Source organism: Vibrio sp. SCSIO 43140, assembly GCF_023716585.1.
Lineage (GTDB): Bacteria > Pseudomonadota > Gammaproteobacteria > Enterobacterales > Vibrionaceae > Vibrio > Vibrio maritimus_B.
The window spans coordinates 749,728-807,398 of sequence record NZ_CP071851.1 but is presented as its reverse complement, the minus strand read 5'-3'; the positions used below and the strand labels follow the sequence as shown (position 1 = coordinate 807,398).

Sequence of the window (57,671 nt, the reverse complement as noted above, 5' to 3'; positions counted from 1 at the left end):
CCACGCCACCATGCAGTCTATTATTCAGAGAAAAACCACAATACACCGCTATACGACTACTGTATTAAAGCAATAAGAAGTGCTATTGAAAGCAAGCAGATCGCAGGCGCGAATGAGTAGGTAATGCAGTAGTTTTTACTGCTTACCCTACCCTTGGTTTGGATTATCTTACAGGCAATTCAAATCAAACTAGGACGACGTTATGTTCTTCAATCGTTACTTCAAACCATTCATGGTGATTGCTGGTTTAGTTACCATGTACGCCGCCATTTATGCAATCAACCCAGAAAGCGCTCTACGTGAAATGAATGGCTTATCCTATGATTCGCAGTATGTTTTTCTGTTCAGACACTGGGGTATCATGGTTGGTCTTATGGGTTTTTTCATCACTGCTAGTCCATTTATACCACAATGGCGAGAATCCATTGTCTTGTATTCTTTTCTAGAGAAATTGTTTATGGTCTATCTCTTTACCTCAAACTTTTTCAATCCAGAAACGGCTTATCTAAACGCCAAGTTTATCCCTTTTGCGATTACCGATATTACCATCTGTGCTTATACCATTGGCTACTGGTTGGAAAACCACAAGCTGCAAAAAGCAAGTACTCAAACTGCTTAATTCATCGCTACTTCCCGATACTCCACGAGTGCCCAGTTCTTTGCAGAACTGGGCACTATTTTATCTAGACATATCGCACCCAATATAATCTCAAGCAGTATTTTCACTGTATGACAAATCATATGCATAACTTATTCTGTTATTAGTTTTCAATAGTATGAATAGGTGGCGTTATGGGTAAAAATATTCTCGTTTTTGGTGCTTCATCTGGCATTGGTTACGACCTAGCTTTGTCGTTAATTACAGCAGGTCATAACGTTTATTGTGGTGCTAGACGGCTAGAAAAGTTACAGCACCTGCAAGCATTAGGTGCAAAAGTATTCAAAGTCGATGTGCGCGATAAAAAGAGCATCGAGAACATGGTCGATAGCATGATTGAGCATCACGGATCTATTGATATTGTTTACTCTAATGCTGGCTACCCTATTGCGGGGCCAGTGGAGGTAGAAAGCATTGAAAATGCGCAGTCACAACTCGACACCAATCTATTAGGCCCAGCAAGAATAGCCAAAGCCGTACTCCCATACATGCGAAAACAGCGAAAAGGACGGATCGTGTTTACGACTTCCATAGCGGCACGCACAGCTTCAAGTATGAATGGTTGGTATACAGCGAGTAAACACGCTTTAAACGGCATGGCGAAGACCTTAGCTCAAGAGGTAGAGGAATTTAATATAAAAATAGTTTTGGTTGAGCCAGGTTGTGTCCAAACCGAGCTACCTGACATACAGCTTAATGATATGCTGAGCAAAGCAGACGTTATTGAAGACTACCGAGTTCCAGTAGAAAAAGCGCATCGTTTCCTTAAAAAAGCCTATGACAACGGTTCGAACACAGATTCTACCGTCAAAGCTTTGTTGAGCGCGGGTTTTAGAGAAAAACCAAAGCTTATATATCAAAGTACTGTTGATGCTAAATTCATGGCATGGAGCCAAAAAATCAAAGGAGAAAGCTCATTTGGCCGATTTGTATCGTTTGTGATCCGCAAAGTTGCTTAGATTGCACTAAACGCGAACACAATATAAATATTGATTGCAATATCTTAAGTAGCACCAATAAATAGTGCTACTTAAATGTATCTAAACATTCAATACATAACCTTCGTTATGTATCGTCAAGATCACATCTTGCCCCATTAGCCCCCTTATTTCTGAAATAGCCACGACAACTGATGACAGCTTCACATTTTTTCCTTGCCAACCAATGTCCGCAAGTTCAGCTTTTGATATAACGTCATTTGGGTTGTCGTAAAGATAATGTAAAATATCTCGGTAGTTTCTTGGTAAACATCCGAGAATGCGCCGAGTTTCTTCGCAACGTATGATCTTTGAGGCAGAGTCAATAACCTTTCCATCTAGGATGAATCTGTAATTACTATTCATTTATGTTCCTTTTATTTGATATATTAGCAATCACGAATAAGGCGTTTATGTTCCCTTGGTAACAAATGGTAAACCTCTCTGAGTAAGCAGTAATTTTACTGCATCTTTCTGGTGCAAGTATTGAGTATGGTTACTCTGCAAAATTGTGATTAAGATACTAGAGGAGCAGTGATGACCGACGTTCTGACTTTAAACATAAAAGACATTGACTGGCCTTGTGATTTAAGTGATTCAGTCAAATGGTCGTTGGTAAGGATTGCTAGATATCAGTATGGCTCGCGAGGCTACCCAGCACAAGACCAGTACGCTCATGATCGTGGGGTGTTTTATATTCTCAAAGGTTGTACTGCGAGCTGCTTTTACATTACAGAACCAGAGAGAACGATTGGAGGTATCTTTGGTAAAGGTGACTGGCTTGGTGTAAACACAATCAATGAAAACATTCAGATCATCGCAACCTTTGAAGAAATTGAATCGACAGAAATCATACACTTTCCAGAAAGTCGTTTACTTGCTCTCGCAAAGACAGAACCGGAAGTATACAAATGGCTATTTTACAGCGGAAAGCGTGCTCATATCATTTGGTTACAGGCATTTCTTTCGTTCGCGCATAGTAACCTGCTACAACTTTGTTATATTCTATTGGATATTCACAACAAGAGAGAAAACAAATCGAACTGCGAGATACATATAACTCAGCAAAAGTTAAGTGCTGTTGTCGGTTGTACACGTTCAAAGCTAAACGGACTGCTAAAGAAGTTGGAACAAAGAGGGCTTGTGAAACTATCTCGAAATAGAATTCTAATTACTAATATCGAAGGGATAGAGAAACAAATTAGCACTATGAATCTAATGGTGCAAGATCCTAGAAGAGTCACGAAAGTTGATAGCTAACTATGTCGTTTTCCTGATAATGCTTATACCCATTTCGACCTTGCTCTTTGACCTGATAAAGCGAGCGATCAGCTTTTCGTAAAGTATGACTAAACGTATCAATCGATAGCTCTGATGTTGCAGCACCAATACTCAATTTTATAGGAACCGATTGAATGCGGAGAACATTATTGGCAGACTGCTGTATACGTTTCATCAGTTTTACGACTTCAACCTGAGAGGTGTTTGGGCAAGCTATAACAAACTCGTCCCCCCCCCATCGCGACAAATAATCTGAGGCTCTGATTTGGCTCTGTAAATGTTTAGTCACGGCAACCAGAGCTTCATCACCTAATTGATGACCATAAGTATCATTAAAATGTTTAAAATTATCGATATCTATAATCAGTATAGACGTGTCTGACTGACTAGCTCTTCCCTTGTCAATCTCTGATTGTGCAATGCGTTCGATAGCGAGTTTGTTGAAAGAACGGGTGTGGGGATCTTTACTAAGTAGATACTCCTGCTTCTCGAGTGTCAATAGGATACCTTTTGCAATCAAGAAGATACCAATTAGAACAAGCATATCGTCAAATATAAATTCAACGACTTGTTCTTGATTTAGCCACAATTGAAGTTCTGTTACCTCCTCAAGGCACTCGTAAAGTTTATGAACAATCAGCAGTAAAAAGCCACAACGAACGGTTAAAGAGAACGATAGATATCCTGATAGATAAACTATGGTAAACAGCAATTGAATTATATATTCAAACACGTAACTGTAGACATCTTGAATCGTAAAGAAAACAAACACAAAAGCGGTTGCAATACAAATACTGCAAGCAAATAATCTATCCATAGTAAAGCAACATCAACATTATAATATAAGTCTATTAATAATTATTCTTAGTCAAACAGTGAGTAACATAGGTGATTGAAATGACTATGACTAGCAATTAGTTCATTCTGACTATGACACCCGGTTTTGTAGAGAAGTGATTTAATTTGACAGCGTACGGTTTCTTTGGATACCTGACGATAAACAGCAATCTCATTGCTGGTATAACCTTTTAGCATCAGGTTAAGAACATCTTGCTCCGCTTTAGTTAACTTGAATTCATAAGCTTCTTGATTGAAATTCTGAAAGTTTGCCAATGAAAAAAGTAACCTTTGGTGAGCAAGCCAAGAAATCACCCACTTCTCAACAATATATGAAAATCTTCTTAATGAAAACAATGACTCTTCGTCTAATGCCTCTAAGCTTTGAATATATAAGACGACTTGACTTCCACAATCTAGTCTCATTTTTTCAATATACAGATATGGATTAGTATACTTGATGACAAGTTCATCACTACAGAAGTAGCTGACCCACATTTCTTTGTTGACAATGCAAGCGACTTTTTGGCTCCTTGGTTCCCCGACTTCAGCAGAGTAACTCTCAAGTATTTGGATGGTCTTTTCTCTAGATGTAGACTTTAGTCTCTCTCTCAAATCGTTGACTTCTAAGTAATAAGGTAACTTGTTTGGCATCACTACAGAAACGGCAATATGTTCTACACCAAGTAAAAGAAGAGTCTGCTTAATGTGTTCACGATAAGAAAAATTGATGTTATCTGATACCTCAAATTCGATAGTGCGTTTGCTTTTCATCTTCAATACTCTGTCTACTACTTATTGACAAAAGTTACACTAAACAATCTTCTCTTCAGGAACATTTATATTATTTTTATATTTAGTTTATATATTGACAACTCTGAATATTTCATTATTTTCAGAGTGTTATATTACATACAATACTCAATAAAAATTCTTTTCCAAGGGCTTTGAGGTTATAGGATCACCACTTGCTATCACTATTTTCGAATTTATTTTGAAAAATAGTGTTCGAAACCAAGAAATCGGACAGGTTGAAATATACTTATAACTTAAGTGCGTTTATACCCCCTAAACTAACATCAAAGTAAAGCCGAACTGGTAAGTACTATGGTCGAGATTCAAAGAACCCTCAGGTAGCGTAGCGGACTATTCATCACAGCACGCCAAAATAAAAGCATGATTTATAAATATAAATCACGCCATTTAAATTTAACTCATTTATATATAGTTTGTTAAAGCCAATCATTTAAACATACTATTAAAAAATTTAAAATCCACATCACACTTCGTAATCACGGAAAGGATTAAACACCCACTTGGGTGATGACGAAATTTAAATCTCTTTGTTATACATAACATAAAAAGTCACTAAAACAATCAAAGTCGCGTTGCTTACAAACTAATATCAGCAACTCGACAACTCTAGAGAATTATGTCTATGAAAGATTTGTGAACAATAATATGAAGGAGTCACATTATGAGTTCAAACGGAAGTCAAGCTAAAGAAAAATTACGGCATATTACAATGCTATCGTCCTATATTCTAGTTGTAAGCGGTTTTTGTCTAGCGAAAGAACCTACTCCAAACCTTTATTTAGACGTTCCTGCTCCTATTCTATCTCAATGGAATATGGATAACGTGTTAACCGTTGACGATACCGTTGATGGTTTTAGCGGTGCCACAGCGAAGAGTTACATTTACAGGTCAAAGGCTGATGCAGATCTTGCAACTATTGAAGGTAGTTCATGGGATGACAATAGCGTTGCTTATGTAACGTGGGAGCTCGACAACGGTACAGGTCGAGCGCCAGGTATCCAAGTACTAAACGACAACCTTGATTACAAATTCCACAACTGCATCATGGCTTCAGGTGAAATAGAACTCCCCTCCTTTCCCGATGCTGCGGTGCCAAAAGCCTGCAACGACCCTCAAGGCAGTTCCAAACGATATTTTTTACAGCTTACTGAGACCGATACTCCTATTGATTTGTCTTTTGACTTAGATGTTAAAAGTATTCGCTACAAAGGGTTAATTGATGAGAATGATGATACAGAAGAAAATGGGAGTTCGGGGGAGAGTTCCAAAGAGAAAGATAATACTATTCAGATATATAGAGAGAAATATGGGGTCGGACGAATTTATCGCGTTATTCAAAAGATTCGCAACGATACTGACAAACGAGTAGTCAGTTATAAATTTGAGCTAGGAACTGGCATTGGAGATGACTTCCAACCTCTCAACTTCGAAGAACATGGAGTTGGTTTTGAAATGCGTGAGCTTGTACCTCGCGAGTTCTTCGATGGGCGAACAGGCGCCGCTCCAGACGTTGAAGTCTGGAAAACCGAACGTTTCGCGACATTTGCACCAAAAATGTTCGATAGTGGTGAAAGAGTTCGCTTTTCACCAGGTTTTTTGGACCATCAAGCAGCTGGTTTTATGTCTCCTTACTACGAACTCGACACCAACTGGAAGACTCAGTTCATCAATAGTGGCTTATGGGTCGAAGATGATATCGTGGGTTCATTGACAAAAAACTTCTTTGATATCGGCGCTACTCATAACGTTGACTTTCCCGGCAATATGCTTGGCTACATGCTGCCCAACAACCAAGTACCTACTGTCATTGCATACTACCTTACGAACGACGTTCATGCAGAGTCTTATGGTGTATTGGCAATTTGGGACGGTGAAAACTGGCGTTCTGGTCGAGCGGGATTAGATGGAGACCCTGAAACTACAGAGGATAACTTCGCACCAATACCACTTGAGCAATTACAAGCGTGGGCAGAAAAACCCCTTGGGCTTACTTTTCATGAAGATGACTCCGAACAGTTAATTCGCTATGCAGCAATCCCAAGCGATGACCTTGCTGGTATAAATACAGATATTTTCATCCACATTAGTGAGAAACTGCTTAACGAGGCCAATGAACCGATTTTTGACTCATTAACACTTCGTATCACAGCTCGCTCTATCGAGGATATACTACCTGGTATTAGGGGCAGCGAAGATCCATTGTGGCCTCCGTATGACGAATGCAAAGAAAACCAATCAGAGGATGGTACATACGCTAACTCATATTGCGCACCTGAATTAGCCACTTATAAAGTTCCCGACGACGTGCTTGAAGCATTTGAAGATTACGCCACCACAGATGAGAAAACCTCAGTAAGAATCGATGTGCTAAGTAATGACTTGTTTAATGGAACATCCATTTTGGAAACAGCTTTCACACTTGAGATCGCAGAAGAGCCGGCCAACGGCACACTAATACTCAATGAAGACAGTACCTTTAACTACACTCCAGCTTGGTACTTCAAAGGGTATGACGTGTTCAAATATCAAATCACGACTACAGGGAATGATGAATACCTATCTGTAGTTGCGAACGTTAAAGTACTTGTCAACCCTGAACTCGTATTGGGCTCGCCAGTTATCCTAAGTGACAACGTTATGATGGTCCAAAGTTCTTCGACCATTATCGATGTGCTTGATAACGACATGTATGACGAGGGGAAAAAACAAGTTATGAGTATTAAGATCCACAACCAACCGAAAAATGGTGAGGTATCTATCAATGAAGAGTTACAGATCGTTTATATACCGAATCCCTATTTTGTTGGCATAGAACAGTTCACCTATTCTGTGAGTGAAGATGATGTTGAGTCGAATACTGCGGTCGTTACAGTACGAGTAGATGAGCCCATAGTGGATGACTTTGTGGAAGAAGATATCTATGAATCAGGTGGCGGCTGCACTATTGGTCACCCTGATACACCTATTGACACAACTCTTCTGTTGATTACGCTAGCCGCTTTGATAAGACTACAATTGAGAAACCGTAAAACGCTAAACTAATATTTGATTGCAACCAACAAGAGCCTATTGGCTCTTGTTGGTTTCTGAGACAAGTGCATGATTAGGTATTTTCTTGAAACTGGTAAAAAGAACGCTCTCACTTAACGAATTAAGACAAGACAAACTGATAATCAAAACTGTTGTGCTGAGCAGCGGTCTTGGCCTTATGTTCTGGTTGTGCTTGCCACTTCACCTAGTTCCAAAATGGGATATCACTTTACTTGCCTCAATCAACTTACTTATCTTTTTCCCTGTCATTGAAGAAGTTTTGTTTAGAGGTATTATCCAGGAGTCACTGCTAACAATAGAAGTAATGAAAAAAAACAGGTATGAAGTTAGCTTGGCGAACATTGTCACGTCATGTATCTTTACCGGTCTACATATCCTGAATCAAGCTGTGATACTTGCCATATTAATCCTTCTACCTTCACTGGTATTGGGCATCTTCAAGGAACGTTACAGCTCACTATTCATACCAATAATGTTCCACATTTTATTCAATACTACTTTTTTGCTATCATTGAGCATAAGGAATTACTACTAAAAAGCAGACTCAAGTGAGTCTGCCTCTCATATTACCGCGTAAATTATTAGCGTTTTAGTATGTTATTCACCTTTTCTTGATCTATGACTTGCGCTTGATATGCACCCTTGCCTATCTGGTTTTCTATATTTTTTACAAAAGCTCGCAAGTGCCGTTCTGAGCCAGAAATTAAGTGTTCATAAAGCGCATTTAGAACACGATTATTTGAGTATAAAGAGCCACAATCATAAGCGGAGTCGGCCGAGTCGAATCGCTTGATAATAACTTCAGGACAATGTCTAATATCGTTCATGTCCATTTCTTCTATATAAGCTCCGACATATAATGCGTCCAACTCACTCGCTTCACCCTTGTTAGTCAAGTAATGATACTTTTCTGTAAAGTAGTCCCCAAACTCTTCGCTTGAAAACACCCCCACATTATCGTTGACGACAGGGTCCTCAATGCCAAATCGCTGTAACGCGTCACAAACCGCACAAGTATGTTGAGTCTCCGAGACTGATATTTTTCCGAACACTTTAGTGCTTGGGTACGCCATACTTAGTTTTATATAAACATCTCGTGCTAGTTTTTCCTCTTCGCGCATAAAGATCAAATGAAGTTTTTCATTCTCTTCGATAGAACCTATATCTGAGCGCTGTGACGAAATTTTCATCTTTCTAACGCCATCTCCATTTTCACCATAAGCGGTATGTAAAACTAACGTAAGACCGACAGCAAGTGATAAAGCAAGTTTTGATACATTCATAATATATGCCACTCAAAAATTAAGAATACCAAATTAATTATAAATTAATACTTATACCGAAACTTATTTGTGATCACATTATCTAAACAACATTATATACTAAGTTGGCATAATAATAATATTATAATGTACATTTAATATATTACCCACCTGGGTGATATATTAACGGCCAACGATTTTCTTGTTCTATAACTGATATGACAGTCTATATTTTCTACAAGATATTGAGAACAGGAGTACCAAACACATTTCCATGTGTGTTCTGACTAACAAAAAAAGAGAGAAGAAAAGACAAAAAAATGCCTCTTCCTAGCACTATCGTAAACTTTCAAAAGTCTACAGCATGAAGAGGCAATATCATTTTATGGTTGTTTCAACACTCGTTAAAAGTATCTACGCTTTACTCTTTACCAAACACGTTGTTTTCTTGCTCTTGTACACGGATGAACGTAGTACGCTTAGTAAGCTCTTTAAGCTTAGCTGCACCTACGTAAGTACAAGTAGAGCGAACGCCACCAAGAATGTCTTGGATAGTGTTGTTTACGTCACTACGGTATGGAAGAAGAACGGTTTTACCTTCTGCTGCGCGGTAGTTTGCAACACCGCCAGAGTGCTTATCCATTGCAGACTGAGAAGACATGCCGTAGAACTTCATGAATTTCTCGCCATCTTTCTCAATAACTTCACCACCAGACTGTTCGTGACCTGCTAGCATACCGCCAAGCATTACGAAGTCTGCGCCGCCACCGAATGCTTTAGCTACGTCACCAGCACATGCACAGCCACCGTCACCGATGATCATGCCGCCAAGGCCGTGTGCTGCGTCAGCACATTCAATGATTGCAGAGAGCTGAGGGTAACCAACACCTGTTTTAACACGTGTAGTACAAACAGAACCTGGGCCGATACCTACTTTAACGATGTCAGCACCCGCTAGGATTAGCTCTTCACACATGTCGCCAGTTACAACGTTACCTGCAGAGATAGTCTTGTTAGGGAACTCAGCACGTACTTTTTGTACGTACTCAACTAGGTGCTCTGAGTAGCCGTTCGCGATGTCGATACAGATGAACTCTAGGTCTTCGCTAAGCGCTAGGATCTCTTTCGTTTTCTCGAAATCACGCTCAGACGTACCTGTTGATACGAATACTTTATTTAGCGTCTCTTTTGATGCGCCTTTTACGAACTCTGCCCACTGCTCCACAGTGTAGTGTTTGTGCATAGCTGTCATTACGCCGTGCTGCGCAAGAGCCGTTGCCATTTCAAAACTACCCACTGAATCCATATTTGCAGCGATAACTGGTGTACCAGACCATTGACGACCACTGTGCTTGAATGTAAAATCGCGCGTTAAATTTACTTGAGAACGACTTTTTAGTGTTGAACGCTTAGGGCGAAACAGTACATCTTTAAAGCCTAACTTAAGTTCTTGTTCGATACGCATTGTAAAAATTCCTCGATTTATTAGTACATGTTCCAGTGGGCATATGTCTAAACATGATGCGTTGGCTTACCGTTGGCAGACGGTTTACCTTTCTTCGGACACAAAAAAACCGGAGCGTTGGCAGACGCTCCGGTTTTCAGCATTATAGGTCGCGAAAACTTTCTCGCAAGACTGATATTTCAATTTTTTTTGTGATACCATTCCGAAAAGCTACAAATTCGCCTCCAGCAAACTTCCAAAATTCTCTTACATTTCGAATATATACACTTACATTTCAACAACTTAAATAAAAACCCACTAACTACTCGCAACGAAAACATGCCTAAGCAAACGTTTTTCTCCTGTTGATTTTGTCACCAAACGCATCAAATTGCGGCTTTTTGACCTAAAATTTGCGGTCAATTAGCGAGCATATCATCAAGAAAAAGCAAACTTTTTTAATCCATACTGCACATTTCTTACGTTTAAAGGCCGTTGGTACAACGTCGAATCTCATCAAGCAAGTCAGAAGCCATTAACCCTGCCTTTCCGTATCGAGTCACATTTTTATCAGCAGCAAGGCTATGAACTAATGTACCAATTACAGCAGCCTGGAACATTGGATAGCCCTGAGCGAGTATGGAGGCAATTACACCCGCCAGAACATCTCCCATACCACCCGTAGCCATGCCTTCATTGCCTGCATGGCAAACAACTACGGTCTTTCCATCACTAATTAAAGTCCCTGCACCTTTTAGTACAACCACACCGCCATACTGTGCTTGAAGCCGTTTAATCGCATTGAAACGGTCAGCTTCGATGTCAGTTGTCGCACAATTTAAAAGGCGCGCAGCCTCTCCGGGATGAGGGGTAAGTACGTAGTTTGAGTATGCTTCCGCTTTTTCTGTAGCAGCTAACCAATAAAGTCCATCAGCATCAATAACCAATGGCTTCCCATGTAAGCGAGCTTGATTGAATACATGGGAGAACACGTTTTTGCCCCACTCATCTCGACCTAAACCAGGACCAATACATAGAGCCTTGCTCCACGCGGTGCGTCGTTCTAGTTCCTGCGAATCCGCCTCGCTGACCATAGCCTCTGGTAGCAATGAACGTATTGAATGCAAACTTTCAGCCTGGCATAAGGTTGCAACTAATCCTGCTCCTGCACGAAGCGCCGAGCATGAAGCAAGATACGCCGCGCCGCCCATGCCATTGTTACCACCGACCACCAAAACGCTTCCTTGAGTCCCTTTGTGAGCATCTCGCGGCCTTTTCTTTATAAGGTCTAGCCATGAATGATTGGTGAGTAAAGCACTCGGTGCATTCTGCTGTGCGAAAATAGAATCAACCCCAAGACCGGCGAAGTACAACTGACCTGTATACTCTCGAGCTCTTGCCGTCACTAGCCCTTGTTTTGTTCCAATGAACGTAACGGTTGCGTCAGCGAGCACGGCATTACCCGCTATAGAACCCGTGTCGGTATTCAATCCAGATGGGGCATCGACAGCAATCACAGAGGCTTTAGATTGGTTGATACGGTCAATAACATGCGAGTAAAAATCGCGGACATCACCACTAATACCCGTGCCCAGCAAAGCGTCCACAATGACATCCGTATTTTCTGGGACGACATTCTTAGGTGATGAAATCGAGCCACCCGCAGCTAAAAAATCATCGCGCGCCCTCGCCGCATCTCCAACAAGTGCGTTTGAAGACCCTAGCTGCCAAAGTTCGACGTCAATGTTGTGCTCTAAGGCGAGCTTACCAACCACATAGCCATCACCACCGTTGTTACCCTTACCACAGCAGACCAAGATACGAGATACATTCTCAAATTGACTTATAAGACATTCAAATACCGATTGCCCAGCGCGTAACATCAAAGTGTACATATCGATATCACAAGCCTTAGCTGCAGCCCTTTCACCTTCTCTGACTTGAAGAGAGGTATAGAGCGCTTCAGGAAGTGTGGTGAAGTGATGATAGGTATTCATAGCGCATTCCGTTGTTGTCGTCACCAATGACTAGTTGGTATTAGCATAACAAACGCACTACGCTACGAATGTGAGAAGAATAGACGAATCAGAAAAGCGTTGGCTTACAAAGTATATTGCGGCCACAAAACGTGCAGAGCAAACCTAAGTACAACTGCGAAAATAACAAAGGCAACGCCAAGACGATAACGCTTGTACTCGCCTACGTTCATTGGTACTCGCTTGTAGAACATGGTCACAACGCCCTTCCAGTCATGACTGCGGCGTCCATATTGCACAATACCCGTGAGTATAAAGAGAACGCCGACTACCAATAGTGCCTTCTCAGTCCAAAATAACCCTAGTTCCATCATACAGGTACTCGCTCCTTAAATCAGTACCTGTTCAGTGTAAGACGTAAAGACTAAAAATTCTCTTGGACTATGGTCTAATGACATCGACGTCATTAGATCTTCTGCTATAGTTTTCCATTCATCAATTTCTGACGCCAAATGAGATTGCTGCTTGGTATTAATACTGTTAACTGCAAGCGCAATGTACTTAGCAGCCAACGCGCGATTGTGCGCGATCTTAGCGGCAAGCTCTGGAGTGTAATAGCTTTCTGAATCATTCAAAAAGCGCTGGAACTCAGGCTGGTAATAGGCAAGGTCTCCACGGCGGTTTAGAAGCTGACGCATGTAGTAATTCATCTGCTTACGGTGTTCCTGCCAGTCAAATACCGTGACTTTCATACTGCTTGCCCACTCTTTAGCTAACAGCTTTTGCGTATCATTGACAGAGCCGAACCAACGCTCGAAGTTTTCCTCTATGCGCTCGTGATAAATCTCCCGAACCTCATCGTCATTCATACCTTCATATTTCTTTACGAAGTCTCGATTTTTTTCTTCAAAGTTCTCAATGAGTTCTTTTACTTGCTCATCACTCATTTGCTGAGTCAAAGCGTACAAGTCAGGAGTGATCTGCTCTACCAGGCGCTTGGTGTGTGTTTTGACCTCATCCATTTGTGCTAGCACATAGTCGCTATCTACTTGCTTAGGGTCTTTATTACTAATAGCATCGAGCTGTTTGACGTACTGTGGTAGCTCATTTTCTTTATGCCATTGCCCAAGCACAAGAATCCGTTCACTAAGAATGTCCTCCTGACCATCGTTGAGCGTGACATAGTCGTCAATATATTCCACCAACAACCAATCTAGGTTGCTATAGAGAAACTTAGTCGTACAACCCGTAATGACAAACAGCAAGCCAACCGCCCATAGCCTTGATTTCTTGAACACTTTGCTCTCCATTTCAATTCTTAAAACCCGACAAATGCTTATACGCCTTCTACAACAAGATTAGATTGAAAATGCAAAAAGCGCCCATCAAAGGGCGCTTATAGTGCTTTATTTTCGAGCTAAGGGTTCTGAGAGGATTATGAGCGGAAAGCCATTGCTCCCTTACCCACACCTTCATAAGCGACAACCTGCAATGACTGCTCAACGGGCATGGAAGCCTTCACTTCATCGGCTATAAAGTTTGCAAGTAACTCAACGGTCGTATCTGTATCAAGAATCTCAGTCTCATGCTTTGAAATCGCGAGCTCAAATTCCCCTTGCGGCGCCTGATAACGGAAACCAAAGTGGGTTGAGTCATCGATTCCTTTCGCTTGTTCGCTAAGACTTAATGTAGAAATATCGACTTGGTCTTCTTTAGACCCTAAATAAATGTCTTGCCAACGCTTTGCGAACGCTGACTCTTTTTCTTCATCTCGCTGACCATCCACGATAAGCTCTATCGGTGAACGGTGTCCATGAGCGATGCGTTGGCAGTTACCATCGTGTTTTTTCAAGCCGTGAGTGTAGTGATAAAACGCGCCATTAATGTTTTCATGGCGAAGCGTAATTTCAAGACCTTCAACGTTTTCCGGCAAATTACCGTTTAGGACCTGGTAGATGTATTGCGTTACCGCCTCAATGGTGATTTCATCGGAATCGATCAAACAAAACGCTTCATCGGGACTGTGTAGATGAATACTCTTCTCACTGCGCATGAAATCGAGTGTCGAATAACCAGCTTTAGTGGCAGCGTGGTGCACGGCACTGCTTTTCATTGGTACCAGTAGGCGGTGATCGACATACTCATCGATAAGACGTTTGATCTGTTTCTTAACTTTGCCAAAGTCTAGCACCATGCTCATCTCGTTGAGCTCACCGGACAAAATGACGTCCACGATCCAACTTTCTCCCACCATGCCTCGTGTTTCGCAAAGGTAAGAAGAGTCGATAACGGTAAGATCTCTGACAAATAGATTCAAACTGGGTTCCTTATTGATAGTAGTTGTCATTACGCTCGGACTGCGCATTATACCTATGTCACAAAAAGAAGCATGCTATGCGTAAAGAAAATTTCTGATTTTTAATATCTTGAGACACATCAAGTCTAGTCTATGAGCGTTTATTGGTCTCGAAACGAACAAAAGCTCCCTATGGGAGCTTTTGACTCTTCAGTTTATCACTTTAAATCTGTGGTCTTGCTGTCTCATTAGTCGACGGTGGCAAATGAGGCAATGTGATTACAGGCTGCTCTCCGGTAAGAGAATGAAGAAACGCGGTGATTTTCTTCGCCTCTTGTTTTGTTACTGGAATGCCCAGTTGGATATCCGCCATCACCTCTACCGCTTCTTGTAGATCCCACACAGAACCATCATGGAAGTACGGATAGGTGAGTTCGATATTACGCAGCGTCGGCACCTTGAACACATACTTGTCAAAGTCATTACCTGTTATAGCGGCTCTACCAATATCTGTATTGTCGGTTTCAAAAGCCTTTACCAAACCCATCTTCTGATACATCTGCCCACCAGCCAATGGACCACTGTGACAAGAGGTACAGCCCTTCTGCTTGAAGAGCGCGTAGCCTTCTACTTGTTCTGCGCTAAGTGCACTGTCGTCACCCCTAAGCCATTGGTCGAAAGCAGAATTGGGAGTACGAAGTGTTCTTTCAAACGTTGCAATAGCATCGGTGACTTCGGTAATAGTAAAGTCTTCTTTTCCATATGCTTCTTTAAACCATTCTCGATATTGCGGAATAGATTTTAAAGTACCAATAGCTAAGTCATGAGAAAAAGCCATTTCAATTGGGTTTTCAATTGGTCCGGCTGCTTGTTCTTGCAAGTCTTTTGCGCGTCCATTCCAAAACTGTACAAAATTCAAATCGGAATTAAGTACCGTTGGGGAGTTAATTCCACCTACTGCCCATTTATGGCCAATTGAGCTAGGTAAATTATCCACCCCACCCTTCGCCACATTGTGACATGAATTACATGAAATAGTATTTGAAGCCGAAAGCCGAGGTTCAAACCATAGCGTCTTACCGAGCTCAACCTTTGCGCTATCTAATCCTGTAGCAGGCTCGATAACTTTGATAGGCTCACTGCTTTCGCGAGAAGCGTAGGCACTGCAAGACACAACCACCATCATTGATATAATAATATTTTTGTTCATGCTACTTCCTTTTGTGTATTCAACAACAATTTGGCATGCAAGATTTAATAAAATTTTATAGTTATATTGACGCCGAATTTAATATTCGACTTAATCCATCCATTTGGTTTGGAAATAATAATTAACAGAACATCACAAATATAATGCAAAAACTCGATTGGATTTATAGAAAAAAGGAATGTTAAAACCTATTCAAGCCTGTAGCCCTTGAATATATAATGACTACGTCGTTAGTAATGATTTTGTTAGTACAATTCATTCACACATTCTTTACGCATTCGATTGATTCAAATCAATTTGTTAGGCATTAGCGTACGGCACTTCGCAGTATAACCAAACTCAGCTCTTTCTTGTCAATTAACACTGTAAATGCCCAGTTTTACGAGGTTTCAAGCTCCCACCTATCAACAAAATGGTCATCCGTTATTCCTCTGGTAATAATTGATATTCCAAAAGGTTTTTTACGTTGGATTACCATAGTGGCAAACCAATTGGAGTCGTGATTATGAAAAAAACTGTCTACGCCGTTGCACTTACCTGCCTCACCTCATTCTCTAGTTTTGCGAATGTGATTGTCGATATGGAAGGTGTTGACGAGAAAGACTACGTCTATGACTTACACAAATGTGAAGAGATGGCCGGTCAAGTGCAGAAGCAACAAGCTTCCGGTGGTGCGATCAGTGGTGCAGCCAAAGGCGCAGCGCTTGGCTCAGCTGGGGTGGCTATTGCTGGCGGTTCAGGTACTGAGGGTGCGAAGAAAGGCGCAGCTGTGGGTCTTGCAGCAGGCGTTCTCGGTCGCGGGCGTGCCAACAGAGATAACGCAGAACAATATAAGCAAGACCAGCAAAGTGTTGTCAAAAACTGCATGACCAATCGTGGATATGTCGTATTAAACTAACTCGTTCGAGTAAAGTTACATTTCTATTCTATACAAGGCATTGAGATACCCTGAATCTTCATATACGTTTATAGTAATTTCATTCACTTAATGGATATCGACGTATATGAACGATCTCAATGCCCTTCGCGTATTTCTCACTTTAATGGAGACTGGCTCTACCTCTAAAGCCGGTGTCGCTTTGGGTAGATCGCAGTCGTATATCTCCAAAGTGCTTGCCCAGCTGCGCGAAGAGCTCGATGATCCTTTGTTCGTAAGAGATGCAAGCGGACTCACTCCAACAAGTTATGCGATTGGACTGGAGCCAAAGCTAAAGCATGCTATCAGCCAAATTACAGACGCTCTTAAGCCCGATACATTCGCCCCTAGCGCTGTCGATAAAGTAACAATACATTTAATCGAGCCTTACTTAATTTCATGTGGCAAAGAGATAATCCAAACCATACGTCGGCACACAAACGCGCCTATAGAATTAAGAAAATGGAGTAAGGTGTCCGAGTCATTGCTTCTCACCGAGCAAATTGACATTGGTGTTCATGCGCTGACAGACAGGCCGCAATCCATTTATCAGAAATACGTGCATACCGGCACCGGTGAACTGTATGGCAACAAGCAAGGCGAGTTTGTAAAGTACTTAGTCGATGACTTAAACGAAAATCTCAACTTATACAAACTCCTCCAAAGCGACGCAGAAGCTACCCTCTTTGTCGATAACCATGCCTTGATGACGCAGTTACTCGATGACTGCTACACACTCCGCTACCAAATGTCTGAAGATCCGGAAAGTGCACCTGTACAACTAGACTTAGCAATACTAGCCAAAGCAACTCGCAAGAATGAACACAAGATCCAGTGGCTAATATCAATAATCGATCCAATTCTAAAGCGATATAGGCCACTTTCCTACGAACGACTATCAGCAATTTCTGACAACTAACCAGCTACAAAACGTTCGTCAACCACCAAAAAAGCTGCAAAGTATATGAAACTTATTTGTTTATTTTTGAAAATGGCGAAAAGCTAACCTATTTTTATCATTGATGTATCGAATCGCATCGTTAACGATAAAAAGGACGTCATTATGAGAAAAACAGTGGTAGCAGCATCAATAATAGGTGCCATGACGGCAGCAGTACCCGTCTTGGCCGATGAAGGTTTCTACTTGGGTGGTCGTTTAGGGGGTTCGCAGCTCTCCGACGCCTGTAACATTTCTGGCGCAGAATGTACTGATAGTGGCTTCAGTGCAGGTTTCTTCGCTGGTTATGATTGGAATGATTATATCGCGTTAGAATTCGCTTACGATTGGCTAGGTAGCTATAAAACATCGTTTATCGAAGGTAGCACTGGTTATCGCCAAGACGCGAACATGAGCGCATTAACGCTCGCTCCTAAATTTGCTTATCCGTTTACTGAGGACTGGTCTGTATTTGGTAAGATTGGTGCGGCATACACTACTTATGGCGATCGTAACGCTACTGCTCTAATGGGGGGCGTTGGTGTTGAATACGATTTTGCAACGGCATGGTCCGGTCGTCTTGAATACCAACGTATCAACGATGTTAAAGACGATTGGTTTAATACTGACGTTGATACATTCTGGCTGGGTGTATCTTACTCATTTGGTAATGCAGCTGCAGCTGCTGCCGCGGCGACCGCTGCTGCAGTAACTCAAGCACCGGCTGAAGAGCCACCAGTAGTAGAAGCTGTGGTTATGACCAAAACATTTGAGCAAGTGTCTGGTCAAGAGACCTTCGCATTTAATAGCACAGAGCTAGACGAAGAGAAGAAAGCTGATTTTGATCCTCTCATCGCACTAATGAAAGAGCATCCAGAAGCGACAGTGACTATTGTCGGTTACACAGATTCATCTGGTCCTGAAGAAGTAAACCAACGTATTTCTGAAGAGCGTGCCGAATCTATTGCGTCTTACTTAGAGGCTCAAGGTATTGATCGCTCAAGAATGTCAGTAAGTGGTATGGGCGAAGCCAACCCAGTTGCAGACAACGCTACATCTGAAGGCCGAGCTCAAAACCGTCGTGTAGAAATCACGGTACCGGAGTTTGAGTACACAGTTGAAGAGATGATGGAAAAAACTCAGTAATCTCCAGTAATCATCTAAAAGCGGGTCCGATTGGACCCGCTTTTTTATTTGAATAAACTAGGCTTTGAGCGCCTGTTCTAGGTCAGCCAAAATATCATCAATATGTTCAATCCCGACAGACAGTCGGATCATTTCAGGTCTCACACCGGCTTCTAGCTGTTCGCTTTCACTCATCTGACGGTGAGTTGTCGATGCTGGGTGGCAAGCCAGTGATTTGGCATCCCCAATGTTTACCAAGCGTTTGAATATCTGCAGCGCGTCGTAGAACCTGACACCCGCTTCGTATCCATCTTTAAGACCAAAAGAGAGAATTGCAGAAGGCTTACCCTTCATATACTTACCTGCTAGCTCATAGTACTTAGAGCTTTCGAGTCCAGCGTAAGACACCCAGCTTACCTTCTCATGATTTTGCAAGAACTCAGCAACTTTAATGGCGTTCTCAGTATGGCGCTCCATTCGCAGTGACAGGGTTTCTAAGCCTTGTAACAACATGAAAGAGTTCATTGGTGATAGCGCAGAGCCTGTGTTGCGCAGTGGCACGGTTCGAGCACGACCAATAAACGCTGCAGGACCAAATGCTTCGGTGTAGACAACACCGTGATAAGAAGGCTCTGGCTGGTTAAAGACTGGGAAACGATCTTTGTGTTGATCCCAAGGGAATTTGCCAGAATCGATAATAACTCCTCCAAGGGATGTACCATGGCCGCCTACGTATTTAGTAAGCGAGTGGACTACAATATCCGCACCAAACTCGATGGGTTTACATAGCACAGGAGTCGCGACTGTGTTGTCCACAATGACCGGCACACCTGCTTGGTGAGCGAGCGTTGAAATGCCCTCAATATCAACAATATTACCTGCTGGGTTACCAATAGATTCACAGTACACCGCTTTCGTGTTTTCATCGATCAGCTCAGCGATCGATTCCGGGCTATCATCTTTAGCAAACTTTACCTGAATGCCCTGCTTAGGCAGCATGTGTGCAAACAAGGTATATGTACCACCATAAAGTTGTGGTGTGGATACAATGTTGTCACCCGCTTCCGCTAACGTCAAAATCGCATAGTTAATCGCGGCACTACCTGCGCTTACCACTAAACCCGCAATCCCACCTTCTAACGCCGCCATTCTCTGCTCAAGCACATCGTTAGTAGGATTCATGATTCGAGTGTAGATGTTGCCAGGTACTTCTAGATTGAAAAGGTCCGCACCGTGCTGGGCACTATCGAACTCATAAGCAACCGTTTGGTAGATAGGTGTTGCTACCGACTTGGTTGTTGGATCCGTTTCGTAACCGTGATGTATTGATAGAGTTTCGTCTTTCATCGTTATTCCTTTCACGTAGTAGTCCAAATGGTTTAGGCGCAAGCCACTTCAATCACAAAGTAAATTTTTGCGTTAGCCCCAAAAAAGTCTACCCCAAACCGCCTACAATAACAGAGACTAGGACCACTAATGTGATGTATGGACACGAGATGAATAGCGAAAACAATCGAGCTTTAAATTCCGTTATCGGTGCGTTGGTTGCCGATGCCGCGTCAATGGGCTTTCATTGGCTTTATGACCAAGTCGCCATCAAGACCTTATCCAACGGCACTCCAGAGTTTCATGCTGCTAACGAGAAGGACTATATAGACAAAGGCTACTATGCACATCATGGCAAAAAACCTGGGGATTACTCTCAGTACGGCGCCCAACTGATCGCAATGTTGGATGCTCTAGCAGTGCATGGCAAATACGAAGAAGCTAGTTATATTCGAGCATTTCGTGATTGGTTTGATCTTGGTGGAAAATGGTGCGGCTACATAGATAAGCCCACTAAACTCACCATACTCAATATTCATGCCCTAGAAGCTCAAGAAGAACCACTTAATCAAGTGGGCGCTGATGATACTCAAAACCCTGCCATATCAAAGCTACCCGCACTTTTGGCAATTCATCACAGCGACGAAACACTTAATGACCTTGTCGAGTCCGCTGTTAGAGTCACTAACAACAATGACAATGCCGTCGATTATGCTCTAGCTTCTGCAATGATGATACGGCAAGCGATAGCAGGGAAAACGCCCGCTGAGTGCGTGAAAAGCGCTAAAGGGATTTCTAAAGTCTCAGATAAGGCGATACAAGCAGCCGAAGAGCGAATTCTGAAACCATCAAATGAAGTGGCACAGGAACTAGGGATGCACTGTGGGCTTGAGGCCTCATTAGCGGTGACCGCTCATCTTCTTCTCAATGCCACTAGCTACGAAGCATCGATTCGGGAGAACATACTGTGTGGTGGAGATAGTTGCGGCCGTGCGATTATACTCGGCGCGGTGTTAGCCGCGTGCTATCAGGGAACAGACGAAGACATTCCGCGTGACTGGGAATTGAAAGTATCGTTACCAAAATCGTTGCTAGCGTGCCAGAGACTGGTGTTTAGCTAGTCACCTCGATTCTACGAGAACACTCAGGGGATTGAACTCCCCTGAGCTTAGTTATTTGTGTAAGAGCTCACGCAGCATAGAAATCGAATGCTGGCTGAAGACTCTGACTTCGTTGGCTTCTAACAAAGCGGCTGTCACGCCAGAGCCATCAACTTTGATCCCTTGAAAGCTCCCATCATAAATATTTGAACTACCACATGACGGACTCGCTTCAGCGAGAATCGCGTACTTAATATTCTGTTGATGGCAGATTTCCAGTGCATTCCTTGCACCGACTAAAAATTGATTTGTAACGTCAATACCATCATTTCCAACAACGCTCGCTGAGCCTCCAATTACATCGTTCCCCTCTCCACCGATGATTTCTGCAGGGGCCCTTGGCGTTGTTAAACCTGACGAAACTTCAGGACAGATAGCGACTAGTTCGAAGTTGGCGTTCAACCACTTAAGATCAGACTCGGAAATTGATAAACAACTGCCGTTGTATCTTACTTTGTTTCCTAACAAGCAGGCGCTGACAAGTATCTTTTTCAACGATTTACTCCGCAACAACAAACTCAATCACGTACAACTCATCTTCTCCCGGATAAATTTCGCGAATCACCTCTCGCAGCTGAGGAAGCGTCATGTTTTCTTGAAGAGCATGCGTTTCGTTAATATCGTCAAACGATATTGGTGTAATCGACAGGATCTTGAGGCTACCGAACACCCTACCATCCTCAAACGTGGCAACAGGTATAGTGCGGTTAAGCGCAAAGTCGATTTCTGACTTATCGCGGATGGTGATTGTCTTTTTACCCGACATGATATCGGCTTCAAAGCGTTCGAAAAAAGTGATTTGGTCACGCATTGTGTTCTGTCTCCTAATTGACCAAACTAACGGTGCTGCCTACTCGAGATGCATGGACATCCAAGCGAAGCGACATTTGTTCTTTCAGCTCCGACACGTGAGAAATAATCCCTATCGTGCGGCCTGATTGTTGTAGCTCGACGAGTGTTTGAACTGCAAGATCTAAAGATTCCGGGTCTAAACTACCAAAACCTTCATCGATAAATAGCGTATCGAGGCGAATGCCGCCGCTGTATGACTGAACGACATCAGAGAGGCCCAATGCCAAGGACAACGCAGCCATAAACGACTCACCACCCGATAGCGTCGCTACGTCGCGCCATTTACCCGTGTAGGCATCCTCGACAATGAGATCGAGACCTGAGCCTGCGTTACCTTTCGTTCGGGCTTCTTTGCGTTTTAAATCGTAGCGACCTTTACTCATCAGTCTTAAACGCTGTGACGCCTGAATCAGCACATCATCAAGCAATACGCCGAGTACGAAGCGGTGCAGGCTGATTTTGTTGCCCGTGCGACCATTCGCTACATCGCTCAGTGTCCCTACTACTTGATATTGTTTATCGAGCTCTTCATTTTGCTCACGTAGCGCATCAATACGCTTGCGCACTTGAGTAAGGTTATTGAACTGAGACTGGTGCATTTGGAACTGCTTGAGTGCAGACTGATACGTCTCCTCCATTTGCGACTTAACAAGCTTTAACTGCTCTACATCGGGCAGAGTCTGCTCGCCTATCTGAGCAGAGATAAGATTTAACTGCTCTTTGATACGAATGCCGTCGTGCTGATATTGCTCTATACGTTGGCTAAGCTCTTCAGCCTGAGCATCAACTAACTTCGCGTTCAGGAACGCGTTCTCATCAGTAAATGGACTGCTGGATAATTGCGATTGCCAATGGCTTTGAGCGTTAATTCGTTCTTTTTCGCGTTCATCGAGGTCTTTTTGTAAGGTCTCAAGATGTGATTCGAACTTAGCTAGCATTTCGCTCGCTTGTTTCAAAGACTCTTGGGATTGTTCAAGTGCCTTAGCTTTTTGAGCAATATCTGACTCTAACACTTGCTGACGCGCCACCACGGCTTGGGCGTTATCAAAGCCCGTGTTATTACTTTGCGTTAGCGAACTTACGACACCTTGTAAGTGTTGCATCACGTTAGTAGCATCGGTAATTAATATGGCCTGTTGTTCAAATTTAGCCTGTAGCTGCACACGTTTATCTGAGGATTGCTTCAACTGACGCTCCAGGCTATCGAGGTCGATAGCTTGGAGTTTCGCTATTTGGCTCGTAAGCTCAGCAATATTTCTATTCACGGTTTCAGCAAAGCGTGGCAACTCGGTGGACTCAATACCAAGTGAGCGCAGTGTGTCCTGTTTTCTTTCCGATAGCGAAGCTAGTTGACTTTCTAGCTCTGTCTGCTTTTGCATGTATACGGTGAGTGCTTGGCTCGAGCGAGCTTCTTGGTCTCTTAACGCATTGACTTGATCAAGCGTCACAGCCTTTTCTACTGACTCGGCAACTTTAGGATGGTCCAAACTACCACACACGGGGCAAGGCGAGCCGGTTTCTAAGCTCGCAGCAAGTAAAGCTGCCTGACCTGTATGCCACTGTATTTCCGCTTCTGTCCTCGTTTGTTGCACTTGTTTAACCTCGGTCTCCTGCGCAGAGAGCGATGACATGAGTATTGCTTTCTGTTTTAGACCTTCCTGCAGAGAGGCTTCGATACTTGAAAGGCTGAGTAGCGACTGCTGCTTCTTGGTTTCAAGATCGAGTGCAAGGGTTAGTTCATTTAACTGAGCTTTTTCTTTTTGAGCACGAGTAAGAGAGCCATTCAGCTCCTCTTCTTGCTGAGTAATCAGCTTTAATTGATCGCTCAGAGCAGCTTGATTTGCCGTCAAGGATTGGACTTGTTGACTCGCATTAGTGAGCTCGATTTTTTTCTCATCGAGTTCTTTCAATCGACCGATTAGGGCTTTAAGCTCAAACAGCTCTTGGTGTGAAGCTTTCATCCCTTCATTTGCTTGGTGAGCGTGTTCAAAAGTCGCAGTCGCCTTCGTTTTCTCAGCTTTAGCTTCTGAAATCTTAGTAAGGCCATTCTTGATACGATCAGATAGTACCGACACCTCTTTGCCAAGTCGCACGCTGCTATCGTAGCTGCTCTGAATTGCTAAAGCAGATTTATGTGCATTGAGCTGAAGTGTCGCTTGTTGAATCTCATCCGATCTTTGATTATGCCTAGTTTGAGCTTGCTCTAGCTCCGCCTTAGCTGTGAACTTTTGCTCAATCTGCAGAGCAGCGTCTAAGGTTTGTTGAGCATTAGCTCTCGCCGTTTCTGCTTGTTTAAGCTCTGCTTCGGATTTTTCAATAATCGGCGTCAGCTCTGCTAAAACCTGAATCAGGTGCTGTTCTGACTCAATTGAGGCGACATCTAAAGCACCTTTTATCTGATTATCAAACTCTTCTTTAGCTTTGCGAATGCCCGCAGCACGTTCAAACAAAACACGCTCTATGGTGGTATAGATCTGGGTTTGAAATAGCTGACCAAAAATAGACTCGCGCTCTTTAGAGCTAGCAGTTAACAGCTCTCGAAATTTGCCTTGTGGAATCACCATTACTTGACGGAACTGCTTAACATCTAGCCCAATAAGGGTTTGGACTTCTGTAGCGACCTGTTTAGGCTTACTGGCAATCAGCGTATCGGTATCGAGGTTAATCAACTCGGCAGAGTGAGACTTCTTGGTCATCCCCTCACCGCGCTGCTTGGGTACTTCTTGGTCTGGACTACGAGTGATTTGGTAACGCACGTTAGCGAGTTCAAACTCAAAGGTAATCGTCGTCAACAGCTTGGCATCTGCGTAATCACAACGCATCTGGTCACCGGTGCGCTCACTGCCCGTCGTTTCGCCATACAGGGCGTAACAAATAGCATCTAGAATCGAGCTCTTTCCTGAACCCGTCGGACCGTTGATAAGAAATAGTGGTGACTCACCCAAAGAGCGAAAATCTATCTGTTCGACACCAGAAAATGGGCCAAAGGCTTGCAGAGTCAGTTTAATCGGTTTCATTCTACTTACTGCTCCTCTGTCTGTTTACGCAGTGACTGTAATACATCCGAGACCATGTCGGTTTGATCTTCTGTCATTGCATCACCCTGAACCTCAAGGAAGAAGTCTTGGAACATATCGATCTCTGAGCGCCCTAGCCTCGCTTGCCCCATTTCGGTCTCTACGCCAATCAGCATGCCAGGCTTCTCTAAATGAAGAACATTGGGATACACCTCGCGAAGCTTCGCCATTGGGTCTAGGATCGCGTGTTTGTCCGTCAGCCTGACTAACAGATAGTCATCTGCATTTGGGTCTTGCTTACCCTGCTCAATAAGGTCGAGGAGGTCACCTTCGATAATACGCATATCGTGAGGTGCAGTAAGAGGTACGGTTGATATCACAGGCTCAGTTTGACCAGGAGAAAGCTCAACCAAGGTCATACCTTTGTTGTGAAACTGCTCAGAGAAGGAATATTTCATTATCGAGCCGGAATATCGTATGTGCTCTGCTCCACGCTTTTGCGCCTGATGTAAATGACCCAGAGCGACATAATCGAACTGCTTAAAGTGCTCATAACTGACTCGATCAGCGCCACCAATTGAAAGCGTACGCTCAGATTCACACGTCTGCGCTCCATCTATAAAGCAGTGGCTCAGTAGGACATTTTGCTTTGAATAATCCACCACTGCATTTAACTGTTCAGCCATATGTTGGTGGGCTTCATCGTGATTACTGACCGAGACTTTGTAGTGATGGCGTACTTGCTCAGGATCGGCATAAGGTAAACCATAGAAATACACTGAATGACCTTGCTTATCGGTGATTTCTATCGGGGTGGTGATTTGTTCTAATGAGCTAATGATATGCAGACCCGCTTGGCCAAACTGTTTTGAACCGAACCCAAGTCTTTTGGCCCCGTCATGATTTCCAGAGATCATGATGACAGGGATAGCAAGCTCTTGAACCACGTGATTCAAAAACTCATCCAAAACTTCAATGGCAGACGTTGGCGGTACAGAGCGATCGTAGACATCCCCTGCAATAAGCAGTGCATCAATATCATTCGTAGCCAAGTAGTGTTTAATTTGTTCGAGGACGTGTTTCTGGTCATCGAGTAGAGACACGTTGTGAAACTGACGACCGAGGTGCCAATCGGAAGTGTGGATAAATTTCATTCAGTTCAATTTGTTATGGTCCAACCTTAGCATGCAGTATATCACTGGACGCGTGGTGACGTCTGCAAACATGCTAGAGGTTGGTCAAACATTGAGGTGAATGAGAGCGCAAACTATGCGCCTAGTTTGATGGCTCTTTTGGCAGAACTAAGGTGAAGCAAGCGCCGCCTAACTCACTATGGCTGACTTCTACATCGCCACTATGGCGGAGCATAATATGCTTTACGATAGCAAGCCCAAGCCCATAACCACCTGAAGCGCGATCTCGTGCTTTGTCGACGCGATAGAAAGGGTCAAACAGACGCTCCCAGTGCTCTGGGTCAACACCAATGCCGTCATCATGGACTTCAATCGCGACTTGATCATCATCTTCAGTGAGTTTCACAAGGATCTTGTTCTGCTTGTAACGCTTAGCATTACTAATCAGATTCACCAACGCGCGACAGACGAGGAATCTGTCCATATCGACTATGATGTCTTGCGCATCGACCTGTAACTCAAAACTCTGACCAAGTTGATTTTGCCATTTGTCTTGATGCTCAAGTAACCAAGCGGCAATATCGATACTTTCGACATCCAAAGCTGCGTCTGGTCGCTCTACTCGTGCATAGTACAAGAGCTCATCAACCAGATGTTCCATCTCTTCGGTATCTTCAATGATACTTGCGAGTTGTTTTTTCGCATCAGGGTCGGTGATTTGCTCCATCAGCACTTCGCTTTGCCACTGAATTCTAAAGATCGGTGTGCGCAGCTCATGAGCAACGGCATTCGTGAGCGCCTTGTTACTCACCATGAGATTAGCGATTTTTGTCGCCATACGATTAAAGGTTCGATTAAGTCGACCTAGCCTCACCCACTGCTTTTCCGATGCTCTAGCCTCAAAGTTTCCACTCGCAAATTCGATGGCAGTCTTCTCTAAAACCCGCAATCGACGGCTTAAGAACCAGATAAGAACAAAGCTAAATGCGACGAATCCTGCCAAAAAGAATAGCCACACAGAATCATTCGCAAATTCAATAGCTTTTAATAGCTCTGAGTCTGGATCATCAGACATATGGAAGTAGTTTGGATTGTTATCAAACTTGAGCCATAGATGATCATGGTCATCGAGCAGAAAATGAATACCCGGGTTTTGATCAAAGTGTTCTGCAACTTCTTCAGGAAGTTGCTCAACTGAATGAGCATCGAGAAGTCGATGCGTCTTTTCAGCAAAAGAGGTGAGCAGTTCAATTGCTTTCTCATCACTCTCATTGGTCGAGACATGATTCATGATGTCTCTAAACGCTTCTACCCTTAGGTTAGCGTCTACAAGATCAACGTCAGTTTTACCGTAAATAACGTACTCATAGCCAAAAATACTCGCTGCGAACAGTAAGATAAGACCAATGAGTGACTCAAGAAACAGGCGCCACACAGTAACGAACCTTACGCTTTCCAGCCGTCAGCGACGAACAAATAGCCTTTACCACGAACGGTAATAATGCCTTTGGGGTTGGTCGCGTCGTCAAATAACTTTTTACGGAGCGTTACAATACGGTTATCGATCGTGCGGTCAATACCATCGTAGTCGATACCGCGCAGCTGGCGCGTAAGGTAATCACGCGATAGCACGTCTCCTGCAGATTTAGCTAGTAGCCACAACAAATCAAACTCACTATCCGTAAGCGAGACTGCGCTCTCCGCAAGGTGACAGCTACGGCTACTTTGGCAAATCTTTAAGCGACCGATTTGAATCGTATTCGACTCAGTGGCTAGGCCTTCGTCCGTCGGACGACGAAGTAAGTTTCTCACTCTGGCGAGCAATACTCGTGGTTTAATAGGTTTAGAGACAAAATCATCTGCCCCGGTCTCCAATGCGGCAACGTGGTCAAAATCGTCATCGCTCGCGGTAAGCATCAAGATTTTGCCGTTGTAGCTGTCACGCACTTCGCGGCAGATCGATAGACCGTCTTGGCCTGGAAGCATTAAATCGAGGATTGTTACGTCTGGTTGAAACGATTCAATAAGTTCCACTGACTCGTTTCCTTCATGAACTGTTTTTACTTCAAAACCTTGCGTTTTAAAGTAGTCACCAAGCATCGCGTTTAGCTTTTCATCATCTTCCACGATTAACAGTTTTTGATTTACCATCGTTCAATCCACTACATCTATCGAATTTGCCGCAAAGATACATAAATTTACAGAATACTACAAACCTCAGTTATTCTAGTTTTGTAGGTGTATTCTTATTGAGAATCCCGTTACAAATCACTAACAAACAAGAGATTAGCTTTATTTTACAGTCACTTAAAAACTGGCTATTAATCGTTCAATCAACGATGATGGTTAAAAAGGCTTGATTAACTGATTCTGTTGATAATGTAGAGAATTGTCAGGACACCTTGACAGTCGATTACAAAACAAAAAGCCCCTCAAAGGAGGGGCTTTTTAATGAGTTCTATGTTAATTACTCATCGTCTTCTAGTGGCACCAGTTTAGTGTTTCCACCATGGATCTTTTCACGGCGATGCTGGATAAGCGCATAGAAGCCAGGGATAAGGAACGTACCTGCCAATAGCACACACAATAGACCACCAACTAGGGAGATACCTAGTGAGTTTTGACTGATGTGACCTGCACCCGATGCAAAGATCAGTGGAATCATGCCTAGGATAAACGACCAAGAGGTCATGTTTACCGCACGGAAACGCAACATACCACCGCGAACTGCCGCATCATCAACTGGAACATCTTTCTCTTCACGTTCAATTTTGGCGAACTCCACGATAAGAATCGCGTTCTTCGCCGCCATCGCTATGAGTAGGACGAGACCTATCTGAGCGTACAAGTTCAGCGGAATACCCGCTAGGTTCAACGCTATAAACGAGCCTAGTGTCGCCACCGGCACCACGAGTATGATGGCAAGGGGGATACCCCAACTCTCATACTGAGCAACCATGAATAGGTAGATAAAGATCAGAGCAAGCGCAAACGCATAGATTGCTTGGTTACCTGCTAGGATTTCTTGATAAGCCATACCTGTCCATTCGTACTGGTAACCCATTGGAAGTACTTCTGCAGCCACACGTTCCATTGCAGCGATCGCATCACCACTTGAGTAACCCGGTGCTGGTTGACCCTGGATTACCGCACTGCGGTACATGTTGTAACGCCATGCTACATCTGGTTCAAAGACCTGCTCGTAAGACACTAGCGTGCTTAGCGGGATCATCTCACCTTTAGATGAGCGAACGTGGAATAGTTGAAGATCGTCCATACCACTACGGTATTCAGCATCGGCTTGCATCGTCACGCGGAAGTTCTTACCAAACATGGTGAAGTCATTCACGTACAACGAACCTAAGTTACCCTGTAGCGTTTGGAATATCGACGATAGCGGGATACCCAATTGCTGCGCTTTCTCACGGTCAATGTCCACATAATAGTGCGGAACATTGGCACGGAAAGTACTAAAGGTATAAGCGATCTCTGGCTGTTGGTTCGCAGTTTGAATCACATCCTGCATAACCATCGCGAGATCCGTTCGGCTTCGACCCAGTGTATCTTCCAACACAAATTCAAAACCAGACGCCGCACCCATACCAGGAACTGCTGGAGGACCCATTGCAAACACAACCGCGCCCGGAATTTGCTGAGCAGCCATACCGTTAATACGCGCTGCAATAGCGTTCGAAGAGTGGTCCCCTTCAAAACCATTACGGGTATCCCAGTCTTTTAGCTTGATGAACAGCGATGCACCATTCGATGCTGCCGCGCCAGTCATAAACGCATAGCCATTCGCCACAGTGATACCATCGATACCAGGCTCTTGCTCAACCAAGTTAACCAACTTATCGGTTGTTTCTGTGGTACGAGACAAAGAAGCTGAATCTGGTAGCTGAACGTTAACCAGCAAGATACCTTTATCTTCCTGCGGTACAAACGCCGTAGAGGTGTTTTTCGCAAGGAAGGTTACTGCGCCAACCGCAATAATAAAGAAGGTAACCAGCAGTACTGCCTTCTTCACTAGGAAACCAGCAACTTGACCGTAGCGCAGTGTAATACGCTCTAGTGCGCGGTTAAACGTTTGGAACCAGCGAGCCGTATTGCCACCACCCTTCTTCAGTACCAACGAACAGAGTGCTGGCGACAGCGTCAGTGCGTTGATCGAAGAGATAACTACCGAAATACAGATAGTCAGAGCAAACTGACGATACATAATGCCGGTAATACCAGGCAGCAACGTTACCGGAATGAATACCGCAAGTAGTACCAATGTCGAGGTAATGATTGGCCCTGTCACCTCTTTCATCGCGATTAACGTCGCTTTTCTCGGTGACATATCTGGGTTGCGTTTCATGATGGTATCAACGTTCTCGATAACAAGAATCGCGTCATCCACCACGATACCAATCGCTAGGATGATACCAAACAGCGTCACCGTGTTTACGGTAAAGCCTGTCATGTTCATCACAGCAAAGGTACCGATTAACGATACTGGAATCGCAACAACCGGAATAAGCGTCGCACGAGCACTACCAAGGAATAGGTACGTTACCGCAATAACCAGAATGATCGCTTCGATTAGGGTCTTAACTACCCCTTTGATCGACTCAGCAACAAACACGGTCGTATCGTAACTGGTCTCGTATGCCATACCCTCAGGGAAGTTCACACTCAAGCGCTCAAGAAGGTCCATCACCGCCTTGCCACTTTCTAGTGCGTTTGCATCCGATTGAAGGTTTAGCGCCACGATAGAAGCGTCTTCACCACGGAACTGACCACTACCATCGTAGAACTTCTTACCAAGTTCGACACGAGCGACGTCTTTAAGGTAAACCGTTGAGCCATCCGGGTTTGCACGCAGAACGACGTTCTCAAACTCACCAATAGACTCTAGACGACCTTTGGTTACTAGGTTGAACTGCACTTCTTGCGGGTTAGCGTAAGGTGCTGCGCCCACTCGACCTGCTGCGACCTGCACGTTTTGTTCAGCCAGCGCTGCATAAACGTCAGAGGTAGTCATCTTTAGGTTGGCAAGCTTGTCTGGGTCTAGCCAAACACGCATTGCATACTCACCACCACCGATTACGTTAACTTCACTGATGCCCTTAACGCGAGCAAGCTGGTCCTTAACGTTCAGGTTGATGTAGTTAATCAGGAACTTGTCATCATAACGACCGTCTGGCGAGTAGAAGTTCAATACCATCAGTAGGTCAGGAGAACGTTTTTTCACCGTGACACCAACCATACGAACTTCTTGAGGCAGTTTCGATTCAATCTGCGACACTCGGTTCTGTACGTTAACCTGAGCCATATCAGGGTCGGTACCGATGTCAAACGTCACATTGAGGTTATATGAACCATCGTTTGCACTCTTTGAAGACATGTAAATCATATCTTCAACACCGTTCACCGAGGTTTCTATCGGATCGGCTATCGCCTCCTCTACTACCTCTGCACTTGCACCTGTGTAGAATGCTGTGACACTGACCGATGGCGGACTGATTTTTGGATACTCAGCAACAGGCAACACCATCAAAGAGATGGCACCTGCTAGCGTGAGTATGATTGAAATGACCAAAGCAAACTTTGGCCTTTGAATAAAGAAACGACTTAGCATCTATTACGCACCTTGATCTGCTGGCTTCGACTCATCGATTCGAACAGGCACGCCATTCCTTACACGCTGTAAGCCTTGAGTGATGACAACATCAGTCGGTTTCAGTCCTGATTGGATGATGATGCCAGTTTCAACTTGAGTACCAAGTACAACATTGCGACGCTCAGCAACGTTCCCTTCCGTTACAACCATAACGAAATCGCCTTCAAGGTCGGTCTGAACCGCACGGCGTGGAACTGTCACGACGTCAATCGCTTCTTTTTCCATCAATTCAACACGAACGTGCTGACCCGGAAGTAAGCGCTGCTCTGGGTTTTCAACAATGGCACGCATCGCCAATGTACCCGTGTTTAGGTTGATACGGTTACCCAAGAAGTCGATCTTGCCTTGCTGATCAAACACTCGGCCATCTTCTAGAATGATATTCACCGCAACACCATTAGACTCGTCAGAGCCGTCTCCTTCGATGGCATCCATACCCAATGCAAGACGCTCACGCTCACTGATACTGAACGATGCATAGATAGGATCCATACTCACCAGCGTCGTCAACACACCTGAAGAAGGAGAAAGCAGATCACCAGTACTGACTTTACTGTCGGAAATACGACCCGTGAATGGTGCGCGAATGGTGGTATAAGAGAGGTTCACTTCAGCCACTTTTAGCTGAGCTTTACCGGCTTCAAGTTGCGCTCGAGCGCTCATTAACGTTGCCGTTAATGCATCGAATTCAGCTTGAGATATATTGTTGGATTTAACGAGGTTTTTGCCACGCTCAAAATCAAGCTCAGCTTTTTTAAGAGCCGCTTCAGCTTCGGATACCATCGCTTTCGCGCTAGCTACCTGAGCTTCGAAAGAAGAAGGTTCAATGGTGTATAACTCTTGACCTTTTTCGACAATTTGACCTTCTTGGAAATGACGTTCCATCAAGTAGCCCGTTACCTGAGCGGTAATGGCAGTATCTTCTACCGCGTCCATACGTCCAATGTAAGACTTGCTTTGTTGATGTGGGACGACCTCTACGGCAGTAGTCTGCACAAGAGGTGCTGGCGCGTTTTGCGTCGCTGTTGTTGATTCACCGCAACCTGCTAAGAACAGTGCAGAGATAACGCTAGCAACTAGTATTTTTCTAGGCATTGAAACACCCTATTTATCTTCTGAAATTGGAACAAGCTTTGGCAGACTAACAAATCACAAGTCCGATGAATGTCCGAGAAGTATTAATAGTTACTACGAAAGTGTTTCAAAATATAACAAGCTGTTTTTACGACGCTTTTTCACTTTCCGGCGGGAACGCGAGATCATGTAATGTCATAAAATCAGAACGAATTTCTTGCTCTAGGTGCGTGGCGAGTTCTGTTGGGCAAAAAATCATGACATGGACGATTTGCTCGCCCGTCGCGCCACTTGAGATATGAATATGTGGCTCTGAGCCCGGTAGGTCCACACCGGCATGTTTTTCTATGACGCCGTTATAACGTCTAGCAACATCGATAAAGCTCTCACTATGGTGCTCTATTTTAGCCGTCAGTTCAGGTAGCAATGGGAATAGGTTTTTAAACCCTGGAACTATGATAGAGAAGCCATGGTAAACATAGCGCTTCATAAAGTTGAGATTCTTTACCGGATAGGTAAAAAACATGCTGTTAGGTAGAGTTATGGTTTTTCCTGTGAAATGGTATTGACCATGATAAAGATCGATCTCTTGTATCACGGTCGCCATCAAATTGTGTTCGATGACTTCTCCACTCGTCTTACCAACTTCAATCCAATCACCGATACGAAAAGACCGAGAGCTCGCGCGCTGAATCGATCCCGTGAAACACAGAATAATTTCTTTGGAAGCTACCACAATAGCCACAGCAATCGCTGTCACCGAGAGCGCAAACTCGCTAATTTCTGACTTCCAGACCAAGAATAAGGTCACTACGATAATGGCAAACGAGCCATTTTTGGTGCGCGACATCCATTTACGCTGGTCCTCAGACAAAAACGCCACATCTCCCCGTATTCCTGACAGGGTTATGCGGCGTATTACGAGTATGAGAGTGACAACCAAGACGCTCAACAGCAGTTTGTTTTCTGCCAAAAATGTGATGATTTTTTGAACGTCTTCCATGGTCGCCTACTGCTGCATTATGAATGTCTCCTAACGATAACGAATCGCTGTGTCTTTCGCAATTTGCACTATCACATTCACAGCCAATTCCATCCCTTGAAGGGTAATAAACTCATGAATGCCGTGGAAATTGTAGCCACCAGTGAACACATTTGGACACGGTAAACCCATAAACGAAAGTCGAGCCCCGTCCGTGCCACCGCGAATTGGTTTGATGTTTGGTTTAACTTCACACGCTTCCATTGCAGACTTAGCAATCTCGATAATATGTGGGTGAGGCTCCACCTTCTCACGCATGTTCGAGTAGTTGTCAGTGATCGTTAGCGACACTTTGTCACCATGAGCATTAAACACTGCTACCTTATCTTCTAGATAGGCTTTACGTCTTTCTAGCTCGTCACTATCAAAATCACGAATAATGTAATTCAACGTCGACTTAGTGACAGACATCTCTGCATTGCTTAAATGATAGAAACCTTCATAACCAGATGTGCACTCTGGCGTTTCTGCTGCCGGCATAGCAGCATGGAATCTTGACGCTGCCGTCATCGCATTAACCAATTTACCCTTTGCGGTGCCTGGATGAACGCTCACACCAAGAAACTCAACCACAGCGGCTGCGGCATTAAAGTTTTCATATTCAAGCTCGCCGACAGGACCACCGTCCACTGTATACGCCCACTCTGCGCCGAATTTCGCTACGTCAAATAAATCGGCACCGCGACCAATTTCTTCGTCGGGAGTGAAGCCAATTTTAATGTCTCCGTGAGGGATCTCAGGATGCTGAAGGAGATACTCGACGGCTGAGATGATCTCTGCAATACCAGCTTTGTTGTCAGCACCAAGTAGAGTTGTACCGTCTGTCGTAATGATGTCGTGACCGTGCAAATCGTGAAGGTCTGGGTATTGAATTGGGGATAAGACTTCATCACCTTTGCCAAGCGCAATGTCACCACCTTGGTAGTTCTCAACCAGCTGTGGTTTGACGTTTTTGCCTGACGCATCGGGTGCCGTGTCCATGTGGGCAATAAAGCCGATCGCAGGCACTTGCTCTTGGATATTCGATGGAAGGGTTGCCATCAGATAGCCATTAGCATCTAAAGAAACGTTTGATAATCCCAGTGAGTTCAACTCTTGCTCAAGAAAACGAGCAAAATCTATCTGTCCTGGAGTACTCGGGCAGCACTCTTGCGACGGGTTGGATTGCGTGTCAAACGTGACATATTGAAGAAACCTGTCGAGAAGACTTGTCATATTTTCACCTATAGCTTTGGGGGGAATCTCTAAACTCATCATACGGATTAAGCCCCGAGGGAAATTGCGATGAATCAGGTTTATCTGATTTGAAGGTAACTTTCTTAACTTAATATACTCATTTACAAACAAATATACGCCTAACGACCTACGCCCTAGGTTCAGCGTTAGAGGGGGGATGTGAGTTATATATCTAACTGGAATACTAAGTGACAGTTCTATGACGATGAGAGCAGATACGATGAACCATCCACATTTTCTATCGACACCAATTGCGCGACAAACGCAAACGAAACGTCAAAGCACAGCTTGTCCAAAAGAGCTAGAGCGAATCACACTGGTTAAACAGTTGCAAAAGCAAGGCGGCTTAGACGCTCATACGCCTTGTCGTTAGGCTACAGATACAAAAAAAGCACCCTACGGTGCTTTTTCTCTCGCGATATTATCGATAAAGACCGATATCACGCTGCATATGGCTAGATAGCTCATTTGCGTGGTAAGTTGGTTCTACATCACCTTTACCGAACAAAATATCTAGGAAGTGTGCAATCAATCCTTTGAAGTTAACCGCGTAGGTTTTCTTATCCATAGAGGGTGCGATAGCGATGGTTTCGATGTTCATTGCTTGTGCCATGATTGCCTCTCTTAAAACTGGGTAACTCGTTGTTGTTGATGACAATATTAGGCAAAAAAACGTTGTTTAAAAAATGACAAATTTTGGACATTCGGATTAGTTATTCTAATAAAACAGATTATTAACAAGCACTTGTATGACATATGCGATCGTGGCGACTATTTATTCATAAATAATCAACACTGCCGAATTATTACGCACCATCCTTGTTAAGTCGCACAAATTGTTACCAGAATGATAAAGAAAAACCTCCCGTTAAATGAGAGGTTTTTCGCAATTAGCGTTAGCTATTCTTATTGACGACTTCAGGAAGCTGTTTTTCTTTATAGATAGAAGCGAGTGTCGCTACTGTCATCGTCGTCATAATGACGCACAGAGAGATCCAAGTTGGGATTTCCCAAGCCGATCCAACCAACGCCATCTTGATACCAATAAATATCATGATGAACGACAGAGCTGGCTTAAGGTACACGAAGCGATTCATCATTCCCTCTAACACAAAGTAGAGCGACCTTAGCCCCAATAACGCGAATACATTAGCTGCCAATACTAAGAAAGGCTCTCTGGTCACCGCAAATATCGCCGGAATTGAGTCTAACGCAAACAAGATATCCATAAACGCGATGACACCAATGACGACCAACATCGGCGTAAACACGCGCTTGCCGTTTTCAATAATCGATAGTTTGTTGCCATGGTATGACTCCGTCACTGGCAATAAACGTCTAATTAAACGCTCTGGCAATGGATTAATTTCATCCTCACCATGATCACGACCTAATTGAATACCGGTCCAAATCAAAAACGCCGCAAACAGATACATCACCCAGTGGAACTGAGACAACAGCTGAGCCCCTACACTGATCATGATTGCTCTTAACACTAGCGCGCCAATTACACCCCAAAGCAACGCACGTGGGCGCAAATGCTGAGGTACTGTGTACTGATGGAAGATAATTGCAAACACAAATAGATTGTCGACACTCAGCGACTTTTCTAATAGGTAACCAGTTAAGAAGGATACGGTCGCCTTTTTAGCCGTGTAATCACTGTCCGGCGCATAAAAGTCCCAAAAGAAATAGATAGTCGCTGCAAAAACAAATGCCAACACAAACCAAAAACCGCTCCAAATAGCTGCTTTTCGAATCGTGATTTGTCCGCCGCGAGTTTGATAAATATCCAGTGCCACCAACGTAAGCGTCAATAACAGGAAACCAAGATAGATTGATGGGCTCATAAGTCCTCCAGACGGAAGGACGAGGGATCTTGGGTCGACCTTCCGCAAACCAATAAAATACCAGTGCACTAGATACACTGATTCTATGATTGCGTTGGTCTCGTCAAAGCACGTTAGAGCGCTCTTATTTGCCGGATAAGTTGCTTGCTATATAGAGCAATAACTTAACGAGATGACGACAAATAAACGGGTGACTACTCCCCAAAACGGGTGAATTCTATGACTATAAATTAGTGGTGTCTATTAAAAAGATCCCAAAAACGAAAAAACCAGCATAATGTAGGATGCTGGCTTCACGTCTTGGTATGTAAAGTATTGATTATGCTTTAACTTTAGTCGTTGTTTTCTGGTTTGTTTCTTTCCAGTACTGAATACGACAACGATGAAGTTGGGCACGTCTCATTTTTTTCATGGTTAACTCCTTCTAAACTTTACGCAATCCACGTTACTCATCGAATGTAACAGTGAAATGACAACCGTAAGACCATTGTGTGACACAGTGAAGGAAGTCGTTGTTTGCCTCTAGTTGGCGTTCGACTCACGATTCCAAATAAGTTGAATGCTCTCTGTGTCGCTGGTCATCAATAGCGTTTCTGTTGCTAACGTATTCTGAATCTCATTTTTCCTGACCCAGGTAAATAATTTGGACGTGGAAATGGGATATAAGTTCAAAAATTCAATCAGTTTCTTATCCGCAGTTTGAGCTGTGCCCTGATTGAGCAATTCTTCAACAGTCACGCTTTCCCCGCCAACACTGGCTTTAATGAGATGATAACTGTCTTTGCGAAGCGACGTTTGTACATGCGTGTAGTTATGTACATTGAATGGAAATGTGTAGGTAATTTTGCTCACTAAGTCGTCGGGCTCTACGTAAATAACCACATCAAGTTGGATACCACGGTAAACCTGTTCGAAGCTGCAGTATTCGACGCCCTCGGTTTCACCACAGTCGTAGGTCTCCGACAGGGCTTGTACTTGCTGTTTTGTGCTGATATCGAGAACACCGGAGACAAACTGGGTCACCCATTGCTCGCTCGCAAGCGATGCATTGCCATACAACAAAAGCAAAAGAAGCAGCGTTCTATTCATTGCACTCTCTTAAATAACATGACGAAGAAAAACGGCCAAAGACAGCCTATCAATTTATCTAACAACTCCCCTCCTCCCCTCAATCTCATCCCTTGCGGCGATTTTGTGAGCAACTGCAAATTATGAGGCGTAGTCATACAGAAGGATGTGGCGATGATTCACTCAATTTATATTAGCGTTGGAAAACTAAAATAAATGGAATGAACATGAGACAAAAGACCCTACTTGCCTGCATGCTATTTGCTTCGCCAGCACTATTCGCATCACCGTATCTTACGGTTTCAACGTCGACGACAAGCCGTGACTATCCTATTGTTGCCGACGAACCACTAGTTATTCCTCTGACTAAAGACAAATACCAGCTTAAAATCTCTGGCATTGACGGTGACTGTACTAATGAGTTACCGAACAAAGTGAAGTTTAACACCCCAATTCCGCTGCTCTGTGGTAGCGACTCCGTGTTGCCACTAAATATACGTTTTACCGGAGATTATTCGTTTACTTACAGTGCAGAAGACCATTCTTTAGTTTTTAAACGACAACCTAAAAAAGTCGCTAAAAAAGAGTTCAAGCGACCCATTCCAAATGTTCAGTGTGAAACTCTCCCAAGCGAGCCTCAAGTTATTGCGGTTGGAGACAGTTACCCTGATGGCACGCAATTGCGCGATGTATTTACCAATGACATTGTGACCGTTAAGTCAGGTAAAGTTACAGTAAGACCTAACCAAGCTTCTGGTGGCTTAACTTTACTAGAGCCCGTCGAAACTACTCCGAAATCGGATGCGCTTAACTATCGCAATGCCAACATCTATTTTGTCATGGTTGATAGATTCAATAACTCGAACCCTGGTGCGCCGCAACCGTATGGTCGCCAATCTGATGGCAAAGATAACATTGGTACGTTCCATGGTGGGGATCTGAATGGTATCACTGAGAAGCTCGATTACATTAAAGCGCTAGGGACCAATGTCATCTGGCTCTCGCCAATTGTTGAACAGGTTCATGGTTTTGTTGGCGGCGGTGATAGCGGCTCTTTCCCATTTTACGGCTACCACGGCTACTGGACACGCGACTTTACCAAAATTGATGAAAGCTTCGGTAACGATGAGGATCTAAAGCGTTTAGTGGATGAGGCACACAAGCGCGGCATTAAGGTTCTGCTAGATGCCGTGGTTAACCACCCTGGCTACTCCACGCTTGCAGACATTCAATTTGATGAACTAAACGTACTTAAGCCAGAGCACCAACTGCCAGAAAACATCGCCGCTTGGCAACCCAAATCATCAGAAAACTGGCATAGCTACCATTCTAATATCGACTATCAAAGTGATAAATGGACGCACTGGTGGGGACCAGATTGGGTGCGCACAGGCTTACCTGGCTATGAACAACCGGGTTCAAGTGCCATTACGCTTTCACTTGCTGGGCTACCTGATTTTAGAACCGAATCCACCAAGGCGGTGACGCCGCCTAAATGGCTTCTAGAAAACCCTGGTACGCGCGTAAAAGCGAGAGAGAATCAGACCGTTGCTGATTATCTTATTGAATGGCAGACCGATTGGGTCAAGCGCTTTGGTATCGATGGCTATCGCGTTGATACCGTTAAACACGTTGAAGGTGAAGTTTGGCAACGCTTGAAAGCAGAAGCGACGACCAGCCTTGAACAGTGGCGCGAAGAAAACGGCAAGCAAGGCCAACCATTTTGGATGATGGGCGAAGTATGGGGACATAGTGCTCACCGCACGCCTTATTTTGATGATGGTTTTGACGCATTGATCAACTTTGATATGCAGAAGAAACTAGATAAAGGCGCCGCGTGTTTTAGCCAAATGGCAGAGACATATCAGAACTATGCCAACTCGATTCAAGAATCAAAAGACTTCAACCCAGTAAGCTACATGTCATCGCACGATACCGAGCTGTTCTTCAGTCGATTCAAAGATTACACCATGCAGCAAAACGCCGCGAACGCGCTACTGCTTAGTCCTGGTGCCGTTCAAGTCTACTATGGTGATGAAGTGGGTCGAAACATAGGACCATACGCCGATGACTTCCACCAAGGCACGCGCTCAGATATGGTTTGGGAGCTTAGCAAAGACAAGCAAGCACTGCTAAAACACTGGCAAACTCTTGGTCAGTTCCGTGACCGCCATCCAGCAGTTGGTGCAGGTGAACATAAGGTCATCGATAACGATAACGCCTATGTTTTCTCTAGAGAGCTAGACCAAGATAAAGTGGTCGTTGCCTACTTTGGTAAGTAGAGAAAAAGAAAAGTAGAAGCATTAAAAAGGCTCCTCGCTGTACATCCTTGGAGCCTTTTTTGATTACGCAACTGCTTAGCTTATTTATAGCCACCCTCTATCATTGGCTCTTCCAGTAGCAATCTCACTTTGTTGCGCTGTATCGCTTCTGGCGGCAGGCTAATGAACCCAAACTGGTTAAGAGTTGGTTTTTGCTTGTCGGAAAGCGTCAGGCCGATAAAGAACTCTTCTTGCTCGTTAAAGTACTCTCTGTTTGGCGGGAGATCGAGATACATATAGTAGACACTTGCCAACGGATATCGACCAGACAAGATCGTCTCTTTGTTCACATCGTAAGACTCTCCAAACTCATTGGTCACTTTTAAGATGTTTTGCTCATTTAAGTCATCGGTATACACCGAATACGCAATCGCCTCTTTTTGACCCGAGACTTCGCTAAGTAGAGCCTGCTTGTCGAAAACAAAATTAGTTGCCGCAAACTCACTTTGATCACAAGACACCCAGCTCGAAAACCTCTCATGCCCTATCAGTTGGTTATCGATAGCAAACGGAACCATAGGTCCAAGCTCGTTACCGTCACCATCTCTCCAACGAGTGACTTTCAGCTGCTCGTTACAACCGAAGACTGAGCGCAATTCTGCTACCGTGATGGACTTGGTTTGATTGTCCTTGTTGGCAAGTATCGCGATGACATCCGCAGTGAAAAACAACTCTGTGGGCTTGTATCCCCTCAAGTGGGTAAATTTAGCTATTTCATTGTCCTGCCATTTGCGAGAACTGATACCAAGTAGCATGTTATCGTTGGTCAAACTACTGGGAATATCCATGCTCTGCTTCACATCGATTTCGAGCCCCTTGGCATCCACCAGCGCTTGCATCACAGGCACTAGGTTGGGCTCGACCGCTACAACAGAGTGCTGTGTGTCAGGAGTATTGGCATACACACTCACGCTAAAAGCGGTCGCAGCCGTCATGAAAATCAGTGGCTTATTCACTTGGCGCCTCCACTTTTGTCGAACTGGTTAAGTCTTTTTCTGACGTGAAGATATCCCACTCTTTTACAGTAGACATCTCCGGATGATAGAAAACAGCAATAGTGCGACGTTTCCGCTGCTTGAGCTGCTCGGTGTATTGCGTCACCTCGGTAAACTCTTGCTCCGAGATTCTTTGACTTTCAATGCCTAAGTTTTCTATTGCTCGTTTAATTGCAGCGGTACGCCTTTTCGCTAGTGCTCGGTTGTAGTCATTTGTTCCTTCAGAGCTAGTATCACCAATCAAGACAACATTCGCATCTGGTGTCTCTTCTAACATGCGCGCAAGCTTATTGACGGTAGGCTCTTGATCCGGACGTATCACAGACTTGTCGTAATCAAAGTTCACCGTCACTACAACCGGCTCGTTAGAGAACTTCCACTCGGCACATCCCTCATTGTCCACAATAGTACCAGCTGGCGTGTCTAAGCATCGGTCACGTTGATTGATAATGCCGTCACCATCTTGGTCACGAAGGTCATCAATCTGGTGGCGTGTCATTTCTGTGTTTGGCGTTTCGGCGCAACCAAATAACAAGAGTAACGAGAGAGCAATAATTGATTTATTCATTATGAATCCCCCTCTTTCTGCCACTCTTCAGGGTGCTCAACACGAAGTGCGTAAGTCAAAACTCCCATTGCATTCAACAAACGATAGGCGGCAAACGTTCTATCGTATTTACTGCGCACATAGTTTTGTCTCGCTAAGAAAACTTCCACCTTCGCATCGAGCACATCAAGAAGGCTTCGGCGACCTACATTAAACTGCTGGATGTAACCAAGCTCAGCTATCTTCGCAGCATCGACATTCTGCTCTAATAAACGAATCTGTTGCTCTAGCATGGAATAGGCGTTCCACGCTAGCTCTGTCCCTTCTCGCACCTCGCGCTCTGTCCTCACTCTTATTGCTCTTGCCTCTTCAAGCCTCCATGCCGACGACTCAACTCTGGAGTCAGTAGAGAAACCATTGAAAAGATCGTAATCAAGCACCACCATGGCACGCATATCTTCATCGGGACCAATGACATTGCCTACGTTTCGATTTTTATTTGCGTGAAGCTCAATTTTCACTTCAGGATAATAATCCCCTTTCTCCCTGCGTATCTCTTGTCGAGCTGCATCCATATCCACCATGGCGGCCTTAATTTCTGGATGATTATCGACGGCTTGTTGAAGCGCGACGTCTAACGTGCTTGGCAGCAGCGCACTGTCAAACTTTGGAAATACCAAGTTACTCCCAGGTTTTCCTACCTGACGGAGGAACTGAGTTTGAAGATCAAATAGGTTGTTTTGTGCAGCTATCTGAGAAGACTGCGCCGTAGCTACACGAGCCGATATTTGCGCTAAATCCGAATTACTGGCAAGCCCTTGAGATTTTTTATCTAGAACATCTTGGTAGATTTCTTGATGCTCAACCACGTTGCGGTTGGCAAGCTGGAGTAAGGTTTCTGCCTCAAGAAGCTCTAGGTAAAGCCTAGTTACATCAAGTGAGACGTTCTCCGCTCTAGATATCAAAGTAAGGCGCTCTGCTTCCGCCTCATACCCTAAACGCTTCACGTTGGCACTAGTGCCAAAGCCGTCAAATAGCAGTTGGGAAACTCGAAGGCCTAACTCAGTGCGATTAAGTCGTCGATCATCAGGGTCAATAAAGTTACCATTATTATATCGAGTTTCTTCTACCCCAGCGGCAGCGTAGAGGTTCACTTGCGGTAATCTGTCGCCACCAGCTGCGTCACCATCTCTGATAACGGATTGATAACGCGAGTATTGCGCCAATACTTCAGGGCTGTAATCAATAGCAAAAGCTACCGACTCTTCTAACGAAATGGCACTAGCCGCCGATGTAAACACCATGGGCGATAGAGCTAAACAACTCGATAGCACGAGTTTTGTCACACGCATATCGTTTCCTTGTAGTTATTATCTTTCTCTCATTGAATTTTCTTTCGCTCTCAATATGGGTTTTAACCAATATTGCAAAACCGTTTTTTCGCCTGTGAGAATATCCACTGCTGCTTGCATACCCGGTATAACAGAAAACGTCCTACCATTTTCTTCAGGTTCAGAGAGCTCTATATGAGCCCGGTAATAAGCCACACCATCTTCCGTTTGTAGAGCATCGGCACTCACATAAGTCACCGTACCTTTTTGACCGCCGTATATAACAAAATCATAGGATGAAAACTTCACCATTGCCTCTAAACCTACTGAAATAAAAGCAATATCTTTGGGAGCAATCTTCGCTTCTATGATCAATGCCGAGTTTTCGGGCACCAATTCCATGATCGGCTCACCGGGGCGAACTACACCTCCAATGGTCCTGACAAAAACCTCTTTAACGGTGCCGTCCAAAGGCGCGACCACCTCAGTTCGTCTTAACTGATCGGCAATTGCTTGTCTGCTTTCATTTAACTGAGCGAGGGTGGCCGATATTTCGTTAAGTTGCCCTTGAGCTTTAGTTCGAAAGTCCAGAGCAATACCGCGATGATCAGCGATAGCTTCTGAGTAAGCAGCCTGCTGTTTTTGCGCGGTCACAATTGCGCTCGATAGGTCACCCTCGATTCGAATCACATCACGATTCAGCTTCAGAAGTTCGACTTCGGCCACCGCACCGCTCTCTACTACTGCTTTCAAAAGATCACGCTCTTTCTTAACTATCGACAGGCTACTTTGTAATGTTCGAATAGCGTTCTGCGTATCACTCACAGCCTGAGCCTGTTGCTCTATTCGCAGCTTTGATTCTTCAAGTTCAGACGAAAGCTGACTAAGGCGCTCTAGATAGTTGGCTTGCGCATTAAAAAGTGCGGGGCTGGATGAGTCGTTGCTTACGATTGATCGTGGCTCAATTTGAACCTGCGACTCCCAATTAGGCTGACTGATATCAACCTTCACGCTGGCCAGTTCAGCTTCTAGCCTTAATCGCTGAGCGGTCAAGCTATCAAACTGTTTCCCTGTTTCTTGGTAAGACGCTCTAAAGCGCGTGTCATCCAATATCGCGAGAGTTTGACCCGCTTTCACGCTGTCTCCTTGGCGCACTAAAATGTTCTCGACAATACCGCCTTCAAGACTTTGAATTGATTGGACTGACTGGCTCGGCACCACAGTACCTTCGCCGACGACTACCTCTTCCAACGTTGCCCAAGAAGCCCATAGCAAGGCACAAATAAACAGGCCTGCGATAATCCAAATTAGTTTTCTCGACCGATAGGCAAGCTGAGTATTGCTCCACTCAATATGACTAGTGCTCATCGTTACCCCCTTTGACGATAGCGATGTTCTTCACTTTGTGTTTTTGTTGACTAGGCTTGTCGAGCACTGCTTTTGGTGGCCCCTCTAGCACCAACTTGCCCTTGTCGAGAACAATCACTCGGTCACAAAGTGACAGTAGCGATTGACGGTGAGAACTGATCACAATAGTCATAGTGCGTGGCATTCGAGCAAGTGCTTGGTAAAAGCGACGTTCTGCCTGATTATCTAGCGCACTCGTTGGTTCATCCAAAACGAGGAACTTTGGCTGTCGGTATAACGCTCTGGCTAGTGCTACGGCTTGACGCTGCCCGCCGGATAGGTGGCGACCACCTTCACCTACTTGTGTCTCGAGACCATTCTCCAGACGCGACATGTAATCATTGAGCCCTGAATATTGGATGGCGTAAGTAAGCCGTACTTCATCAATCTTGGTTTCACCAAACACAATGTTTTCGAGCACAGAGCCGAACATCAATACGCTATTTTGTGCCACCCAACCCGAGGTTTTTCTTAACACGCTGTGTGGCCACAATTTTGCGTCTAGACCTTCAAAATAGAGCTGACCACTACTTGGCTCAACTTGCTTGAGCATAAGTGACAGCAAGGTTGATTTACCTGCTCCTGCAGCACCTATCACGCCAATACGCTCTCCCGGGCTGATTTCAAAAGAGATATCTTTAAGCGCCGCGGACGTGGTTTCAGGATAGAGATAACCAACATTGTCGAGTTTGACATGCCCATTAAATTCGCCTCTATCGATCGCCTGCTGGTTGCTCTCTTCTTGTGGCAACTCCATGATCTGATTTAGCCCGACCAAGGCAGCTCGTGATTGCTGATAACGGAGCATCAACATAGACAGCTGGTTAATGGCACTGCCCGCGCGCCCACTTAACATGACGATCGCAATAAGCCCACCCATTGTCAGTACACCTTCTGCTATTTGGTAAACACCAAACACAATAAGTGACACGGTCACTATTTGTTGGCTAGACTGAATGCAGTGAGTAACGATATTGGTATACGTTCGGGAGCGGGTTTGCCAAGTCGACAGAGATGAAATGATATTCTCCCATCGCTTTTGCAAAACACTTTCAGCGTTGTTCTGTTTGATTTCGGGTAAGGCGTTTAGTGCTTCGATAAGCTGAGCCTGACGCTGAGTCGAGAGCCGCGACGTTTCTTCAAGCGTATTCTCAACGTTGCGCTTCATGACTACGCTGATGATGAGCAAAAGTGCCATCACACCGACAGGGATCCACATCATCGCACCACCGAGCCAGCCAATGAGCACAAGAAAAAGTACGGTAAATGGTAGGTCAACCAACGTTACTAAGGTGACTGAAGTGAAGAATTCTTTAACCGAATCGAAATCCTGAAGTTGACGAGCAAATGCGCCCGTCGATTGTGGTCGATTCTCTAACTTCATGCCCACTGTCTTGCTAAACAGTGTCGCGGAGAGTTTATTGTCGATATATCGGCTCGCCATATCCGTCACCGAACTTCGTGACTCTTTTAATATCCAGTCGAATACGACAACGATCATCACCCCTGCAGCCAATACCCACAAGGTGCTCAACGCTTGGTTTGGAACAACCCGGTCATAAACGTTCATGGTAAACAGTGGCAAGATCAGCGCGAGTAAGTTGATAACGAGAGAGGCAATCAACAAGTCTCTGTACCAAGGACGCACTTCCTTTAGCGTCCGCCAAAGCCAACTCGTCGGTGTAGAAGGCTTTAACTCCTCGACACGACTATCGACAGCCGGCACACCACTTACCTGCCAGATTGAAGGGTTTGACGTTTTTCGTAGCTTTGTAAGCGTGGTATCTCGCTGTTTAAACTCTTCATCGACGACCAAATAGGTAACAGTTTGCCTTTGTACTTTGGTAACGACTAATGGCTGCTGAGTGTCTGAATCCACCATCACGAATGGAGGTTTCGCTCTTGCAATGGAGTTCGAGCTTAGCTCAAGAGACGTTAAGGAGGTTCGCTCCAATGCCCTTAAGAACAAAGGCTCAGACAACTGTCCATCATCAAGTGGCAAGCCACTGACTATTTTTATCGGATGACACCGCACCTCGTGGTGCTGGCATAACCACTTAATGGTCTCTAACCAATTATCCCTAGTTTGGTTTTCCACTGCATTTCCCTACTGCTAACTAGTTTGACGATAGTATTAAGTTTTGGTCGTCTAGCATTTTTTGAATAATGTCGGTCTCTGAAACGCCTGAAGCATCTCCGCCATACAAGGAATCGAGCGTCGTGTTTTCGAGTTTAACGTTGTGCTCGACCTGATTTCCGCTCGGCAATAGCTCTATGCGTACATCTGCACCGTCTTGAATCAAGTTAAGTTGACTAGCTGCATCCGTCGCATTCGTTGCTGAAAGAATCGCGCTAAGGTCAATGCTGTCAGTATTTGCGCTAACGTTAAAATCAGTGACCGTATCCGTAAACTCAAACACAGTACCAATATCATCACTCGTAAACACAAAGGTATCGTGACCAAGTCCACCGGTCAGCTCGTCATTCCCTTTGCCACTTAAGATCGTGTCTGCACCTATACCGCCACTAAGGGTGTCGCCGCCAGAACCACCTGAGATATAGTCTTTCTGGAAGTTACCCGTCAGAGTTTGGCTCCCCTCAGTTAAGAGTTCCACATCCAGGGTCTCTACGGCGCCATCCGCTGTGTTTCCATTGAGCTCAGCAGAAGGCTTTAGAATTAACGTGAAGGTTTCATCAGCACTCAAAGTGCCAGGGTCTTTGATAGCAACAGAGCTAATATCATCGCCATCTACTTCCCAGTTATCACCGATCTTTTCACCCTTGGTCAGTTCTAGATCGCTAGGTAAGCCCTCGATAGTTAGCTTTCCGGTTTCACCATCAGCAGGATTAACGAGATCAAGCGATAACCCGAGAGGAATATCTCCTGTCGGCTCAGCGAGAATATTGTCATAGGTTAAATCCAAGATAGGCGCGTCTGGCTCTGGTGTAATTTCTATTCGGATCGTTTCTTGTTTGATTGGACCAAAATCGCCGACATTTGACCCTAACACGGTCGCTGTATCACGGGCGTCTGCAGTGATGGTTAGGTCAATATCACCGAACGCATCACCAGCAAATAGCTCGATACTATTAATAGAGCTCGCTGAAACCAAAATAACCGCTGTTGCTACGCCATCTACTTGGAAGAAACGAGCCGTCTTACCATCAACACGAATACTCGCCATATCTTCTATCGAACTCGAATCATTGGCAGCTTTAGCAGTCACCACCAATGCAATGGACTCATCGCTATTGGTTTCTTGAGTCACGATATCGATTGGAATCGTGATAACGGCATCTTCATCCCCCGTCACTTTATCGGGCACGTTGAAGAAATCGATCTCATCAGCAATCGGATTAACGCCCAGCGTAAATGAAGACTCAGTAATGCGGGTGTCATTCGTCGCTAGCTCTTCGGTTATGGCTTTAAGTGTCAGCGGTATATCACCACTAAAATCGAGAGGCGGCAAAATGTAGGTATTATCAAGGTCCGCAGGATCGAGCTGCCATTCGTAGGTTGGGTTACCCTGGAACATTCCCCCGTCCTCACCATTATTGGGCACCAGCTCATAGCTCTCACCCACTTTGGTCACTACAACCGCCCCTTCAGGTACGCCAGTTATGCTCAGTGACATGTTTTCAGAGCCGTCTTGGTCAATCAGTTCGGCATCTAAACTGGCTAAAGATATGTAGGTATCTTCATCTCCAGTGAAGTCATCGGTCACTAGGCTTGCTGGATCAACAATCGGGTTGATATCAATGATCTTGGTGACGGTTTTTGTCTGGGTATCGGTTTCTGTGAGACAGTCCGTTTTATCGGTAATATTCACTTCAGCAGTCAGTGAAATTTCACCGCTAAAGTTAGCTGGAGGGGTGAGAATGACCTCAGAAAGTCTTGTAACATCCGTTATCGTGTAGCTGCCGTCGCCGTTATCAATTAGCCAGCTGGTATCACTACCAGGTGCAGAGAGTTTTGCTCCATCAGACACTTGAATATTAAAGAAATTAACGGTCTCTTTACCTGTTGCTGATTCCCCTTCACCAATCACGGTTTGACTGCCATCGAGCTTCACTGAGTCACCTAAGATCAACTGAAGATCCAGATCGGAAGCGACGTCTTCATCAATTCTGCTTAACACAGTTGAAAGAGTAATGTCATCGACAACCGGGCGGATATCAATACTGATTGTTTGAGTGGTCGTTAAGCTAGAACCATTACACGATGAGGTTTCTGTGGTCTGAACTTCAAAATTAACACAACCCGCGAAGTCTTCATCAAGGCCAACAATTTGCAAGTTACTTAAACCAGATTGACTTATGGTGTACCCAACAATTTCACCATCATTGTCATAAACAGTAATAACGCCGTTGCCCTGTAATTCAACATCTTCTGGTAATGAGTCTGCAGGAACATAAAACGAGATACTGTTGTCAGGGTCGCTAGCAATATCAGGGTTAAGAAGACCCGACAAGTCCAGAACTTCAGTGCCCTCATCAAAGACTATATCGTCATCTGACTCAATCTCTCCCGGAGGACCGACAGGGTCACAAGGAGTGCCACCGCCGCTGTGACCAGTGATTTGGATCTGAAACTTACCATCGATGTATTTGGCATCCTCGCCATCTATCACTCGAGCACGAACGACAATGTCGATAACAGGCGTATCTTGATTGCTGGAAATCGTGACGTTGTTGAGAATAAACGTAGAGATATCCTGAACAGTATCACTCGTCAAACCATTAGCTGGAATGATCCAGTTGCCATCGGGGGTTTCCTGAGCTTCATTGCCGCCACTATTGACCACAATGTCATACTCTTGAGGTACCTCAAGTATGATGTAGTCTAGATATTCCGAGCCATCGATATCTTCTTCAATGAATCTAACCGCATTTGACACATCGACAGGGCTGCCATCGTCGCTTATAAAAGTTTCTAGTGAGGTTTCTAGCCTTGTGTCTCCCTCCACTTTCGCTTCAACTGTCACAGTCAATGAGCCAGAAATGAGCTTAGTGGCCGTTGCACCTAGCTCTGATGTATCAGTAACTTCATAGCGCACCGGAATACTGAAGACACCACTCAAATCTTCTGTCGGAACGACACTTAAACGACCACTGTTGAACAGTGAGTCCAGAGTTGGTGTTGTAGAATCTAACAAGGTTTCCAAATCTAATCCCGTCGCAGGGACAGTTATAGGCGAACTATCGAACAATAAGGTAAGGTCGCTCGGTAACGGATCGATCAAGTAACCGGTTAAGGTTTCACTGCCATCACTATCGCCACTCAGTCTAGGTTCAAGATCCAGGGCAATCTGGCCATCTTCAATACCTGTGGTTGATACTGTGACGCCTTCGCTTTGGTCAACAACCGGCAGCAAGTCGATTTGAACATTGTACTCAAACGTACCGCTATCTCCGTCTGGCTCCGTTGATACAACCCGAGCATCAAACGTAATTCGACCACTAAAGTCTTCTTTAGGTTTTACGAATAGGGTTGCCAGCTCCTCATTGCTCACCTGATAAACATTGCCCGTCGTAGGGTCAATACCAGCAATGGTTAAAGCGACTGGTTGACCCACGCTGTCCACAATCGAAATATCATCAGGTAGATTGGTAATCAAAATATTGAGCACCTCAGACACATCATCATCTGAGGTAACAAAAACGAAATCCAATGGCACTAAACCATCTTCATTAAAGGAAGCGGCAGTTTCGATGGTTTTATTTGCTTCATCATACTGCCAGTTCCCATTGCCACCATCTTGAGCGATAGGCTCATCAACAACACCTTTTAAGGTGATATTGATTGTCTTGGTTGTGCTATCCGCTTCTTCGTTAACTGGAGGCAAACCATCAACGGTCGATTCCACCGCAACGGCCGTAACGTTAATAGCTAGGCTCTCTGTGAACGAACTGATATCCGTTTTAGGTCTGAGTAATGCGTCGCCATTAGCGATAGCATCAGACTCTACGCGATACATATTCGTACCCGTTTGCTCGAACCCGGTTCCTGTTAACGACCAACCATCTTGAACTTCAATGTCATAAAATAGCGACTCGGAACCATCGGTATCTGTCAGCGTCCCAAAAATCGCATCGCTGAGGTCGATATCGACATCCTCCAAGCCTCGTACATCTCGCACAGAGAGTTCTGGCACATCAGCATCAGGAGAAACCTTAATAACGACAGGAGAATCTATCTCTGCGGTCTTGTCGGTGCTCTGAGCAAACTCGCTGCCTTTCTCGGTCGAAATCGCTTTTAGATCAAATGTGAACTCTCCAGCAAGGTTCTTTTTCACTGTAATCGTCATTTGATCGAGCTGGCTTTGAGTGTAGGACTTACCCTCAACAATTTTATCGCCATTGAGTTTGATGGTAATGCCGCTTGGCACGTTGGTAATTTGATAACTGAGCGACTCTGAGCTATCCGTATCAACGAGCAACGCATCGATGTCTAGCGGGAAGGTTCGGTCTATATCCTCCGTTAGGTTGTATTCAAACTGTGAACTTCCCCAATCAGGTGCATCAGCAACAGGCAATACCGAGATGTCGAGAACTTCATTACTCAATACATCATCGGCCGCACCTGTCTTAGTCACAGTCGCACCAACAATCAAAGCGACGACGTTTGAAGACAGCGTTGTATTGGATTCATTCTCTTTCGGTCGATAGGTCAGCACCCCATCGGGTACAAAGTAGTTTTCTCCGGTTTCTTGTTTAATCTGAGCATCCGTCAGCGTCACAGTACCGCCAACCGCGACAAGCGCTACGCCATCAAGGTATAGGGTTCCGTCTTGTAAGCCGGAGATTCTGATTTCACTGACGTTTTCACCTTGATCAAAATCACCAACAAACACCTTAATATCAACGGTCGCTAACTCATCCTCACGTATCTCGGTGTTTTCAACTCGAACAAAACCGATACTGTCATCGAGGATCAATTTCGCTGTATTTGAAACGGTATCGCCATCGTTATCTTTAACGGTAAATACGATGCTATCGGTTAGCGCAGGGCTCGCGTCCACACTTGAGTTGGTGACCACCGTGTAGCTACCATCCGACTTTAAAGTAAGCGTGCCGTATATCGAACTGTCATTAGCATTCGTGAGATTAACGACAAACTCATCTGTTGCTCCAAAGATGTAGGTTCCACTTTCGTAGGTAAACTCAGTAATTGCGCCCCCGTCCACACCGATCCTAGTGCCAGAAAGCAGATTACCCGAGAAGCTGTCCCCTTCCGTGATCTCTAACGTCTGCGCATCACCGGTCGTCGGAATATCATCCGTTACCGCAACTTTGAGTATCGACTCAGCTGATTCGTCACCATCACTGTCTGTGGCTACGATAGGAAATTCTAGATCGAGTATATTTGCACCATTGCCATCCGCATGATCAAGAGGCTTAAAGAGGAAGAACTCTGCTGAGCCATCCACATTTAAACGCAGACGGAATACCTCCTCGTTCGAGCTTTGCTTGGTGCCGATATACCAACCATCAATATCACGATCGGCCAAAACTATAGTTTCACCACCACTGGTGTAGCTTCCAAAGTTTGAAATATTGATATCAAAAGAAACAATGGTGTCGGAACCTCTTACAAACGTTAGAGTGTCCGCTTGTATGACTTCGACCTCGCCAACACCTTCTAAATCTGCTTCGTTTACTGACACAGTCACTGTTTCAACCGTCGGGTCTCGACCATCGAGTATGGCGACCGTCGAGATTTGTTCGGTTTCTGTGCCATCAAGGTCGGTGACAACAATTGGAAGATTGATAGTCAAAGAGTCCACAGAGCCATCGCTGCCGTGATCTATCTCTTTGAACAGACGAAAACCAATATCAACACTGCCTGTTGTACTGGATGCAATCTCTAGTTCGTCAGGCAGTGACACTCTAAACACCACCATGCCATTTTCATCAATACCATCGTAGGTGTTATCACCGTTATCACGCCAAACAACGCTCAAGCCATAGGTTGTAATTGCATTGCCGTTTGAATCTTCCACTGCTGTACCGTTATCAATGGAAAGCGCAATGTCAGTGAGTTCATCTTGAGATGCAGTAATGCTTATCGTAGATGTGTCGGTATTGGTCTCTGTCTCTCCTGACTTTTCCGGTAATTCGGTCACTGTGAGTGATGCAGTCCCAACCGTCGCAGAGCCCGAATCGGTTACTTTTACATCTAGCGTGAGTTTGGTTTGGTCTCCGTCAGAGTCTCTGGCTGTCACCACGAAAGGGATTTCCAAAGGGTCACTGGTGTTGTCGAGGTTTTGCAGTAAAGTGAATGTATAATCTACATCCCCACCTGTATCGGCGTCAGGTTGAATAAACCCAATAACAAACACATTCACCGTATTTCCATTGCTGTCTTCGTATGACCCCGTCAGAATAGCGCCCGTCGCATCAACAGTGTAATGAATGAGATTTCCACCGCTATAGACGAGTGGTTGATCAGCGGTATCAAAGAATACAGTGGGTTTTAGTGATTGGTTTTTATCAAGGTCATCCGCACCAATAGACACGTTGAACGTTCCTGTCCCTCTTACAAAGCTCGCACTGTTTAACCCTCCCTCGGAAACAGTAGGGGCATCAGTTAGATTGATCATGGTAGGGTCACTACCATCCTTGATTAGCAAATTAAAGTCGCCAAGGCCAAGCTCGGTTCCGTCGGTATCCAAACCACCAATGACTAAAGGTAGATTAAGAAGATCATTGTTGGTTGGTTGATTTAATGGTTGCTCTTGAACAATCGTCAGTGAGCCAGTTACAGCAGTAGGATCGCTTGCGTTGACCTCTCCTGTTAGGGTCAGTGTGAACACCACCGTGGTGCCGGATTTAGCCGTCAGCACTTTACCTGCGTCATTTAACTCATAAGTAAGGGCAAGGAGATCATTACCACTCGTAAGCGACAAACTATCGAGTACGTTGAGTGTACTTGCTTCGAAGTAAAGGCTATCTGGGTCTGGATTATCAGAACCTGGATTGACATCAAACGTAGTAACAAATGTACCGGGTCTATCAACTAAATCGGGTTCGGTATATTCATAACTCCCAGAACCTACCTGCCCTGCATCACCATCAGAAATGAAAATCGTCGCAGTGCCTTGTCCAAAATCGTTTTCTTGGTCGCCAGCGATGTAATCAAAGGAAACCTTTTGGCGACCCGCAGAGTTATCTATATTTCGATTTGCAGAAAAATTGTAATGACCATTGGCAAATACGCTTAGCTGACCTTCAGGAATATCGACAACCGTTGGTGTGCTACCAGAGACCACGTATTCTGTACCATCAATGATAATTTTGGAGACTATGAGCGCCCCATCCAAATCAATATCATTGTTGAGCACGTTACCAGACTTCACTTCACCTTCAGTAACGAACGCGAAATCATCGAAGATTAAAGGCTCTATATCTGCAACATTAATCGGCAGGTGACCGATCACCACTTCCGTGGTGCCATCAGCATCCGTCTGCGTCCCCTGAATTAAAAGCGCGGTTTGGATGGAGTTTAAATCAGGCTCTTGGTCGATAACCTGCTTAAAGGCCACGTCAACCTTATCGCCAGTGAGTACCGCTTCAAAAACAACTTCTCCATCACTTCTGACACCCATGACCTGATAATCGGTCACTGTGACTGTAATAGAGAGTCCGTTAGATGTGAGCTGGTCGATAAGCGATTGCGACTCATAAAACACAAACTCTGCGTTTTCGATTCGCACATCAGACTCTTTCGCTTGGTTGCCGAAGATACCAATTACCGTATCACTAAACGCGAGTGACTCTGGAAGTACTAATGTCGGCATATCATCAGTCGCCGAGTTACCTACCGCATTGCTAACATTCGCATCGAGCGTCCATACTGCGTTGAGATCGAGTGATGACACATCGATGTCTGACACCAACCAATTGCCGTCAGCGTCTACGTTCCCTTGATACTCAACCGTCACCACACCATCACTAACAACAACAGTAACGGGTAAACCTTCTTCGACAAGATCGGTTGTTCCTTGCAGACTTGTTAATGAACCACCTCTAAAAGCGAGAATGTTAAATCCCTGCAATGTATCAATATCAATGGCGGGCTTGGCAGTATCAATTATCGATGTATCATTTGCTGTCGTCGGATTTCCAGCGATATCATTTGTTTCTGCGATTACTGACAACTCACCATCATCAAAACGTGACAAATCGACATTAGAAACCGACCAAAGGCCATCAGTTACAACAGTGGTTAATGTGATCGGATCGCCGCTAACCCCCGATATAGTCAAGGTTACGGTTTGGCCATCCTCAACATTCGAGACGGTTCCAGACAGATCTGTGGCTAGGATTTCTTGTTCATTGGTGGCCCCATCGACATCATCAAATTTAACGGTAATGGACGCTTGAGTATCCTTCACTATGGTGTCTGAAGCGGAAGTCGGGTTACCTGCGATATCTACTGTAGAGGCTTCAACGGTAAGTACGCCATCTTGCAGACTTTGAACATCCAGGTTGGAAATGCTCCAAAGCCCGGTATCACTTACCGCTGACTCCCCTGACAACGTTGCGCCCAGGGTATCAGTCACTGTCCAAGAGATTGTTTGCCCCGCTTCGACAAATTGTGTGGTACCTGAGAAAGCAGAATTCGGAGCCTCAGCAGCGTTAATGTACTCATCACCAAAACCATTCCACTCCACCGTGATACTTGCCATGGTGTCTTTAATGGTGGTGTCAGAGGCTGACGCTGGGTTACCTGCAACATCTTCCGTGCTGACGTCAACAGCTATGTCACCATCATCAAACGCAGAGAAGTCAACATCAGACAGTGACCAAGCACCGTTAGTGACCGTTGTGGTGAAATTAAGTGGCGAGCTCCCCGTGCCGGTTATCTCGATAGAGACTATTTGACCATCTTCTACATTGGTAACCGTACCCGTAAGGTCGGTCATTGGCGCTTCAAACTGATTCACAACCCCATCGACATCAAAGACTTCGACTGTGATAGCCGCTTGGGTGTCTTTGACTATGGTGTCAGTGGCGCTAACCATATTCCCTGCCACATCTGTCGTCGTTGCCTCAACGACTAGATTGCCATCAGTCAGACCGGAGACATCCTGACCTGCGACACTCCAAGCACCAGATGCATCAACAGTCGATGTTCCTGAGATACTCGCACCTAACTCATCGGTGACCGTCCAATTGATCGTTTGTCTTGCCTCAACAAACTGAGTTGTACCGTTAAATGCTGCGCTCGATGATTCGACTAGATTAATGAACTCATCACCAAAGCCATCCCAATCAACCGAGATATTAGCTGCGGTGTCCTTTGTGATGGTGTCGGTTGAACTTGTGGGGTTGCCAGCCTTATCAATCGTCGATGCTTCAACAATGAGTGCACCATCTGTCAAACCCGACACATCAAGGTTCGTTATTTGCCATTGCCCGGTTTCACTGACAAGAGACGTACCCGAAATAGTACTACCTTGCGCGTCTGTTACCGTCCAATTGATGGTTTGTCCCGCTTCCACAAACTCAGTTGTCCCTGTAAACGCAGCATTCGGTGCTTCCACTAAGTTTACGTACTCATCACCAAACCCGTCCCAATCTACGCTAATGCTTGCCAGCGTATCTTTTATCGTTGTATCCGTTGCCGATACCGAGTTTCCAGCGATATCTGTGGTGCTTGCCACTACAGACATCTCACCCTCGGCAAAACCAGACAGATCTATGTTGGATATCGACCAACTACTACCATTGACTGTTGTAGAGAGATTGAGTGTATCTCCACTTAAATTTGAAAGCACAATATCAATAGATTGGCCGTTCTCTACATTCGACACAGTCCCCGATATCATAGTGATTGGGGTCTCAAACTGATTGATAACACCATCGACATCATCAAATTGAACGGTTATGGACGCTTGTGTGTCCTTCACTATAGTGTCAGTAGCGGAAGTCGGGTTACCTGCGATATCTACTGTTGAAGCTTCAACGGTAAGTACGCCATCTTGCAGACTTTGAACATCCAGGTTGGAAATGCTCCAAAGCCCGGTATCACTTACAGCTGACTCCCCTGACAACATTGCGCCCAGGGTATCAGTCACTGTCCAAGAGATTGTTTGCCCCGCTTCGACAAATTGTGTGGTACCTGAGAAAGCAGAATTCGGAGCCTCAGCAGCGTTAATGTACTCATCACCAAAACCATTCCACTCCACCGTGATACTTGCCATGGTGTCTTTAATGGTGGTGTCAGAGGCTGACGCTGGGTTGCCTGCCATATCTTCCGTGCTGACCTCAACAGCTATGTCACCATCATCAAACGCAGATAAGTCAACATCAGACAGTGACCAAGCACCGTTAGTGACCGTTGTGGTGAAATTGAGTGGCGAGCTCCCCGTGCCGGTTATCTCGATAGAAACTGTTTGGCCATCTTCTACATTGGTAACCGTACCCGTAAGGTCGGTCATTGGCACTTCAAACTGATTCACAACCCCATCGACATCAATGACTTCGACTGTGATAGCCGCTTGGGTGTCTTTGACTATGGTGTCAGTGGCGCTAACCATATTCCCTGCCACATCTGTCGTCGTTGCCTCAACGACTAGATTGCCATCAGTCAGACCGGAGACATCCTGACCTGCGACACTCCAAACACCAGATGCATCAACGGTCGATGTTCCTGAAATACTCGCACCTAACTCATCGGTGACCGTCCAATGGATCGTTTGTCCTGCCTCAACAAACTGAGTCGTACCGTTAAATGCTGCGCTCGGCGATTCAACTAGATTAATGAACTCATCACCAAAGCCATCCCAATCAACCGAGATATTAGCTGCGGTGTCCTTTGTGATGGTGTCGGTTGAACTTGTGGGGTTGCCAGC

The 57,671-nt window shown here is 44.7% G+C and carries 42 protein-coding genes (2 of these 42 only partly in view); 12 read left to right on the top strand and 30 right to left on the bottom strand.

The window, feature by feature from the left end; all coding sequences use genetic code 11:
* The 3 genes from J4N45_RS22115 to J4N45_RS22105 form a co-directional block, all read left to right on the top strand.
* Positions 1–120, top strand: the 3' portion of a protein-coding gene (locus J4N45_RS22115) for a LysR family transcriptional regulator (RefSeq protein ID WP_252017037.1). It extends 822 nt beyond the left edge of the window; the window shows 120 of its 942 coding nt (coding positions 823–942); its start codon lies beyond the left edge, outside the window; it ends in the stop codon at positions 118–120.
* Positions 121–202: 82 nt separating this feature from the next.
* Entirely contained in the window at positions 203–619 is a 417-nt protein-coding gene (locus J4N45_RS22110) for a hypothetical protein (protein WP_252017036.1), read from the top strand.
* A gap of 173 nt (positions 620–792) precedes the next feature.
* The gene (locus J4N45_RS22105; protein WP_252017034.1) at positions 793–1,617 is read left to right on the top strand and encodes an SDR family oxidoreductase; all 825 of its coding nucleotides are present in this window, start codon (positions 793–795) and stop codon (positions 1,615–1,617) included.
* A gap of 81 nt (positions 1,618–1,698) precedes the next feature.
* Here J4N45_RS22105 and J4N45_RS22100 read toward each other — a convergent pair whose 3' ends face one another.
* Positions 1,699–2,001, bottom strand: coding sequence for a winged helix-turn-helix domain-containing protein (locus tag J4N45_RS22100; RefSeq protein ID WP_252017033.1), 303 nt, complete (start codon positions 1,999–2,001; stop codon positions 1,699–1,701).
* A gap of 171 nt (positions 2,002–2,172) precedes the next feature.
* Between J4N45_RS22100 and J4N45_RS22095 the strand changes: the two genes are divergently transcribed.
* The gene (locus J4N45_RS22095; RefSeq protein WP_252017031.1) at positions 2,173–2,895 is read left to right on the top strand and encodes a Crp/Fnr family transcriptional regulator; all 723 of its coding nucleotides are present in this window, start codon (positions 2,173–2,175) and stop codon (positions 2,893–2,895) included.
* Here J4N45_RS22095 and J4N45_RS22090 read toward each other — a convergent pair.
* Positions 2,876–3,733, bottom strand: a complete 858-nt coding sequence (locus J4N45_RS22090; protein ID WP_252017029.1) for a GGDEF domain-containing protein — start codon at positions 3,731–3,733, stop codon at positions 2,876–2,878. The genes J4N45_RS22095 and J4N45_RS22090 overlap by 20 nt on opposite strands.
* A 47-nt stretch (positions 3,734–3,780) precedes the next feature.
* Entirely contained in the window at positions 3,781–4,527 is a 747-nt protein-coding gene (locus J4N45_RS22085) for a helix-turn-helix transcriptional regulator (RefSeq protein ID WP_252017027.1), read from the bottom strand.
* Between the two features lie 703 nt (positions 4,528–5,230).
* Here J4N45_RS22085 and J4N45_RS22080 point away from each other — a divergent pair.
* Positions 5,231–7,612, top strand: a complete 2,382-nt coding sequence (locus J4N45_RS22080; protein ID WP_252017025.1) for a choice-of-anchor F family protein — start codon at positions 5,231–5,233, stop codon at positions 7,610–7,612.
* A 166-nt stretch (positions 7,613–7,778) separates the two neighbouring features.
* Positions 7,779–8,156, top strand: a complete 378-nt coding sequence (gene mrtJ, locus J4N45_RS27295; RefSeq protein ID WP_353505895.1) for a JDVT-CTERM system glutamic-type intramembrane protease MrtJ — start codon at positions 7,779–7,781, stop codon at positions 8,154–8,156.
* Positions 8,157–8,202: 46 nt separating this feature from the next.
* Here the strand turns inward: mrtJ and J4N45_RS22075 are convergent, their stop codons facing one another.
* From J4N45_RS22075 to J4N45_RS22045, 7 genes are all read right to left on the bottom strand, one after another.
* Positions 8,203–8,904, bottom strand: a complete 702-nt coding sequence (locus J4N45_RS22075) for a DUF2202 domain-containing protein (RefSeq protein WP_252017023.1) — start codon at positions 8,902–8,904, stop codon at positions 8,203–8,205.
* Between the two features lie 400 nt (positions 8,905–9,304).
* Positions 9,305–10,348: a GMP reductase gene (locus J4N45_RS22070; RefSeq protein ID WP_252017021.1), complete on the bottom strand. Its 1,044-nt coding sequence runs from the start codon at positions 10,346–10,348 to the stop codon at positions 9,305–9,307.
* 464 nt (positions 10,349–10,812) lie between these two features.
* On the bottom strand, positions 10,813–12,324 hold the full coding sequence (locus tag J4N45_RS22065; protein ID WP_252017019.1) for an NAD(P)H-hydrate dehydratase: 1,512 nt from the start codon (positions 12,322–12,324) through the stop codon (positions 10,813–10,815).
* Between the two features lie 104 nt (positions 12,325–12,428).
* Positions 12,429–12,674, bottom strand: a complete 246-nt coding sequence (locus J4N45_RS22060; RefSeq protein ID WP_042471859.1) for a hypothetical protein — start codon at positions 12,672–12,674, stop codon at positions 12,429–12,431.
* An 18-nt stretch (positions 12,675–12,692) separates the two neighbouring features.
* Positions 12,693–13,601: a DUF6279 family lipoprotein gene (locus tag J4N45_RS22055; protein ID WP_252017017.1), complete on the bottom strand. Its 909-nt coding sequence runs from the start codon at positions 13,599–13,601 to the stop codon at positions 12,693–12,695.
* A gap of 137 nt (positions 13,602–13,738) precedes the next feature.
* Positions 13,739–14,620: a 6-pyruvoyl trahydropterin synthase family protein gene (locus J4N45_RS22050; protein WP_252017015.1), complete on the bottom strand. Its 882-nt coding sequence runs from the start codon at positions 14,618–14,620 to the stop codon at positions 13,739–13,741.
* 202 nt (positions 14,621–14,822) lie between these two features.
* Entirely contained in the window at positions 14,823–15,809 is a 987-nt protein-coding gene (locus tag J4N45_RS22045) for a cytochrome-c peroxidase (RefSeq protein WP_252017014.1), read from the bottom strand.
* Positions 15,810–16,314: 505 nt separating this feature from the next.
* Here J4N45_RS22045 and J4N45_RS22040 point away from each other — a divergent pair.
* The 3 genes from J4N45_RS22040 (at position 16,315) to J4N45_RS22030 (ending at position 18,808) form a co-directional block, all read left to right on the top strand.
* Positions 16,315–16,707 (top strand): glycine zipper family protein, encoded by a 393-nt coding sequence (locus J4N45_RS22040; RefSeq protein WP_252017013.1) that lies wholly within the window; start codon positions 16,315–16,317, stop codon positions 16,705–16,707.
* A 106-nt stretch (positions 16,708–16,813) separates the two neighbouring features.
* A complete protein-coding gene (locus J4N45_RS22035; protein WP_252017011.1) occupies positions 16,814–17,644 on the top strand; it encodes a LysR family transcriptional regulator in 831 nt (276 codons plus the stop codon).
* Between the two features lie 144 nt (positions 17,645–17,788).
* Complete coding sequence (locus J4N45_RS22030; RefSeq protein WP_252017009.1) at positions 17,789–18,808, top strand: OmpA family protein; 1,020 nt, start codon at positions 17,789–17,791, stop codon at positions 18,806–18,808.
* Between the two features lie 57 nt (positions 18,809–18,865).
* On the opposite strand, the gene J4N45_RS22025 is transcribed toward J4N45_RS22030, so the two are convergent.
* The gene (locus J4N45_RS22025; RefSeq protein ID WP_252017007.1) at positions 18,866–20,134 is read right to left on the bottom strand and encodes an O-acetylhomoserine aminocarboxypropyltransferase/cysteine synthase family protein; all 1,269 of its coding nucleotides are present in this window, start codon (positions 20,132–20,134) and stop codon (positions 18,866–18,868) included.
* Positions 20,135–20,283: 149 nt separating this feature from the next.
* Here J4N45_RS22025 and J4N45_RS22020 point away from each other — a divergent pair, with 149 nt between their 5' ends.
* The gene (locus J4N45_RS22020; RefSeq protein ID WP_252017005.1) at positions 20,284–21,234 is read left to right on the top strand and encodes an ADP-ribosylglycohydrolase family protein; all 951 of its coding nucleotides are present in this window, start codon (positions 20,284–20,286) and stop codon (positions 21,232–21,234) included.
* A gap of 51 nt (positions 21,235–21,285) precedes the next feature.
* On the opposite strand, the gene J4N45_RS22015 is transcribed toward J4N45_RS22020, so the two are convergent.
* The 10 genes from J4N45_RS22015 to pepT all read right to left on the bottom strand — a co-directional run bounded on the left by J4N45_RS22015 (position 21,286) and on the right by pepT (position 35,271).
* Positions 21,286–21,768, bottom strand: a complete 483-nt coding sequence (locus tag J4N45_RS22015) for a 2-thiouracil desulfurase family protein (RefSeq protein WP_252017003.1) — start codon at positions 21,766–21,768, stop codon at positions 21,286–21,288.
* Between the two features lie 4 nt (positions 21,769–21,772).
* Positions 21,773–22,084 carry a N(4)-acetylcytidine aminohydrolase gene (gene yqfB / locus J4N45_RS22010; RefSeq protein ID WP_252017001.1) on the bottom strand — a complete coding sequence of 104 codons (312 nt, stop codon included), beginning with the start codon at positions 22,082–22,084 and terminating at the stop codon, positions 21,773–21,775.
* A gap of 13 nt (positions 22,085–22,097) precedes the next feature.
* Positions 22,098–25,142, bottom strand: coding sequence for an AAA family ATPase (locus J4N45_RS22005; RefSeq protein ID WP_252017000.1), 3,045 nt, complete (start codon positions 25,140–25,142; stop codon positions 22,098–22,100).
* Positions 25,143–25,147: 5 nt separating this feature from the next.
* Entirely contained in the window at positions 25,148–26,296 is a 1,149-nt protein-coding gene (locus J4N45_RS22000; RefSeq protein ID WP_252016998.1) for an exonuclease SbcCD subunit D, read from the bottom strand.
* A 121-nt stretch (positions 26,297–26,417) separates the two neighbouring features.
* The gene (locus tag J4N45_RS21995; RefSeq protein ID WP_252016996.1) at positions 26,418–27,710 is read right to left on the bottom strand and encodes an ATP-binding protein; all 1,293 of its coding nucleotides are present in this window, start codon (positions 27,708–27,710) and stop codon (positions 26,418–26,420) included.
* Positions 27,711–27,721: 11 nt separating this feature from the next.
* Complete coding sequence (locus J4N45_RS21990) at positions 27,722–28,426, bottom strand: response regulator (RefSeq protein ID WP_252016995.1); 705 nt, start codon at positions 28,424–28,426, stop codon at positions 27,722–27,724.
* Positions 28,427–28,742: 316 nt separating this feature from the next.
* Complete coding sequence (locus J4N45_RS21985) at positions 28,743–31,898, bottom strand: efflux RND transporter permease subunit (RefSeq protein ID WP_234496903.1); 3,156 nt, start codon at positions 31,896–31,898, stop codon at positions 28,743–28,745.
* 3 nt (positions 31,899–31,901) lie between these two features.
* Entirely contained in the window at positions 31,902–33,035 is a 1,134-nt protein-coding gene (locus tag J4N45_RS21980; protein ID WP_234496904.1) for an efflux RND transporter periplasmic adaptor subunit, read from the bottom strand.
* A gap of 127 nt (positions 33,036–33,162) precedes the next feature.
* Positions 33,163–34,017 (bottom strand): mechanosensitive ion channel family protein, encoded by an 855-nt coding sequence (locus J4N45_RS21975; protein WP_234496905.1) that lies wholly within the window; start codon positions 34,015–34,017, stop codon positions 33,163–33,165.
* 30 nt (positions 34,018–34,047) lie between these two features.
* Positions 34,048–35,271, bottom strand: coding sequence for a peptidase T (gene pepT / locus J4N45_RS21970; protein ID WP_252016994.1), 1,224 nt, complete (start codon positions 35,269–35,271; stop codon positions 34,048–34,050).
* 220 nt (positions 35,272–35,491) lie between these two features.
* Here pepT and J4N45_RS21965 point away from each other — a divergent pair, with 220 nt between their 5' ends.
* On the top strand, positions 35,492–35,665 hold the full coding sequence (locus J4N45_RS21965) for a hypothetical protein (RefSeq protein ID WP_252016993.1): 174 nt from the start codon (positions 35,492–35,494) through the stop codon (positions 35,663–35,665).
* 48 nt (positions 35,666–35,713) lie between these two features.
* On the opposite strand, the gene J4N45_RS21960 is transcribed toward J4N45_RS21965, so the two are convergent.
* The 3 genes from J4N45_RS21960 to J4N45_RS21950 all read right to left on the bottom strand — a co-directional run bounded on the left by J4N45_RS21960 (position 35,714) and on the right by J4N45_RS21950 (position 38,231).
* Positions 35,714–35,905 carry a hypothetical protein gene (locus J4N45_RS21960; protein WP_042471324.1) on the bottom strand — a complete coding sequence of 64 codons (192 nt, stop codon included), beginning with the start codon at positions 35,903–35,905 and terminating at the stop codon, positions 35,714–35,716.
* A 283-nt stretch (positions 35,906–36,188) separates the two neighbouring features.
* A complete protein-coding gene (locus J4N45_RS21955; RefSeq protein WP_252016991.1) occupies positions 36,189–37,142 on the bottom strand; it encodes a TerC/Alx family metal homeostasis membrane protein in 954 nt (317 codons plus the stop codon).
* Between the two features lie 522 nt (positions 37,143–37,664).
* A complete protein-coding gene (locus tag J4N45_RS21950) occupies positions 37,665–38,231 on the bottom strand; it encodes a hypothetical protein (protein WP_252016989.1) in 567 nt (188 codons plus the stop codon).
* 206 nt (positions 38,232–38,437) lie between these two features.
* Here J4N45_RS21950 and J4N45_RS21945 point away from each other — a divergent pair, with 206 nt between their 5' ends.
* Positions 38,438–40,492 carry an alpha-amylase gene (locus J4N45_RS21945; protein ID WP_252016988.1) on the top strand — a complete coding sequence of 685 codons (2,055 nt, stop codon included), beginning with the start codon at positions 38,438–38,440 and terminating at the stop codon, positions 40,490–40,492.
* An 80-nt stretch (positions 40,493–40,572) separates the two neighbouring features.
* On the opposite strand, the gene J4N45_RS21940 is transcribed toward J4N45_RS21945, so the two are convergent.
* The 6 genes in view from J4N45_RS21940 to J4N45_RS21915 are tightly spaced (at most 19 nt apart) and all read right to left on the bottom strand, a layout consistent with a single transcriptional unit that may run on beyond the window.
* Complete coding sequence (locus J4N45_RS21940; protein ID WP_503058232.1) at positions 40,573–41,466, bottom strand: PstS family phosphate ABC transporter substrate-binding protein; 894 nt, start codon at positions 41,464–41,466, stop codon at positions 40,573–40,575.
* Positions 41,467–41,479: 13 nt separating this feature from the next.
* Positions 41,480–42,094, bottom strand: coding sequence for an OmpA family protein (locus tag J4N45_RS21935; RefSeq protein ID WP_252016984.1), 615 nt, complete (start codon positions 42,092–42,094; stop codon positions 41,480–41,482).
* Positions 42,094–43,425, bottom strand: a complete 1,332-nt coding sequence (locus J4N45_RS21930; protein WP_252016982.1) for a TolC family outer membrane protein — start codon at positions 43,423–43,425, stop codon at positions 42,094–42,096. The genes J4N45_RS21935 and J4N45_RS21930 overlap by 1 nt, the downstream gene beginning before the upstream one ends.
* An 18-nt stretch (positions 43,426–43,443) precedes the next feature.
* Complete coding sequence (locus J4N45_RS21925; protein ID WP_252016980.1) at positions 43,444–44,772, bottom strand: HlyD family type I secretion periplasmic adaptor subunit; 1,329 nt, start codon at positions 44,770–44,772, stop codon at positions 43,444–43,446.
* Positions 44,762–46,909, bottom strand: a complete 2,148-nt coding sequence (locus J4N45_RS21920) for a type I secretion system permease/ATPase (protein ID WP_252016978.1) — start codon at positions 46,907–46,909, stop codon at positions 44,762–44,764. Before J4N45_RS21920 ends, J4N45_RS21925 begins: the two co-directional genes overlap by 11 nt.
* A gap of 19 nt (positions 46,910–46,928) precedes the next feature.
* A protein-coding gene (locus tag J4N45_RS21915; RefSeq protein WP_252016975.1) for a T1SS-143 repeat domain-containing protein crosses the window boundary here: on the bottom strand, positions 46,929–57,671 show its 3' portion. It continues 1,575 nt past the right edge of the window; the window shows 10,743 of its 12,318 coding nt (coding positions 1,576–12,318); its start codon lies beyond the right edge, outside the window — the gene reads right to left on this strand; its stop codon occupies positions 46,929–46,931.

Excerpts from the sequence above, each read along its gene's own strand:
- J4N45_RS21940 (WP_503058232.1), bottom strand. The coding sequence starts at position 41,466 with ATGACGGCTGCGACCGCTTTTAGCGTGAGTGTGTATGCCAATACTCCT.
- J4N45_RS22100 (WP_252017033.1), bottom strand. The coding sequence starts at position 2,001 with ATGAATAGTAATTACAGATTCATCCTAGATGGAAAGGTTATTGACTCT.
- mrtJ (WP_353505895.1), top strand. The coding sequence starts at position 7,779 with ATGTTCTGGTTGTGCTTGCCACTTCACCTAGTTCCAAAATGGGATATC.
- J4N45_RS21950 (WP_252016989.1), bottom strand. The coding sequence starts at position 38,231 with ATGAATAGAACGCTGCTTCTTTTGCTTTTGTTGTATGGCAATGCATCG.
- J4N45_RS22095 (WP_252017031.1), top strand. The coding sequence starts at position 2,173 with ATGACCGACGTTCTGACTTTAAACATAAAAGACATTGACTGGCCTTGT.
- J4N45_RS21980 (WP_234496904.1), bottom strand. The coding sequence starts at position 33,035 with ATGCCTAGAAAAATACTAGTTGCTAGCGTTATCTCTGCACTGTTCTTA.
- J4N45_RS22035 (WP_252017011.1), top strand. The coding sequence starts at position 16,814 with ATGAACGATCTCAATGCCCTTCGCGTATTTCTCACTTTAATGGAGACT.
- J4N45_RS21975 (WP_234496905.1), bottom strand. The coding sequence starts at position 34,017 with ATGGAAGACGTTCAAAAAATCATCACATTTTTGGCAGAAAACAAACTG.
- J4N45_RS22030 (WP_252017009.1), top strand. The coding sequence starts at position 17,789 with ATGAGAAAAACAGTGGTAGCAGCATCAATAATAGGTGCCATGACGGCA.
- J4N45_RS21955 (WP_252016991.1), bottom strand. The coding sequence starts at position 37,142 with ATGAGCCCATCAATCTATCTTGGTTTCCTGTTATTGACGCTTACGTTG.
- J4N45_RS22075 (WP_252017023.1), bottom strand. The coding sequence starts at position 8,904 with ATGAATGTATCAAAACTTGCTTTATCACTTGCTGTCGGTCTTACGTTA.
- J4N45_RS22085 (WP_252017027.1), bottom strand. The coding sequence starts at position 4,527 with ATGAAAAGCAAACGCACTATCGAATTTGAGGTATCAGATAACATCAAT.
- J4N45_RS22005 (WP_252017000.1), bottom strand. The coding sequence starts at position 25,142 with ATGAAACCGATTAAACTGACTCTGCAAGCCTTTGGCCCATTTTCTGGT.
- pepT (WP_252016994.1), bottom strand. The coding sequence starts at position 35,271 with ATGACAAGTCTTCTCGACAGGTTTCTTCAATATGTCACGTTTGACACG.
- J4N45_RS21925 (WP_252016980.1), bottom strand. The coding sequence starts at position 44,772 with ATGAGCACTAGTCATATTGAGTGGAGCAATACTCAGCTTGCCTATCGG.
- J4N45_RS21965 (WP_252016993.1), top strand. The coding sequence starts at position 35,492 with ATGACGATGAGAGCAGATACGATGAACCATCCACATTTTCTATCGACA.
- J4N45_RS22060 (WP_042471859.1), bottom strand. The coding sequence starts at position 12,674 with ATGGAACTAGGGTTATTTTGGACTGAGAAGGCACTATTGGTAGTCGGC.
- J4N45_RS22070 (WP_252017021.1), bottom strand. The coding sequence starts at position 10,348 with ATGCGTATCGAACAAGAACTTAAGTTAGGCTTTAAAGATGTACTGTTT.
- J4N45_RS22110 (WP_252017036.1), top strand. The coding sequence starts at position 203 with ATGTTCTTCAATCGTTACTTCAAACCATTCATGGTGATTGCTGGTTTA.
- yqfB (WP_252017001.1), bottom strand. The coding sequence starts at position 22,084 with ATGCGTGACCAAATCACTTTTTTCGAACGCTTTGAAGCCGATATCATG.
- J4N45_RS22040 (WP_252017013.1), top strand. The coding sequence starts at position 16,315 with ATGAAAAAAACTGTCTACGCCGTTGCACTTACCTGCCTCACCTCATTC.
- J4N45_RS22080 (WP_252017025.1), top strand. The coding sequence starts at position 5,231 with ATGAGTTCAAACGGAAGTCAAGCTAAAGAAAAATTACGGCATATTACA.
- J4N45_RS21960 (WP_042471324.1), bottom strand. The coding sequence starts at position 35,905 with ATGGCACAAGCAATGAACATCGAAACCATCGCTATCGCACCCTCTATG.
- J4N45_RS21990 (WP_252016995.1), bottom strand. The coding sequence starts at position 28,426 with ATGGTAAATCAAAAACTGTTAATCGTGGAAGATGATGAAAAGCTAAAC.
- J4N45_RS22000 (WP_252016998.1), bottom strand. The coding sequence starts at position 26,296 with ATGAAATTTATCCACACTTCCGATTGGCACCTCGGTCGTCAGTTTCAC.
- J4N45_RS21985 (WP_234496903.1), bottom strand. The coding sequence starts at position 31,898 with ATGCTAAGTCGTTTCTTTATTCAAAGGCCAAAGTTTGCTTTGGTCATT.
- J4N45_RS21935 (WP_252016984.1), bottom strand. The coding sequence starts at position 42,094 with ATGAATAAATCAATTATTGCTCTCTCGTTACTCTTGTTATTTGGTTGC.
- J4N45_RS21930 (WP_252016982.1), bottom strand. The coding sequence starts at position 43,425 with ATGCGTGTGACAAAACTCGTGCTATCGAGTTGTTTAGCTCTATCGCCC.
- J4N45_RS22105 (WP_252017034.1), top strand. The coding sequence starts at position 793 with ATGGGTAAAAATATTCTCGTTTTTGGTGCTTCATCTGGCATTGGTTAC.
- J4N45_RS22020 (WP_252017005.1), top strand. The coding sequence starts at position 20,284 with ATGAATAGCGAAAACAATCGAGCTTTAAATTCCGTTATCGGTGCGTTG.
- J4N45_RS22025 (WP_252017007.1), bottom strand. The coding sequence starts at position 20,134 with ATGAAAGACGAAACTCTATCAATACATCACGGTTACGAAACGGATCCA.
- J4N45_RS22045 (WP_252017014.1), bottom strand. The coding sequence starts at position 15,809 with ATGAACAAAAATATTATTATATCAATGATGGTGGTTGTGTCTTGCAGT.
- J4N45_RS22090 (WP_252017029.1), bottom strand. The coding sequence starts at position 3,733 with ATGGATAGATTATTTGCTTGCAGTATTTGTATTGCAACCGCTTTTGTG.
- J4N45_RS21945 (WP_252016988.1), top strand. The coding sequence starts at position 38,438 with ATGAGACAAAAGACCCTACTTGCCTGCATGCTATTTGCTTCGCCAGCA.
- J4N45_RS22065 (WP_252017019.1), bottom strand. The coding sequence starts at position 12,324 with ATGAATACCTATCATCACTTCACCACACTTCCTGAAGCGCTCTATACC.